The following is a 54,923-nucleotide window of genomic DNA, read 5'->3' as shown; positions in this document are numbered from 1 at the left end:
CGTGATCCTAGGGCGTGGATTCGGCAGGAATTTGGTCCGGCCGAGCGTTGCTCTGGACCCGAGACATGCTCCGGACTTTCGACGGTACGGAACCCCAGATCGCAGCGTCGGCGTACGTCGACGACGCGGCGGTCGTGATCGGCGACGTCACGATCGAATCGGAGGCGAGCGTCTGGCCGAACGCGACGCTTCGCGGCGATAGCGGGCAGATCGTCGTCGGAGCCGGTGCAAACGTGCAAGACAACGCCGTGCTGCACGAGGACGCCGTACTCGAACCGAACACGACGGTCGGGCACAGCGCCATCGTCCACGCTGCGACAGTCGCCGAAGGAGCCCTCGTCGGGATGAACGCGGTCGTACTCGACGACGTCCGCATCGGCGAAGACGCGATCGTCGGGGCCGGCGCCGTCGTCACCGAGGGAACGGAGGTCCCGCCCGAAACGCTCGTGACCGGTACGCCGGCCGAGCCGAAGGCCGACCTCGAGGACTCACCGTCGTCGGCCCCGGCTGAGCATTACGTGACGCTCGCCGCTCGACACGAAGAGACGTCTGAACGGATCGAGTAATGTAGAGTTTGAAACGGCCGCGCGGGCCGGCCGGCCGGGGAAAAACCGCCCGCGCGGGGAGGGGACCTTCGGGGTGAAACGCCCGCCACGTTTCGGGAAGGGCTCGACGTTAGCCCTTAACCGATGATAGCCCCTGGGCTATATAGGTCTTCCCCATCGCCGAGGTCTCTGCTGACAGTCCACTCCACCGAGTGATCTCCGCGCAGGTTACCGGATTCGCTCGGTAGCGATCTCGGCGCCCTCGACGAGCGCCTCCAGCTTCGCCCACGCGATCTCGGGGTCGACCATCCCGAGTCCGGCCTGCGTGCCGAAGCCGCAGTCGGGTGCGGCGACCAGCGGCGTCGAGTCGTCGACCGCGTCGGCGACCCGCTCCAGACGGTCCGCGATCGTCTCGGGGTGGTCGACGACGTTCGTCTTCACGTCGACGACGCCCGGGATCAGCGTCCAGCCGTCCGGGACCGGATGCTCGGCGAACGCGCGGTACTCGTGCTGGTGGCGCGGGTTGGCCTGCTCGACGCTGAGCCCCGAGATGTCGGCCTCGTAGAGCTCCGGGAGCAAGTCGACCAAGTCCGCGTCGAGGTGATGGGGCCCCTCGTAGCTCCCCCAGCACGTGTGGAGGCGGACCTGCTCTGCCGGGACGTTCGACAGCGCCTCGTCGAGCGCCTCGACGTTGAGCCGGGTCGCCTGCTTGACCTTCTCGAGGGGTGCGTCCGCGTAGGTCGCCGTGTGGCCGACGGTGAGGAGCTCCGGGGCGTCGATCTGGAGGATCGCCCCGGTCTCGGCGACGAGCTCGTACTCCTCGGCCATCGCGTCCGCGACGACGAAGAGGAACTCCTCGTAGGAGTCGTAGTAGTCGTTGACGTGGGTCGCGGCGACGACGCTGGGCGACGCCGAGGTCACGAACGTCTCCTCGAAGTCGGCGTCGACGGCCGACAGCGCGTCGCGGAACGCCGCGAGTTCGGCCTCGGCCTCGTCGTGGCCGGTGTACTCGACGGGACCGGTGACGACGGGCTGCATCGAGAGGTCGATGACGTCCGTCTTGAACGTCTCCGCCGCGTAGTCGGGGAACTCCTGGAGGTCCGCCCAGAGCTCCTGCTCGCGCTCGCCTTCGATCCCGCTGAGGCGGTCCGCGACGTACCAGTTGAACGAGACCCGTGACTGCTCGCCGTTGTTGGCGACGTCGAGGCCGACCTCGGCCTGGCGCTCGACGACGCTGCGCGTGGCGTCGGCGACGGTCGCGTCCCACTCGTCGGGGTCGACGTCCACACCGTCCTGGCGCTTCTCGAGGAGGTCCAGCAGCTCCGGCGGTCGGGGGAGACTTCCGATGTGCGTCGTGCGGATCCGGTCGTCTGTCGACATTGATTACTCGTGTGAGTAATAGATTCAGGGTCAAATATAACCCACGGTAGTTACATCCGACGTGGGCCGACGAGCGACGAGGACGAGATGCTCCTTCTGGACGCCCGTCTCGGCCGGCGCTCTCCCGGTCGGGCGGCATCGCCGGCGTCAACGAAGGTGGTCCCGCAGCCGAAGATACCATCCTCGTAACGGAGTGGGTGGTGCGTGTCACCAAACGTTCCGGATTACTTTTCCGTGGTGGGCACCTCTATAAAGTATGAGTGAAAATTCGGGCCGTCGAAACCTCCGCATGCCGAACGACGACGAACTGTTCGGCGTCGTGACCGAACACAACGGCGGCAACCACGTCCGCGTCCAGTGCGAGGACGGCCAGAACCGCATGGGCCGCATCCCCGGCCGCATGAAGTACCGCGTCTGGATCGAGACGGGCGACGTCGTCGTCGTCGAACCGTGGGACTGGCAGGACGAGAAGGCCAACGTCGAGTGGCGCTACACCCAGCAGGACGCCGACCAGCTCCGGGCCGAAGGCCACATCGACTAACGTCTCTTCGATCGCGGCGTCGACTGACGACCACTTTCTCGCTCCTTCTTCGGTGAGACTGCCGTTTCAGTCTCGACAAGGTACGTGCCGATACGGCCGGAGTCGAACGTAAGCACCGCCGAACCCTCCTCGCCGCGCTCGGGACCCCGAGCGCGGGATGCGTCGGTGGGTCTCGGCGCCTACCCCGACGACTCGCTCCGCCACGTCACCTCGTAGGTGGCGTTCATCACGTCCCGGGGACGGTCACCGTGTCGCAGCCCCAGCGTGTGCCCGAACTCGTGGACGAGCGCGTACACGAGCGACTCGCGGACCATCCCGTCGACGACGCGGATCGAGTGGTTCGCGACCGGCTCGGCCGGACCGACCACGCCGGTGCACGCGAGGTACGGCCCGCTCCGGCCGCAGCTGTCGATGGAGTCCACCACCCGGACGCGATAGGTCGGATCCGAGGCGTTCGGCGCGATCCGGTACTCGAACCGGTAGCCGGTGTAGCGCCTGCTGTGGCGCGCCCAGTACTCGGCCGCCTCGCGGACCGCCGGCGCGACCGAGCGGTTCGTCGCCGCGTTCTCGACGGCGATGACGACCACGCCGCCGTGGGCCCTCGCGGCCGCCCCGTCGAACCGCCCGTGGGGGTACAGCCCCGCGGTCGCGGACGGAGCGGAACCGGTGCTGGGCGTCGGCTGCGAATGGAGAGCCCCCGTCGGAGCCTGCGGACCGGCCGCCGGCGGGCCAGGCGTGGCTGTCGGCGACCGGGCGACCGTGGTCGCGGCCCCCGCGAACGTCGCCAGGAGCAGCGCGACAGCGACGCCGACACGCGCCCACGTCATCGGGGAAGTGGGCGACGCTGACGACCAAAAGAATGCGCCGCGCGACGGACCGTCGCCGCGCTACAGGGACCGCCTGAACTCCCGTAATCACCGCCTGACCTCGACGGAGCCCGACGCATCAGGTCCGCACGACGACCGTTCGCACGGGGCCTCGTTTCACGGGGCTTATCACGGGACCCGTACTGGTCCCGGTATGGACCGCCGCACAGCGCTGCAGTCGCTCGCCGGGGGAACGGCGCTCGCGCTCGCCGGCTGCACCGGTCGAGACTCCGCGACGTCGCCGACATCCTCTGCGGGTACGTCGACGGGGGCGCGGACGACGGAGGCGCGGACGACGACGTCCGCGACCACGGTCGACCTGCAGAGCCACACCGTCACCGTCACGAAGCGGGTCGAGCAGGGACAACGCGACCTCTCGCGCGTCGTGCGGATCGCGGCCAGGCGGGCCGAGTCCACCCTGACGTGTCCCGACGGCACAGAGAAGACGACGAGCGCCGACCTCCCCGACGAGCGCTGGCGGGCGTTCGAGCGGTCGGTGCTCGCGGCCGACCCGAGCCGGTTCGCCTCGGAGTACGAGTGCTCCGGGAGCTGCCCCCAGGACCTCCCGCAGACCCGGCTCACGCTCACCGTCGACGGCGAGTCCACCGCGGTGCGGATCGAGGCGGGCGCCGAGCTCCCGCCGGAACTGGACGCCATCCTGGCCGACGTCGAGTCCTTCGAGACGAATCTGGACGAGCCGAGCTGCGAGTGAGCCGCCGCGGTCGAGGGAACACCCTGTCGAGGACGACCAGCGTCCCCGATCCAGTTACGGTCTCGAAGCGGCGGCGAAGCCGGACGGTAGAGACGGGGCGTCGCCCGATTCGGTCCGCGTGTTCAAATAGATCCGGCGCGTTTGATGACCGAATGAACAAGGTTTATTATAAGACCGTCAGCCCTTGCAGTCGATGCCGGTCACGTCGTTGTTCGAATCTCATCTCGGTCTTATTATTGCGACAGTGCTCGCGCTCGTCGTCAGTCAGGTCGCCGGCGTCGCGGGCGCAGCGGGGGCGGTACCCGCTCCGGACGACTACGTCACCAAGACCCAGCCCGACGGCACGGAGTTCCGGGCCAGGCAGTGGGGCAACGAGTTCAACCACGGCTGGGAGACCAAGGCCGGTTACACCATCACCCAGGGTTCGGACGGCTGGTGGATGTACGCCGAACTGGACGCGGGGGAGATCGTCCCCACCGACCGGCGGGTCGCCGTCGACGACCCGCCGTCGGTTCCGAAGCACCTCCGGGGGAGCGCCGAGACCAGCCCGGAACTCGCCCAGGACGGGTCGAGCGATTCCTCCGGCCTCGGGACCTCGTCGGCCCAGTCGGCGGGCGGGATGCCGACCACGGGCACGGTGAACCTCCCGGTCGTCCTCATCAACTACGACGACACCTCGACGACCTACGCCGTGACCGACTTCCAGAAGCTGCTCTTCGGCGACGACCCCGCCATCGCCAGCGGGCCGGGCAGCATGAGGGACTACTACCGGGAGATCTCCTACGGCCAGCTCGACATCTCCGGCGGGTCGGCGGGCGTCACCGGCTGGTACACCGCGAAGAACGGCCACGACTACTACGGCGAGAGCTACGTGAACGCCGCGAAGCTGGCCAAGGAGGCGGTCAGGCAGTCCGACTCGGCGATGAACTACTCCGAGTACGACAACGACGGCGACGGCACGGTCGACGGCGTCATCGTCATCCACCAGGGACCGGGCCAGGAGGCCAGCGGCGACAGCACCGACATCTGGTCCCACCGGTGGAGCTTCCGTGGCGCCGGCATCGGCACGTACGAGACCGACGAGGGCGTCACGGTCAACTCCTACTCGCTCCAGCCCGAGACGTACCGGAACGGCATCACGACCGTCGGCGTCATCGCCCACGAGACCGGCCACCTCTTCGGCATGCCCGACCTGTACGACACCGACGGCGGCTCGGAGGGCATCGGGAAGTGGGGGCTCATGGGCAGCGGCTCGTGGAACGGGGTGAACCGGGCCGGCGACTCGCCCGCCCACCCGACCGCGTTCCTCAAGTGGCAGCAGGGCTGGCTCTCGCCCACGAACCAGTCGCTGACCGGACCGATGGGCACCCTGAGCCCGTACGCGAACAACTCGGCGGCGTTCCGGTGGCGCGACAACCCGAACGGCGTCCAGATCGGCGGGACCGGCGAGTACTTCCTCGCGACGAACCGCCGGAAGACCGGGTTCGACCGGGCGCTGCCCGGCGAGGGCCTCCTGATCCTGCACGTCAACGAGTCCCGGACCGACAACCAGGACCCGTCGAACAAGCTCGTCGACGTCGAGGCGGCCGACGGCGACCGCGACATGGACCGCCAGAACAACCGCGGCGACGCCGGCGACCCCTTCCCCGGGTCGACGAGCGCCGACGGGTTCACCCCGTCGACGATGCCGAGTTCGACCCTCTACGACGGCTCGTCGTCGGGACTGGAGATAACCGAAATCACGACCGACGGGGTCGACGTCGGGGTGAACATCGTCCCGTCCGCGAGCGCGTCGCCGTCGTCGGTCGACTACGGCGAGGTCCACGTCGGCGACGCCGCGACCCGCTCCGTGACGGTGACCAACGACGGCTACCGGGACCTGAACGTCACGGACAGCTCCGTCTCGGGCACCGACGCGGCGTCGTTCGAGATCGCCGCCGACACCGGACAGGCGGTGCTCGCGCCGGGCGAGTCGGCTTTGATCAACGTCTCGTTCTCGCCGAGCGAACGCACCTCGCGCTCGGCGACGCTCGTCGTCGAGCACAACGCGTCCGGCTCGCCGACCGAAGTACCGCTGACAGGCACCGGTATCGCGCCGGACTACAACGTCACGCCCGCAGCATCAGTCGACTACGGCGACGTGGCCGTCGGCGGCGGCCCCGCGACGGAATCGGTCGTCGTGGAGAACAACGGCTCGGCGCCGCTGAACGTCACCGGGGCGACGTTCACGGGACCCAACGCGTCGAGCTTCGGCTTCGCGGCCGACAGCGAGGTGCCGGCGACGACCGTCGCGCCGGGCGGGAGCGTCACCTTCGGCGTCAACCTGTCGGTCGACTCGCTCGGCGAGCGGACCGCCTCCCTGGAACTGTCGCACAACGTCTCGGACCGGCCGGCGATCAACCTGACGCTGACCGGGACCGGCGCGGACCTGACCCCGCCGACCGTCACCGACGTCGCGGCCAGGAACGAGAGCCGCGGGACCACCGAGCTGACGGCGGGCGATACCGTCACCGTGTCGGCGGCGGTCGCCGACGCCGTCGAAGTCGAGACGGTCACGGTGAACGCCTCCGTACTCGGGAACTCGACGGTCACCCTGACCGACGGCGACGGCGACGGCGTGTACAACGCGACCGTCCCGGTCGACGCCGCGAACGCGACCGAGGGGACCCACACCCTTCCCGTCACCGCGACCGACGCCGCGGGCCACGCGACCACCGCGGACTCGAACGCGGTCGCGGTCGACTGCACGCCGCCCGCCCTGCGGGTCGACGCCCCCGTCGACGGGCACGCGCTGAATCGGACGAACCTTACCGTGAGCGGCGTCGCGTCCGACGACGTCACGTCGGTCGCCGCGGTCGAGGTGCGCCTCGACGGCGGCGCCTGGACGGACGCGACGCTCGAGAACGGAACGTGGGAGCACACCTTCGCGTCGCTCGCGGCGGGCGAGCACACGGTGTCGGTGCGCGCGACGGACAACGTGAGCAACGTCGGCGCGGTCACGACCCGGAACGTCACGGTCGACCTCACCGAGCCGACGATAGCCGACGCATCGCTCAACCGGACCGACGACGCCCTCCCGGAGACGGCCATCCGGGCCACTGTCGGGGCGAGCGACGCCCGGACCGCCGTCGCGAGCGTGGTCGTCGACGGCGTCGGACTCGACGACCGGTCTGGCAACTGGACCGGAACCGTCTCGGCCGCGCCCGACCTCGGTCGGGAGACCGTGACCGTGACGGTCACCGACCGCGCGGGCAACCCGAACACGACGACCCTGGCGTACGACGTCGGGCGGAACGCGACGCTGAACCGGACCGGCGGGTCGACCTACCGGGCGACGCCCGCGGCGACGCCGGTGATCCGGAACGTGACGATGAACCTCTCGGCGGGCCCGACCGACCGGAACGTCACCGTCGGCACCGCGACCGCGAACCCCGCGGCGGCGGCGCCCGACGGGGACGCGGCCCTGTTCTTCCCGCAGGTGAACACCACGGTCCCGAACGCGGACATCGAGAACGCGACGGTCGCGGTCCGGCTCGACAAGGACCGGTACGCCGACCTGTTCGTGGAGGGCGACTCGACGACGTTCTGGGCGCACGACGGCTCCGGGTGGCACCGAACGACGGCCACCCTGCGGAGGGAGACGAGCGACGCCTACTGGTACGACTTCCGGACGACTCACTTCTCGGCGTTCGCGGTCACCGGCGACGTCGAGGACGAACCGCCGACGATTACCTCGCTGACGCCCGGCGACGGCGATTCGACGACCGACCGCAACCTCACCGTCGCGGCGGCGTACGGCGACGCCTTCTCCGGCGTCGACCCGTCGACCGTCCGGTTGTCGGTCGACGGCGAGTCCGTGACGTCGAGCGCCACCGTCACGGACTCGAAGGTCAGCTACGACTCCTCGTTCGACGTCGGGACCCACACGGTGACGCTCACCGTCGGCGACAACGCGAACAACGTCGAGACGCGCTCGTGGTCGTTCACGGTCGCGGAAGCCGCCGCCGGTGGCGGCGGTGGGGCGGGCAGTAGCGGCGGTGGCGGTGGCGGCGGGGGCGACGTCCCGCCGCCGATGGTCCAGGTCGAGGTGCTGGAACGGACCGACGGCTACGCCCGGGCGGAGATCACCAGCGCCCGGCGCGGCAGCCCCGGCACCGTCCGATTCGAGCGCGGACTGGTCGGCGGCGACGTGACGTTCCGGGAGCTCTCGGTGCGACCGGAGAGCGCCGACGCGACGGCGAGGTTCCTCGCGGAAGCAACCGCGACCGGGACCCCACCGGACGGCGTCCCCCCGCTCGACGCGACGCGTTCGGTCCTCGGCTACCTGACCGTGACCCCGACGTACGTCACCGACGCCGAACTGCGAAGCGTCGGGACCGCCTTCGCGGTGGACGCCTCGCTGGCGGCGTCGCCGGAGAACGTGGTCGTCTACCGCTACGACGGCACGGGCTGGACGCGCGTCGACGCCGAGTTCGCGTCCGAGCGCGGCGGCGCGTACCGGTTCGAGGCGTCGGCCGGCGCCACCGGGACCTACGCCGTCGGGCTGGCGACGCCGTCGTTCGAGGTGCGGAACCTCACCGTCGACCCCGCCACTGCCGGCCCGGACGAGCCGGTGACGGTGTCGGTCGCGGTGGCGAACGTCGGCGACGGCGCGGGCACGGAGACGCTGGAGCTCGCGGTCGACGGCCGGACGGTCGCCACCCGAGACGTGACGCTCGGCCCGGGGAACCGGACCGCGGTGACGTTCGAGCGCACGTTCGAGCCGGGCGACCACCGGATCACCCTGGGGTCGGCGGCGGCGACGCTCACCGTCGAGGGCAATGGGAGCGAGCAGGCCGGTCTGCAGCAGGTAGAGAACCGGGAGACGACGAACAGTAGCTCCGGCGGCGTCCCGGGCTTCGGTGTCCCCGCTTCGCTGGCGGGACTGGCGGGGCTGCTCGCCGCGGGAGCGCTCGCCCGGCGGCGTCGCTGACCCCTCTCGGGACGCCTCGAATCGACCGCCGGCTCCCGCCTGCCACAACAGTCACCCGCGTGCGGTCCCACTACCGAGACAAGATGACCAAGGAAGCCCTGGCCTCGTGGCTGCTGAAACAGAGCGACGTTCCGCTGACCGTCCTCAAGCCGGTCGCGACCAGACTCGGGATCTCGACGAACTACGTGGGGGCGGCGCTGTTCGCGGGCCAGATCGTCTACGAGAACCAGGACACCATCGTGGAGTACACCAGCAGGGGCGGCGTCACGGTCGGCGAGTTCCTCCGCGAGCGCGCCCGGGAGCGGTACGGCCCGGACCACCCGCTGACCCGGTACCTCGGCGAGAACGTCGAGGCGATCACCGAGGCGTTCGAGGGGACCGAGGCGGAGGCCCGCACCTTCGCCGAGTTCTACCGGCAGTACCGGGCCGTCGACCGCGACCACCGGCTCCGCGACGAGGTCGACGCCGACGCGCTGGCGGCGGTCGCGGACCGCCTGCCGGCACGCGAGGACCTCGCCGACCGAGTGCGTCTCCCCGATCGCGAATCGTTGCCCGGCCGCGACTCGCTGCCCGGACGCGGGGACCTCCCCGGTCGTGACGACCTCCCTGGCGCGGACGACCTGCCCGACGCGGACGCGGTCCCCGGCGTCGAGCGAGACGGGGACGACGCCGACCGCGACGAGGTCGTCGACATCCCGGTGGACGACGCGGCGTGACGGGGGTCGGGACGACCGGCGGGCGTGACGACCGATGCGACGACCGACGGACGTGACGAGCGACGCCACGACCCACGGGCTTAGGGACCGACCCGTCGGAAGCCCCGCGGAACGCGACCCGGTCGGATCGCCGACCCAACCTACTAAGTGCGCGGCTTCGAATCGCCGGCGGATGAAGTCACCCGAACACGCGGCGCTGGGCGCGGTCGCCTCGGTGCTGCTGGTCCTCGCGCTCCCGGTCTCCGTCCCCGTCGAGGCCGCCGGGCTGGTGGCGTACGGCGTCCTGCTGTCGGTGTTCGTCGACCTCGACCACTTCCTGGTCGCGCGCCAGCTCTCGGGGAACTGGTCGCACCTCCGGCGGTGCGTCACCGACCCCGCGTTCGCGTTCACCGAGCAGGAACGGGTCTTCGACGGCGTCGACACCCGGACGCTGGAGACCCGGCGGCTGCTGACCCACATGCTCGTCGGCGGGGCGTTAGTCGGGGCACTCGCGGTGCTTGCGCCCGTCTACGCCGTCTTCACCGCGGGCGTGCTCTACGTCCACGTGGTCGCCGACCTGCTCCGGGACGGCGAGATCGCGTAAGCCGGAGCACGATTGCTCGCCTTCTCGCCGGCCGAACTGAACCTTTAAACGGCCGCGGAAACCATCCCCGGACGATGACAGGCGGCGGGTCGCGCCTCCCCGGGACGCCGGACGAGGACGGCGGCGACTCCATCGTGCTCCACGTCGACATGGACTGCTTCTACGCGGCCACCGACGGCCATCATTGCCCGTCACGTATTGCGGTTTGCTTCGACAATTTGGGTCGTCTGCAATCCAGATTCACTCGTCAGACCACCGTATTAGTCTGACCTTCTCGCTGTCTCGGACTTCGACCTAATCGTATACGTCGGAATACTCATAGAAATGGGAAGAGGTCAAATATGCTGCTATCCAAAGCCAATGGGATAGTGGCAAAGTCGAAAGACATCGGGACTACCCTCAATTTGGTTTTGAAGGAATATCGGTCTCCATGTGAAGAAGAGCTATAGTTGAACTCGCTAACAGAAGACTCCCAAAGTACAGTGCATCCAACATGAAATATCCAATTAAGTTCCCTATTAGGGTTGCAGTCCCACTTGACCACTCAATCTCTGGTAACTTTGAAATGGAAACCCGTAGCACAATGCTAAACAAGAACAGTAGAGCGGCTGATACCCCCGTGGCTACTCGTTGAGTCTTAGTAGAAGCACTAACCTCCGACAAATTTTCATCACTTGCTATGGTCTCAATTGCGCCTTTACTAAACCAACTCACCAATAGTAAAGCAATCACACCGAACACTACCAAGCTCATGAACGAGTTTGCTATCGCAAGAAGTTCCGTTGCAGTTACAAGTGGCTGAAGAAGAAGGATAATAACTAGTAGTAACAAGGAGAATGCCATGAGGACTTGGCCAACATGACCCAGTCGGACTAAAAACGGCTTCCAGTCCATCTTCTTACATATTTCCCGCGTTTTGGAATACGATTTTACTGGGAGAAGATCAGATAAAGCGACTATTAAGGGATTCTCTTTGTCTATCATTGTGCAAAACAATGGGTAGGTAATAGAAAAACGATTCGCTGAGTATGCAATAATTTCTCAAGTCCTTGCATCTTTGTACGCATAAGTGTCTCGCGAATTGAAACTTAGAGTGATGGTTCTGACAGCTTGAAGGATCAACACGAACCTTTTCCCACGGTCATTCAATGACCTTTTGTAACGTTCATTTCCGCAGTAGTGTTTCGATGGAGTGGGTGGCCAAGTGTTCCGTCTTCGACTCCACGGGACCACCACCCACTCCATCGACCGTCTCACGAGGTAGTAGTGAGCAAACAACCATTGATTGCACGACCCTAAGCTCATGGCTTCAAGACCATGAGTAGATGGTCGTGGGTTCTACGTTAATATCGAGAAGCACAGTGACCTTCCTTCAAGAGGCTATCAGAGGGTCGTGAGTGTCAGTAGATGGATTCTTTGACAAGCCGAGTGGTAGGTATTATCCCCGTAAGGGAATGGCTTGAGACGGCTGTGTGCTTCTTAACCAACAACATTGCTCAAATCTTCGTCTTGTTGGTTAAGACGTTTAGGGACAAAGGTTACTTAAGAGGGATTAGCGACATATCACCTCTAAGGCCTTTGACGGCCAAATGAATATTAGTCCTAACAGAATGGCTGGTAGTCCCGGGAAAAGAGCATTTAGGAAGCTAGAGGGATTAGTGAAGAGGTAGGTGAGATGTGTTAGAACCAAGACGGCCAATATCAATACGGTGACGGCAGTGAGAACTACCCGGAAATTATCCCAGAGTGTCTTAAGATCAGCCGTAGTCCGTTGTTGGTTCTGCCCCGACTTACTGCCGACTGGACGACCATGGACTTGACTATGACACTGCTGACAAAGGGTCGTGAGGTTATTAGGATTGTGTGATCCACCACGACTCTTCGGAACGACGTGATGAGCATGAAGTTCGGTATTACCTCGGGGACCGCCTTGAGCGCCACAGTGTTGGCATTGATAGCTATCTCGTCGATATACGGCTTTCCGTCTCTTATCCCAGTCAGAAGGGTAATCTCGTGTCATTGGATTCCTCAAATGACTGAACAACAATAGTACCAATGGAAGGATAGTTAGAGGAATCAACTATAGTCATCGTCAGCTCACGACTGTTACTCCATCGAGTATTGGCAATTAGTGTCGTGGGACTAAGGAAGGTTCTTCAATTCAGTAAGAGACAATAACATTTGCCGAGCACACTTACGGGTGAGAGATACATCGTAGGAAGACTGCGGTGGTTTCTGAGGCCTCTGAGAGCCACGCAATGAGCATGAGAGCCATTCCTTGAGTTCCAATATGGTATCTAACGTAGCTCCCTCCTCTTCCTTAGAACCGAGATATGGACGTAAGAATCAGTTGGTGAATTGCTCCCTAAACAATAAGGTTGTTTCCTTATCATCGTCGAAATTCTTGACTGCTATAGTCCTCGGCGGTACTGGTGTCAACTCTGCCGAAGGGCAAGAGTCTGGAAGCCTCTGACATAGATCAGACTCGTACTCCCTTTGAACTACGTACTATGAATCCAGTCATCCCGTTTGTAGAGCAAAGCTCCCAAGAGCATGACATAGACAGTTGCAAGAGTAAGATTGTATCTGGGAGCCGAAATGACTGCAGCAAATGCTTGTATCAGCGCAGTAATCCCCAATATGACCGTGAAATCTGCGAGAGTATCTGATGCTTCTTTCTGCCCTTTCGTAAGGCTCTGTTGTTCTTTCCGCAGCTCTCGGTCATGTGCTACCTCAAATCCCTTTTGCGTAAGTCTGTAATGTACACCAGTACCCACTTGAGAGAGTAACTCCGTCCGTTCGGCAAATCGTATTGCTGACTCTATTTCCTCGTTAGAGAGATCAGTGACCTTTCGTAAGTCAAACGGCCAGTTCTGCTTCCGTTGGTCATGCTCTTCTTCAACTGCGTCAACCCATTGCACTGTTCCCTCTTCGCTTCTATACGCTGTAAGAACCACCGTTGCCCAGTTTGGTTCGCTCATATCCAATAGCCCTCACGGACATGGTTTGAATCCCCATCTGTTCCGTCAACTAAAATAGGGTGTGAAGAATACCCCCGTGGTCCCACCCCGTCGACTATAGCCCTCTGAGTAGGTTCCCTATTCTCCATTAGCGGGGGTGAATGAATTACCTCCAGAGATTCCCCTCCTTCTCAGAGCCCCTTCTTTTAGCTCCGACTTACGTCTGACAAAATGCTAAGTACGTTGAGTCCGATTGTTTTAGATAGCGACTTAGTCGCTCGACCACCCATGTCAGCAACAACGGCCTCCCTAGGGGACTGTCCAGAGTGTGGGGAAGAGATTGCCGCTGCGTCGAAGCTAATCGAGTACGAGAAAACGGATGGAACGACGGGCATGTATGCTGAATGCGAGAGTTGTCGAAAGGTCGTAGCTCCCAAATAGAATCCCTCGGTCATCATTTACACTTCTGACTGGAATACCCTATAGTTCTCTTTCCGTAGTTGGTGATCAGTCTTCCACCAGCTTACTGATTTCAAGGAGCATCGTGAACACCGAAGATGAGTGCGTCAGACGGATATCCCCTTGGCGTTCATCGTAATCGATGATTCCGTAGTCTTGTAATCGAGGAAGGTGCTCATGATGAAGTTTCGCTTGAATTCGTTTACTATCTTCTTCGCTGATTGACGAGAGAGAACAGTCGGACTCTCGTGCAACGAGCTGGCGGGAAAGCTCGTCAAGTTCCGCATCACCATGCTCGTCAAGATGATACAGCAGATAACGGCGATTTTGGTTACTTAAAGCACGGAGAGAGCGGTCTAACAAAGATAGCCCACCGTCTTCGTGTATCTTATGGCTTTCTTTCATTGTTTTCTCCTTCCTCAGCTAACTTAGCGTCAGACGTCTCAAACGGAGATGAAGGGGTTTTACCACCTAAGTATATTGGTGACTTTCAGTAGAACAATCTGGGATAACATCCATGGTATTCTTTCTATCTAGGTAAATGGAGGTTCAAATCGGGGATGTATTCAAAGGTGTGTGGCGGTATTTATTTAGGGGATAGGTACGTAGGTTCGCGAACAGTAGTAATTCACAATTATGAGAGAGACGACACAGAGACGTCACAACTTATCGCTCACTACACTACTTGTCGATAAGATTGCAGACCACAAAGGCGTCGATTCCAATGGTCCCGAATTCTGCTTGTATGAAGATACAGACCCCGAAGCACTCGAACACTTCCTTGAACAAACAGAGGGTCCGGTTACAACGCAGTTCCAGCTTGACGATAGCCGTGTAATTGTCAAAAAGACTGTTGAGGGGGAAATCACCATCAACGTTGAATCGGTAATGCACCAATCCCAAGCATCTGATTGAATAGCGCTTAGAATCACGAAGAGGGACAAGCACGCAAATTAGCCGTGTTTAAAGAATGTCTCTCGATTAACTGGTGACTTCCAGTTCGTCCTTAGTGTACTGAGATTCCAATTCACGACGGGCCTCGATTTCACGGCTTCCCCTATTAGTGAGATCATAGTAGTTCGTGCGGCGGTCACGCTGACCCTTTTCGACGAGTCCTTTATTGACTAAGGTATCGAGATTTGGGTAAAGACGGCAATGATGAATCTCCTTCTCATAGTAGTCCTCCAACTCCTCTTTGATGGCAAGTCCGTGTGGTTTATCATCACCCTCAATCACGTAAAGCAGATCACGCATGCGTTCTCCCAAGGCAAGGGCGGTAAAGGGAATCCCCAGATGGGCCTCACATCACCTTTGTTACTGCATATATACAACCGTTTCGTCCGTGAAACGGATTGGAACAAACGACCGTTTTCATGCACCCCCAAGTGCTAAATTGAGAGTAGAGATAGGGATGGTCAAGAATCAAGGTCAAAAGTCCCATAGTACCCATAGGCACATTGATTCTGCGTTTGACGTATTATCTTCCCGTAATCGTCGTGCGATAGTGCGATACTTCCAAACTACGGACGAACCCATAGCGACAGTCAATGATCTTGCCCATCATTGCAAGGAAGTAGGAAGTGAGGGGAATAACGCAGTAGCAAACGACCGTATGACGGCGCAATTACACCATCGGCATTTACCGAAGCTGGCTGATGCTGGCGTTATTGAATACGACGCCCGTAGCGAGACGGTCCGTTACAAAGGAGATTCATTGACCGAAGAGTTACTGGAGCGTGCAAGTGGAATTCAGTTCCAGTAGAGCTTCGAGATTGCTTGTTGTCCGTTAGACGTGGACGGTACTGTTGTTCCTCATGCACTCAACGAACCTTTAAGCAAACGGGATGTGACCCCCATAATATGGGGGCAAGTACACGACAATCACCTACACAAGGAGAGGCCAAAGAGCAACTGAAAGAAGCATTGGAGACGGAGGATCCAAGTGAGAAGAACTTCCATCTGAAACAGGCACTCCAGTTGCTCGAAATCAGAGACTGTTCGTATTGAACAGTAGGTACTCTACGTCGTAGGTCCGTCTGGGAGTCGAAGAATGGACTACTATGTCTCTCGGCAATCAGAACGATTTGATCAACGGAAGATGCCGGGATGGTGGCAAGCCATCCCTCTGGCGCTAACGGCTGTCGTGGTAGACTATGATGGTTGGCGCACGGTGCTACTGATGCCCCCGAACGGGCATTGAAGGTATGTGGTAGCATTTCACATCATTCTTGCGGAAAGACAGACTTTTGTGAGACATACCGATTGTACAGTAAAATCATAGAATCAAATGGGCCTAATCTGGAGGACTGAACACCTATGACGGACACGATTATTGCTGTAACCCCTATTGGCTAAAATGGCCGTGAGAGGGGCCCATTTTGCAATTAACGGCAAAATTGAACTATCTCCTATTTTAATAGAGATGCAAGGCAGAATAGTCAATGGAGGCAACAACGACAATGGGTCTCGAAATTACACTTGCATCGCTAATCAACACGGCCTTGGACAACACCGTCGTGTCCGTCATTGTTGTCGGACTCTTCGTGAGCCTCCTTGATCGACTCATGCCCGACGGACTCCTCTGACGTCGATATTGATTTGTCTTGGCGGACTAATTCCCATTCCTTCTCATTCAAAGCTCTGTATTTCCAACCTACAAAGAGAAGTACACTTACTATCGATAAAAATGGAACTAGCCCAATCCGACAAATAGCGATAATTTTGTTATAATTACCTAAGAAGAACTGAAGCCCTATTCCAACAAGAATTGCAGTCGATCCGGTGACGAACAATTGAGTAAAACGCCACCAATCATTCTTATGCGAACGAATTTGTTGCTTGTCAATAAGACGGGGTAGAAGTGGCTGAGAATACACTTCAAAAGTAATCACAAGGAATGCCCCATTCAATACGGTGAAGAAGCCGAACTGTTCAGTATATTCTCCTCTAACTACTAGACGGGAGATTAGTACAAACAATAGAAATACAATCAAAGCCCTCAATCGTAAGAAAGGGTAACCTCGTTCAAACCAGCTTGTATTCCGGTTTCTCTCGATGTATATTGACAATAGAATGGTTAACGATAGCAGAACAAAAACAATAATAGAACCAACCCAACTAATCCCGACTACCCCCTTATTTGGGGCATTTGCCAGAGGTAGGGGAAATGACTCTGCTGTGTAGGCTGACCAAAGGGCTGAAATATACATACTCAGACCGAATAGAATACGGAAATGGATTGTCTTTGAAATCGGCTTACGCTTATCGAATCCCAAAGGTAACTGGTTGGATTCTTCTAGTTGTTTACTCATATCAGATTCACTGGTGTTGAATCTCGTCCTCCTACACATTAATATATGGTGATTGCTTTACAATATCGGCCATGTATGATTCCCTCAATCTTGGTACCTTGGCTCATGGCCATTGAACGAACGACCGTGAGAGCAATCCATTAACGCGTATCCCTACTTCCTTAGTACCGTCGTCGTTAGGAGTAGGTCGATCCCGGAATTTCCACCAGTGAGGAGACCACTAATCTTTTCGCGAACCGCCATTCTGGCATCAGAACGTGTTAAACACTCAAGTTCATCAGCTACTTTCGCTCCGGTATGCCTCAATTTATATGTGCAAATATGGTATGATAATTTGTAATGTCGGTCGATAGTACCCGTCCCTTAGAGTCGGATGTATCCCTAGAGGAGTATCTCACTAGGGACCAACTTTGGGAGAAGCGAGATCGGGAACCACATCCAATAGCTAAACAAATCAAATGTAGGTGCGTCCGATGCAACCCCAGTAAAAGAGAATCTGATGGTGAATTCGCCCGTGATGAGAAAGCGATAGAGAACGGTGAGCTGGGCCATCAAGACGACGATGGGCTGAAAGACATTACTGCCATGAAGACTGATGAATATGAAGTTGCACGAGAAGAGGTTGGCTCTCATCGGACTCATTGGCATCTACGTGACGTAGCAACGGGGCATTTCACGGATTTCAGTCGTTGGAAGGAAATGTGGTACTGGCAAGTCGGTCTCAAACCTAGTGGAAAGGTTACCAGTAGAGGAGTTTGTGACGAAGATTCTCGACGTGATAAAGCACGGAAGTTGAGTATCGCAGAGGCCTTTGGAGGGCAGCTTGGCTTGACTGAAAGCCAACTAGGGGAAGTACGGTCAATATTGCTTCAGATAAACGTAGACCGGTTAGGGTACTATAGTAACAATAGAGTTGCTGCCCTCACAGTGATCGATGGAGTGACGAAAGAGCGTCGCCAATATGCGGAATGGGATAAGCGCCGTCGTGACGAAACAACCCTTGTATCTCCCCCGAGAACCGTCGAAAAACTATTTGAAGACGTGTATGATGGGGAAGACGGTTGTCCAGAAGATCGGGCTATGCAATTTGCCAAAGCCATTTCTGAGACCTATGGTATTGATGCCGGCGATATTCAAGGAGCACGGAAAGCAATCCGTGATAATACTCATGTCGAAAACTTCGGCTCTTTATAAGTGAAATAGGGGTTCCCACCACAGTACATACTATATGGAAGGGGTGTTAGAGACACTACCCTTCGACACAAACGGTTGTTAGAAGTAATGTCTCTGACGGACGTGTGACTTACCGTCTCAAAACGACGGTGTGGGACTCACGTCTTTCGAGGGTTATCGAAGCGGACCAGAGAAGTTGCGGTCTCCGTCTTCGACTCCGACGGACTTCTCGTGTGGTCCGCTTCGACCGCATACACGGGAGTGAGAAGTTAGTTCCCTTTGACTGACGAGGGTCGGAGGAGGTCGATCAGTCCATAACGACCATAGAAGGTCATTTTCCGCACTGACGTATGACTAACCTTCGTCAGTCAAAGATGAACTTACACTCACTACCCTCCGTGAAGGAGTCCAAGACTGTCTCGGTAAACGTAGCACCCCAACGGGGGCAAACGTAGACGAGATAGTCTTGGAACCCTCTTACCCCCATTCCGTGGACATACGTGCCTTGTTGCACGGTGAGTGTGACGGAAGTGCTGTTATTGATCTAACTATGTCTGATAATACGACTTGGTCTGACGAGTATGGTGATGTCAATCCATTTGAGCGAGACGATAAGCCGAAACCCAATGAGACGCCCAAATCAGCCTATAAACGAGATGAGCACGGTGAGTTCAATCCGCACTCCGGTGCGCAAAGTCGTGAGCAAGCTCTTGAGGCTGGTCGATGTGGGGCTGTGCTAAGTCATTGGCGTTCAAGATACGGTGAGCGTCGTTACTGTACGTGTCTACCAGAGAGTGTCTTCGTGAAGGATGGTTCTGAGTACTGTCGTCTGCATAAGAGCCGTGGAGAACTACGAGGCCGTGGGAAAAATGACGGTGAGTCAGACAATGAGCATGACTGACTGAGGCAGCGTGGAGCTATCCACGGTGATGGAAAGAAGAATTACTGGTACTGCTTGGCCTTAAGACATGGCCGAAAAATCGGCGTAGATTGTAAATCCTCTACTTCTTTAGAACGTTAGATCTTCATCGAACTCTGAACAAAGAGTACTCGTGATATTCTGGACTGTCCCCATTCGAACATCCCTCGTGATGATTCCAACCGTTCTTTGGCTGTGCCTCACGACAATCCTTGAGGGATAGGTTTCTTCAAAAAGGGAGTTCTCCCACGTCCTTCCTTTCCCCTTACCATGGTGAAAATCATGGCATTCTTTGCAAAGAAGTTGTAGGTTGGATAGAAAGTGATTGCCTCCTTGACTAACTGGAACGCAGTGATGGGCAACCCATGATCTCTCGCCCAGAGTACCCACTTCACGATGGCAATTCTGACAGAGACCATTGTCTCTCTCGAATACTAATTTCCGTCTCTTCTCCCAATTAGCTGGTCTGTCAGTTATCTTCTTTTCGTCGGGTCTTTCTACCATTTCGTGTCACCCTCCATTCCTTCCACATCCCTCAGATTAATAGCCTCTTTCTAGGACTGAAATTAGAAAGGGGGTAGAGTCTTCCCCCAACTATCGAAAAGAGTGCTTGTGAAATCTTCACTCGAATAGAAACAAATAAAGGAAGAATTACATGTGATCTGATTTTCTGAGTGGTTTAAGTGAAAACGGTAATTTCCATCTTCCCAAGTTATATGTTGAAATAGGATAGTGTCCACATCATGGGAGAAAAAACGGAACTCCAACGAGACATTCTCATCACCGCCTATCACAACCCTCGTCTGAACCAGTCTGAGATAGCTGACCGTGTTGGTTGTTCATCATCGTATGTCAGTACAGTTCTCAACCGTTTCGATAACGTTGATGCGATGCACGCCGAAATAGAGCAATTGAACCAAGATCTCGGCTTTGACAATACTGCTGGCCTTGACGGTGGTTGGAATTTCGATGATAACCCCGATTGGCACCAAGGAGAGGACTTTGATGCAGATCTTGACCAAGCAATTCGTGATGGTGTAGAGGGACTCAAGGTCCTCTCAAAGAAGACGAAGGGACTCATCGACAAGATACGGGACTGAGTCTATGTCTGGTCAGCAATCTACGGAAGGACAGTACCATGAACAACTCCGAGAGTTAGCCCCTTATGAGTTTGAGCAGTTCGTAGCCGAACTTTGGTCACTACAAGGATGGGAAACAGAGGTGTCCCAACAGTCAACTGACCAAGGCATAGATGTCATTGCAACAAAAGAACATCCGGTTCATCAAAAGCACGTCTTACAAGTGAAGAGATACGGTGAAGGAAACAAGGTAGGGTCTCAAGCCGTTCAGCAGTATAGTAGTCTTCGTCAACAAGAACCCGGAACAGATACCGTTGTAATCGTAACTACGAGCGAATTCACTCGGCAAGCACGGGAGTTAGCCGATCAGTTAAATGTCAAGCTCATCAATGGGCATGACCTTTCTAATCTGGTCAGTCAGTTAGATGCTCATTCTCTGATTACCAACTACGTGGGTGGAAGAGAAGGAGATAGTGTCCAAACACCTTCTACCACCACTTCACGCAATAATACGGACACAGAATCTGATGAGGACGAAATGCCCTTGGATGAAGCGATAATAGCCGTACTCCAATTGCTCCTAATTATTGGGGTCTTTGGATACGCCGCGTTCATCCTCATCACGAACATCGTGATATGAATGCAGATCTCAATTCTCTTCCTCGATTAGCCGACTCTGTAGTGCTTAACGAACTCTAGTTGGCGGATATCTAATACTAATGCTATTGAAAGACGCTTGATGACTGAGCAAAGCACCTTGGAGGTCAGTCCTAAATGAATAGCAATTGGAACGGGAGCCACGGCAGTAGGAATATTTCATCTTTCAATCCTAGGGGTCATAGCGGTAGCCATTGTAGCTATGTTCTTCCTTAGGAAGGAAGTATGGGCTGTGATTGTCGTTTTCTTCCTTGCTATACTCACTATTTCAGTACTATTCAAAAAAGCGATAGAGGGGAAATACAGCGAATAGTGTAATCGAAATTATTGAAAGTAATCTCGTCGCATCTCTGCCTTCTCATCCATAGTTCTTTGATCGTAATGGCGGTCGAGAGTCTTGACAGCGACGTTCATACGGTCACTAATCGCTTTCTCGGGAACACCGTCACGGAGATAGGTCGTAATAGAACCACGACGGACATCGTGCGGACGCGTGCTGTGGGGACATTTGATGTTCGCGTCGTAGCCGCCAGCGTACTCACACGACTCTGGTTTCTTCTCCGAAGGACAGTCCATCCCTACGTTGCATGGCGTTGTAATTCCATACACGTGTTTGTTCAACTGGTTCTTGTGCATCCGTCCGTACCGCGTTGTAAACAATGGCTCTCGGCCGTAGTCGTCAGTGACGTCAACGCGGTTCGTATTGATGTAGTCCTCAAGGATTTGGACGACATCGTCACTGACGGTGACGATACGTTCGCCGTCTGGTCCGTTCTTCAATCGTGTTCCTTCCTCGGGTCTATTACGGACTTCTAACTTCGCCTCATCAAATTGGATGTCATCAACATCGAGGCTATGGATGGCGCTCATTCGCATTCCCGTCTTCCACTGTGTGAGGAAGAGCGCATGGTCGAGTGAAGCGTACTCATATCGGTGGAGATATTCGAGAATCGACTGTGCTTGTTCCGCCTCCATCAACGTATCTCGCTGGTTCTCTCCTTGGTCAAGCTTCGGGACGTTGATCTTGTCGGGGATGTCACTCTCGACGGCATCTATCTTCACACAGAACTCCATGAACGTCCGCAGAGCAGACAGATTCGTCTTCAACGTGACTTTGCCGATATCCTCCTTTCGCCAGTTCTTGAACCGCGTGAAGTCGCGCCCACGGATATCATTCAAATTCTCAATCCGTGGTTCGTCTGCGTCAGCCCCGTCGCACCATCGAACGAAGAATCCAAGTTGGTATTCTTTCGCGTTGATGGTGTTCGGTGAGAGTTCACCAGAAACGTCTTCAAGGTACATTTCTAACGCATCGTCTGGCGTGATAGGTTCGAGTTCGGTCATGGGTATGCACTTATGAAGCCCTCGAAACGAGATGGTGAACTGGATCGCTGGTCCGACGAGAATCCTCGTGGGATGAGTACGGACGGCGGCGACTCCATCGTGCTCCACGTCGACATGGACTGCTTCTACGCGGCCTGCGAGCGCCGCCGCAAGCCCGAACTCGAGGGCGAGCCGGTCGTCGTGGGGATGGGCTACGAGGGCGGCGAGACCCACGGCGCGGTCGCGACCGCCAGCTACGAGGCCCGCGAGTACGGCGTCGAGAGCGCCCAGGCCATCGGCACCGCGCTCGAACGCCTCCCCCGGATGGCCGAGGCCGAGGACCCCGACTCCGACGTCGACCCCGAGGAGGCGGGCTACTACCGGCCGGTCGACATGGACTACTACGAGGAGGTGAGCCGGGAGGTCAAGGAGATCCTCCGCGAGTCGGCCGACGTGGTCCGGGAGGTCAGCGTCGACGAGGCGTACCTCGACGTGACCGACCGGACCGGCTGGGAGGTCGCCGAGGGGTTCGCCCGCCACGTCAAGCACCGCATCGACCGCGAGGTCGGCGTCACCGCCAGCGTCGGGGTCGCGCCGAACATGTCGGCCGCGAAGATCGCCAGCGACCACGACAAGCCCGACGGCCTCGTCGTGATCGAGCCCGGCGAGGTCCGGGAGTTCCTCGCGCCCCTCGACGTGGCCGAGCTCCACGGCGTCGGCCCAGTCACCGCCCGCGAGCTCCGGGAGATGGGCATCGAGACCGCGGCCGACCTCGCGGCGGCCGACCGCGCCGACCTGGAGGAGCGGTTCGGCGAGCGCGGCGCGGAGATGCACCGCCGGGCCCGCGGCGAGGACGACCGCGAGGTGACCCCGCGGGGCCGGCCCAAGAGCCTCTCGCGGGAGTCGGCGTTCACCGAGGCCACCGACGACGACGAGGCCAAGCGCGAGCGGGTCCGGACCCTCGCGGAGGCGGTGGCCGACCGCGCCAGCCGGAAGGGCGCGCTGTACCGGACCATCGGCATCAAGGCCGTGACCCCGCCGTACGACGTCAACACCCGCGCGAGGTCGCTGCCCGGCCCGGTCGACGACCCCGACCTGGTCGAGGAGGTCGCGCTCGACCTGCTCGGCGAGTTCGAGGGCGACGAGGTCCGGAAGGTCGGCGTCCGGGTCTCGAACCTCTCGTTCGCCGAGGGCGAGCAGGCCAGCCTCGGCGACGCGTGGGACGCCGGCCCGGCGGAATCGGAGTCGGACACGGAGAGCACAGAGGGCGATGCGGAGAACTCCGATACGGTCGAATCCGCCGCCGGAACGACGAGTGGCGGAACGACGACCGACGGAACGACGACCGACGCGACGGCGGGCGACGACCGCGACGCGGACGGCCAGCGCTCGCTCGCCGAACAGTGGGCCGGCGAGGCGGCCGGCGACGGAGAGCCGAGCGAGGGCGACGACGATGAGACGGACCGGACCGACAGCGAGACAGAGCGCGACCCCGACGGAGACGGCCAACTCTCGCTCGAAGCGGAGTGGGCCGCGGCTGACCCCGACGGCGACGGCTCGGAATCTGGCGGAGGCGGCACGGAGTCGGACGACGACTCGGAACCGGTCGACGCCGCGGCAGACGACGTCGGCGAGAGTCCGGGACCGGACGACGAGAGGGGCGACGCCGACGAGCACGACGACCCCGACAGCCCGGACTCCGACGGGCAGGTGTCGCTCGCGGACTTCTGACCGGGCGGGAGCGGGCACGGGGTCGGACGCCCGACCGGTCGCTCCCGCCGGGACGCCACCACCCTCTGCCGGGACGGGTAGACTGAAAGGCGCCCGCGACGAGTCTCGGACGTGAACCGGAACGACCGGTCCATCGTGGGGCTGGTGATGGTCGCCCACGCGATGGTCCACACCTACGAGCTCTCGATCCCCATCCTCGTCACCATCTGGCTCGATCGGTTCGGCGTGGGCGCGAGCACGATGGGGCTCGTCGTCTCCGCCGGCTACGCGCTGTTCGGCCTCGGCGCGCTGCCTGGCGGCGTGCTGGCCGACGCCTACGGGTCGCGCCGGCTCATCGTCGCGTGCCTGGCGGGGATGGGCGGGTCGTTCGCCCTGCTGAGCCTCGCCCCCGGCGTCCCGGTCGTCGCGGCGGCGCTGGTGCTGTGGGGCGCGGCCGCGAGCGTCTACCACCCGTCGGGCCTCTCGCTGATCAGCAAGGGCGTCTCGCGGCAGGGGACGGCGTTCGCGTACCACGGGATGGCGGGCAACCTCGGCATCGCGCTCGGCCCGCTGGCGACCGCGGTGCTGCTCCTGTTCGCCGACTGGCGGCTCGTCGTCCTGCTGCTGGCTGCGCCGGCCGCGCTGGCCGTCGTGTTCGCGCTCGCGGTCGACGTCGACGAGACCGCCGCCGTCGAGGACAGCGCGGGCGTCGACGGGACCGCGGACGGAGACGAGTCGGTCGCCGACGGCGGCGACCCCGCGGCCGACGGCGAGTCGGACGGCGACGCCCGGGCCGGCGGGAGCGTGTCGTCGCTCCCCGAACTCGTCGCCGACTCGAGGGCGCTGTTCTCGGGGGCGTTCGTGCTCGTGTTCGGCGTCGTGATGTTCTCCGGGCTCTACTACCGGGGCGTGCTCACCTTCCTGCCGGAACTGCTGGCGAACCAGCCGCTGTTCGACCCCGTGACCCTGGGCGGCCGGGCGATCCAGCCCTCGCGGTACCTCTACGCCGGGCTGCTGGTCATCGGCATCGGCGGGCAGTACGTCGGCGGGAGACTGACCGACCGCATCCCCGTCGAGTACGGCATCGCGGGCGCGTTCGCGACCCTCGCGGTCGTGGCGCTGCTCTACCTGCCCGCGCTCCGGGCCGGCCTGGGCGCCATCCTCGCCGCGAGCGCGGTCCTCGGGTTCGCGCTGTTCGTGGTCCAGCCGCTGTACCAGGCCGCCGTGGCCCAGTACACGCCGCCGGGCACCCGTGGGCTGTCGTACGGGTTCACGTACCTCGGCGTGTTCGGGGTCGGCGCGCTCGGCGCGGGCATCGCCGGCTTCGTCCTCGACCTGTTCTCCCCGACCGCGCTGTTCGCGGTGCTGGCCGGGTTCGCCCTCGTCGCGGCGGCGTTCGGCGCGGTGCTCTCGGTGCGGCGGCCGGCGTAGCTCACCGCGCCGGCCCGCGTCCAGACCCGGCGTCGCGCGTCGATCAGCGCGCCGCCCCGCGGTACCGGGCCAGTTCGGCCGCCAGCTCCTTCTCCTTCAGCAGCAGGAACCCCGCCGCGACCACCCCGAAGCCGACGAGCGTCGACGCGGAGACGGGTTCGTCCAGCAGCCCCCAGCCGACGACCACCGAGACCACCGGGACGAGGTACGAGACCAGGTTGACCTCCAGCGGGCCGAACCGCGAGAGCAGGTCGAAGTAGACGACGAAGCCGACGCCGCTGGCCAGCACCGCGAGGTAGCCCACCGCCAGCACCGCCGCGGGCGCGAGCCTGACGCTCTCGACCGACTCGCCGACCGCCGCGCTCAGTCCGACCTGCATCCCCGCGCCGAGCGCCATCGCCCACCCGGTGAGCGCGACGGTGGGCATCGACGGCCCGCTCCGGCGGACCAGCACCGTGCCGACCGTGACGCTCAGCGCGGCCGCGAACACGAGGAGTTCGCCGAGCGGACCCGCACCGCCGCCCAGACCTGGGCCGGGAGCCACGGCTCCGGACTCGGGCCGGACCACGATGGCGACGCCGACGAATCCCAGGAGGAGGCCGACGACGCCCCGGCGGGAGACGCGCTCGCCGGGCAGCAGGACGTGGGCGACCAGCACCGTCAGGATCGGGATCGCGCTGAAGACAACTGCCGCGACGCCCGCCGTGGTGTACTGCTGGCCGACGAACGTCAGCCCGCTCCCGCCGATGAAGAAGACCCCGCCGGCGAGGACGGCGGTCCGGTCGGCCCGGGTCCGGGGCCGCCAGTAGTCGGTCGTCGCCCCGGCGTAGGTCAGCAGTATCGCGGCCGAGACGGCGTACCGGACCGCCGCGAGCGCCAGCGGCGGCAGGTAGCGCAGCCCGACCTCGATGGCGGGGAAGGCGCCGCCGAACAGGAGGGCCATGACCAGGAACGCCGACAGGTCGCGCGTGCGGGACACCTCGCGGGCTACGACGGAGGCCGGGATAGGCTTTGGTGGCGGAGCGTCGGCCCGCGGCGGCGCTCGCGGGTGTCCGTCGGCGTCGCAACAGCCCGGGGCCCGGCGTCGGTCTGGACCGCCGGCGACCCCCGACAGTTTATGAGGGGGCGGTGAGAGGTAGCGGCCGAGAGATGTCCCAGGAGACCATCGACGTCGCCGAGGTGAGCGCCGGGAAAGGGGGCACCGCCGGCGAGCCCGGCGACCCCGTGGAGCTGCCCGTGGTGGAGGTGCTGACCGGTCGCGCGTTCATCACCGGGAAGTCGGGCTCCGGAAAGAGCAACACCATGAGCGTGGTCGCCGAGAAGCTGCTCGACGGCGGCTACCCGGTGATGCTGGTCGACACCGACGGGGAGTACTACGGGCTGAAGGAGGAGTACGAGCTGCTCCACGCCGGCGCCGACGAGGAGTGCGACATCCAGGTCAACCCCGAGCACGCCGAGCGGCTGGCGTCGCTGGCGCTGGAGGACAACGTCCCCATCATCCTCGACGTGTCGGGCTACCTCAACGAGGACGACGGCAAGGAGCTGCTGAAGGCGGTCGCCCAGCAGCTGTTCGCCAAGGAGAAGAAGCTCAAGAAGCCGTTCCTGATGGTGGTCGAGGAGGTCCACGAGTACATCCCGGAGGGCGGCGGGATGGACGAGTGCGGTCGGATGCTCATCAAGATCGGGAAGCGGGGCCGCAAGCACGGCCTGGGCATCGCGGGCATCAGCCAGCGCCCGGCCGACGTGAAGAAGGACTTCATCACGCAGTGCGACTGGCTCGTCTGGCACCGGCTCACCTGGAACAACGACACCAACGTCGTCGGGCGCATCCTGGGCAACGAGTACGCCGAGGCCATCGAGGACATGGACGACGGCGAGGCGTTCATGACGACCGACTGGTCCGAGGAGACCCGCCGGGTCAAGTTCCACCGCAAGCAGACGTTCGACGCCGGCGCGACGCCCGGCCTCGACGACTTCGAGCGCCCCGACCTCAAGTCGGTCAGCGACGACCTGGTGAGCGACCTCCGGGAGATCAGCGAGGAGGAGAGCCGGCGCGAGGACCGCATCGAGGAACTGGAGCAGGAGCTCCGGGAGAAGGAGAACCACATCGAGGACCTCGAGCGCCAGCTCGAGGAGGCCCGCGAGATGGAGGAGGTCGCCGACAAGTTCGCCAAGGCGATGCTCGACACCTCGCGCAACCGGCGGGCCAACCCCTACATCGACACCGGCGGCGGCCCGCAGGTCCAGCAGCCGCCGGGTCAGCAGGCGGGCGCCCAGCAGGCCGACCTCGGCGGGTTCGAGCAGGCCGAGGCGAAGGACGCCGAGCGCGGGGCGGACGACGATGACGAGGGAGACAGCGACTCGTCGACCGCCGACGACCGCGACCCGCTCGACGCCGTCCGCGAGGAGCTCGACGCGCTCGAACCGGTCGAGCGAGGGATGCTGGCCTACTACCTCCGGGAGGGCCCGGCGACGCCGGTCGAGGCCCACGTCACCGCGGGCGGGGCCGACGACCGCGAGCTCGCCTACAACCACAACCGGACGCTGCGCCGGCGGGGGTTCGTCCAGCACGCCGGCGGCGGCGAGTACGTCGCCGCGCTGCCGAGCCTGCTCGCGGCGCTGACCGACGGCGAGATGGACGACGACAGCCGGAGCGAGGCGCTGTCGGCGGTCGCCGAGGAGCTGCCGGACGTGGAGTGAGCCGGCGGACGAGCGACGAGACTTTTACGGCCGCGCGGGCTACCCCCGCCATGAACACGCTGGCGCCGGCGGGCGAGGACCGGTGGAGGCTCCCCCGGCACGCCCACGTGGTAGTCTACGACGAGCGCGAGACCGAACTGCTGACCATCTACGACTGCGGCGCGGCCCAGAAGCCGCCCTCGGCCCGGGTACTGGGCAACCTGGTCCGGGTGCGGGCCGACCACGAACTGGAGCGGACCGCCACGGGGTACATCGTCCGGATGCGCGAGGCGTCGGTCCTGGAGAGGCAGGACGACGACCACTGGCTCATCGTCGCGGAGTGATCTGTTGAAGCTGGTATTCCCGGCGCGACCAGCGACAGTGTACAATCAAGGTGACCGGCGCCCGGCGAACGTTCCGATTACAGGGGCGCCACGAGGTCCGCCAGCGCCGCCTTCGGGTCGTCGGCCTTGGCGACGCCGCTGGCCAGCAGCACGCCCTCGGCGCCGAGTTCGCGGGCCGAGGTCAGGTCCTCGCCGGTCGAGATGCCGGCGCCGCAGTAGACCGACACGGAGTCGTCGACCGCCTCGGCGGCCGCCACCGCGTCGGTGACGACGTCGGGGTCGGCCTTGCTGACCGGCGTGCCGGTGCCGATGAGTTCCGGCGGCTCGACCGCGACCGCGTCCGGGCCGAGCGCGGCGACCGCGCCGATCTGGTCGGGGTTGTTCGCGCAGACGCAGGTGTCGAGGCCCGCGCGCTCCGCGGCGTCGAGCGCGGCGTCGATGTCCGCGAGCTTCAGCCGGCGCTCGGAGTGATTGAGCAGCGTCCCGGTCGCGCCCGCGTCGGCGGCGGCCTCCGCCAGGGTCGACCCGGTGTGGCTGCCGTGTTCGACCGCGCTGACGTGCTGGGCCCACGTCTCGACGCCGGTGTCGGCGACGCGGTCGAGGTGGGCGGCCTGCGGCGCCACGGCGATGTCGGCCCCGGTCTCGTCGGCGACCTCACGGGCGGCGGTCGCGACGCCGACCGGGTCGCACGGGTACGCCTTCAGGTTGACGACGACTTTCATGGTCGAACCGACCGGCGGGCGCGACTAATAGGTTGCGAGACCGGCAGACGCCGACTCCACATGACAACCTCTAAGTTTTAGGTCTGCCTAACTCCGGCGAGATGGAACTGACGCGCCGGGACGCGCTGGCCGCGCTGGCGGCCGCTGGCGGCGCCGCGGTCGGGGCCGGCGCCGTACTCGAAGGCGAGGGGGTCGTCGAGCAACTGCTCGCGGACGACGCCGCGGGGAGTGGTTCGACCGCGGGCGAGTCCGTCCCGGCGGACCGGCTGGCGACCCTGCTCGCGGTCGCCGACGTCGTGTACCCCACCGAGGTCTCTGGGGTCGAGGAGTTCGTCCGGACCTACGCGCTCGGCCGGGTCGAGGACCGCCCCGACTACCGCGACGGGATGGTCGAGGCGGTCGAGACGCTCGACGACTACGCCCGGACGTGGCACGACGCCCCCTTCCGTGAGCTCGGCGCCGGGACGCGGGAATCGGTGCTCGACCAGCTGGGCGTCGACACCGCCGACCCCGACCCCGCGGGCGCCGACCGGGAGCGCGTCCGGTACTACCTGGTCAACGAGCTGCTGTACGCGCTCTACGCCTCGCCGACCGGCGGGAAGCTGGTCGGCATCGAGAACCCGCAGGGCCACCCCGGCGGGACGACGAGCTACCAGCGGGGGCCGCAGGGATGACGGCGAGCCCCTCCAGCGACGTCGACAGGACTCCCTCGGAGCGGGCCGACGTCTGCGTCGTCGGCGCCGGGCCGGCGGGGGCGCTCCTCGCCCACCGGCTCGCCGAGCGGGGCCGCGACGTGGTGGTGCTGGAGGCCGGCGAGCGGTTCGACCCCGCCGACCGCGAGCGCCGGATGGAGCGGTCGATCCGGCCGGGTCACGACCCCCTGTCGGTCTGGGAGATGGGCGGCCCGCGCGACGCCTACACCGCCCCGGGCGAGCGGTTCTACCCGCTGAACCGCGCCCGGGTCAAGGGCGTGGGCGGGTCGACGCTCCACTGGCAGGGGATGGTGATGCGGCTCCACGAGTCGGACTTCGAGGAGTGGCCCATGGAGTACGCGGACCTCCGGCCCTACTACGCCGAGGCTGAACGCGCGCTGGGCGTCGCCGGTGCGGACGACAACCCGTACGCCCCGCCCCGCGAGGAGCCGTTCCCGCTGCCCGCCTTCGCGCCCTCCTACAGCGACTCGCTGTTCGCCGAGGCCTGCGAGCGACTGGGCGTGACGATGCACTCGGTGCCCAACGCCCGCAACTCCGAGTCCTACGACGGGCGGGGCGCCTGCGTCGGGTACGGCACCTGCAAGCCGGTCTGTCCCTCCAGCGCGAAGTACTCGGCCGACCACCACGTCCGGAAGGCCGAGGCGGCCGGGGCCCGCGTAATCGACCGGGTGCCGGTCCAGCGGCTCGAACACGACGACGCCGGCGAGCGCGTGACCGCCGCGGTGTACGCCACGCCGAAGGGAGAGACCCACCGCCAGGAGGCCCGGGAGTTCGTGCTGGCGGCCGGCGGCGTCGAGATCCCCCGGCTCCTGCTGCTCTCGAAGTCCGAGCGGTACCCCGACGGCCTCGCCAACTCCTCGGGCGCGGTCGGCCGCTACTTCATGGACCACCTGTTCGCGGGCGTCGGCGGCCGCCTCGACCGCCGGACCCGCCAGAACCACGTCGGGTTCATCACCAGCGAGTGCCACCAGTTCTACGACGACCCGACCCGCGGGACCGAGGGCCGCGGTTCGGGGGGGTCGGCGGGCGGGATTCCCGAGTGGTCGCCCGAGGGCGACGAGCCCGAACCGGGTCCCGTCAAGCTGGAGTTCCTGAACTACGCCGGGCCCTCGCCGGTCGAGATGGCGCTGTCGGGCGACGAGTGGGGCGACGACCTGCTCGACACCCTCCGGGAGGGGTACGGCAACGCGATCGCGACGGGCGGGCTGGTCGGCCAGCGCCCCCGGAAGGAGAACCGCATCGCGCTCGACCCCTCGACGACCGACGACCACGGGAACCCGGTCCCGGAGATACACTGGCGACTCGACGCGAAGACGGAGTCGTCGCTGCGACGGGCGAACGAGATCCAGCGCGCGATTTTGGACGAACTCGGTGCCGACGTCACGTGGACCGTCGGCCCGGAGAACACCGGTCCGGCGTTCCACCACATGGGCACGACCCGGATGGGCACCGACCCGGCCGAGAGCGTGGTGAACCCCCGGCTGCGGACCCACGACCTCCGGAACCTCTCGGTCGCGTCGAGCAGCGTCTTCGCGACCAGCGGGGCGCTCAACCCGACGCTGACCATCGCGGCGCTCGCGCTGAAGGCCGCCGACCACGTCGACGAGCGACTGTAGGCCGGTCGGCGTCCCGGGGCCGGTTTGCCACGTACTCCCGCACGGTGGCCACGTTTATCTGGCTCTCGCGAGTCCGAGCGAGACATGGGCAGCATCTTCGCCATCGGCGGCGGCGAGATACGGGACCGGGAGACCGAACCGATCGACCGCCGCGTCTGCGAGGCGACCGGCGAGGACTCCCCGGCGGCGCTGTTCGTCCCCACGGCCAGCGGCGACGCGGCGGGGTACTGCGACGGCTTCGACGCCTACTACGGGGACCACCTCGGCTGCCGGACGCGCCACCTGACGCTCCACGACGCGGACGTCGAGGAGGACGAGATCCGGACCGACGTCGAGTGGGCCGACCTGGTGTACGTCGGCGGCGGGTCGACCCCGCTGCTGCTCGACCGGTGGCGCGAGACGGGAGCCGACCGGGTACTCCGCGGGGCCTACGAGGACGGGACCGTGCTCGCCGGCCTCAGCGCCGGCGCGATGTGCTGGTTCGCGAGCGGCCTGTCCGACGCCGCGGACGACGCGGAGTACGCGGGCGTCGACTGCCTCGGGTGGGTCGAGGGGCTCGCGGTCACGCCGCACGCCCATCCGCTCCGGCGCGCGGCGTTCCGGGAGTTCCTGGCGACGCGGCCCGAGGCCGGCCTGGCGCTCGAAGACGGCTGCGCCGTCGAGATCCGGGACGGCGAGTTCCGGATCCTCTCGGCCGGCGGCGAGGCGACCGCGTACTGGTACCGCCACCGCGACGGGGTGGTCCGCGTCGCCGAACTCGACGAGAGCGAGCAGTTCCGGAGCCTCGAAACCCTGCGGTGAACTCGTCCCGACATCCGGGCATCGAGACCGAATCCCACCTCCTCCACTGCCTCTCTGGCCGGAGTCGGAGCGGTCTCGGCACGAAATTGGAAAAACTCCTTTTGGCGACGGCGTCGCGCGTGGGACCATGACCCACGACCGACCCGACGCGCGGACCCGGCGGCGACTGCTCGCCGTCGGCGCGGCGACCGGCGCGACCGCGCTCGCGGGCTGTACCGGCGGCCTGTCCGGCGAGTCCGGCGGCGCCCGGACGACGACCGAGACCGCGACTCGCGCGCCGCTCGGCAACCATCCCGCCGCGGAGGGCATCGCCGACCAGCCGCGGTCCGGTCCGCCGCCGGCCGAGGCCGAAGGGGTCGTCGTCGCGTTCGAGGACCCTTCCTGCCCGCGCTGCGCCGCCTGGGAGACCGGGACCGTGCCGAAGATCCGCGAGCGACTCGGCGACCGCGTCGCGGTCGTCTTCCGGTCGTACCCGGTCATCTACGCGTGGGGGAAGCCCGCGACGCAGGCCATCGAGGCCGCGTTCGCCCGGGAGACGGGGGCCGGGGCAGCGGGGACGAGCGGCGAGTCGACGACAACGGCCGACGGGACGGGGACGACGACCTCCGACCCGGCGGCGTACGGTGTTCGACAGGACTCGACCGCGACGTGGGCGCTGATACGCCACTACTTCGAGAACCAGGACCGGTTCGACGACGACAACGTCCTCGACCTGACCCGGACGTTCCTCGCCGAGGAGACCGACCTGGACGCCGACGCGGTGGTCGCGGACGCCGAGGCGGAGGCCCGGGACGACGCGGTGCGGGCCGACCTCGCGGCGGGCGAGGCGGCGGGGGTCGGCCGGACCACGCCGACGGTCTTCCTGTTCCGGGACGGCGAGTTCCGGACCCGCGCGAAGGGCAGCGTCAGCTTCCGGGTCGTGAAGTCGGCGCTGGGGCTATGAGCCGGGTCGGCGTCTCCCGCCTCCGTCCCCGACTGCCGACCCGCGCCGACGACTGGCGCCTGATGGCCCGGACGGTCAGGCTGGTGCTGGGTGCGCCGAGGTACGCCGCGCTCGCGGTGGTCGCCGCGGTCGTCGCGCTGTCGGCGTTCGTCCTGGGCCAGAACCTCGCGCTGGCGGAGTTCGCGGTGACTGCCCCCATCGACCCGTCGGACAGGGCGACGATTCTGCTCGGTCTCTACCCCTTCCTCGGGACGAACTACGGCCCGGTCGCCGAGCTGCTGCTCGTCGCCGTTGCCGGGCTCTCGGGCGTCGACGTGGCGCTCCTGGGCTACCACTTCCGGGAACACGGTCTGGGCGGATGGGAGGGGGAAGCGGGCAACGCCGCCGGCGGGGGGACGGTGGGGCTCGTCCTCGGCGCGCTCGGCGCGGGCTGCGCGGCGTGCGGGTCGGCGGTCCTGGCGGGCCTGCTCTCGCTGTTCGGAGCCGCGGGCGCGACGACCGTACTGCCGTTCGACGGCGCCGAGCTCTCGGTGCTGGCGCTGGTCGCGCTCGTGCTGTCGATCTACTGGGTCGCGGACGGGATGCGCGGCGGCGAGATCAGGGGTTGTCCGGTCTGAGCGTCGGGCGGTAGGTGGTGGACCGCTCGGCGGGCTACTGGAACTCCGGCAGCACCTCGTCCTCGTAGAACTCGAAGAACTGCTCCTGGTTCGGCCCGACCTGGTGGACGTAGACGTGGTCGTAGCCGGCGTCGGTGAACTTCCGGAGGTTCTCGACGTGGGTCTGCGGGTCGGGGTCGGTCACGATGCTGTCGGACTCCCGGACCTGCTCCTTCGTGACCTGCTGGCTGGCCTGCTCGAAGAGCTTGTGGGTCTCGAGTTCGGTCGCTAGTTGGCCCGGCAGGAGGCTGTTGCGCCACCACTTGTGGGCCGTCTCGACCGCCTCGTCCTCGCTGTCGGCGTAGCAGACCGTGAGCTGGCTGAACTTCGGCCCCTCGCCACCGTTGTCCTCGAACGTCTGGACGACGTCCTGGGGGCCGACCGACCAGAACCCGTCGCCGATGTCGGCGGCCTTCCTGGCGGTCTGCTCGCCGTACGCCGACACGCAGATGGGCGGGGTCTCCTCGGGCAGGGTGAACAGCTCGGCGTTCTCGACGGTGTAGTGGTCGCCGTGGTAGCTGACCATCTCGCCGGTCCAGAGGTCCCGGACGACCTCGACGGCCTCCTCGAGCATCTCGAGCCGGACGTGGTGGGGCGGCCAGTGGTCGCCGAGCACGTGCTCGTTGAGGTTCTCGCCGGTGCCGACGCCGAAGTAGAACCGCTGGCCGTCGTCCTCGAGCATCGTCGCCACCGTGGCGACCGACTGGGCGAGGATGGCCGGGTGGTACCGGATGATGGGACAGGTCACGCCGACGCCCACGTCGACGTCGATGGTCGCGCGGGCGATGCCGCCGAGGGTGGACCACGCGAACGGCGACTCGCCCTGCTGGCTCAGCCACGGGTGGTAGTGGTCCGAGATGGAGACGAAGTCGAAGCCCACGTCCTCGGCGCGGACCGCGTAGTCGACGAGGTCGTTGGGGCGGTGCTCCTCGCTGGAGAGCGCGTAGCCGAGTTCGACCATAGAGACCGCACGACAGACGCGGGTAAGGCGGTTGTGGCCACCCGCAGTCTACCGGTCGACCGACCCGAGCACGATGTCGAGACTCCCGAGCGCGGCGACCAGGTCGGGCACGTACTCGCCCTCGGACATCGCCTCGAGCGCGTGGAGGTTGTTGAAGCAGGGGCTCCGGATCTTGAACCGGGCGGGCTTGGAGGTCCCGTCCGACCGGATGTAGATGCCCATCTCCCCCTTCGCGGCCTCGACCGCCTTGTACACCTCGGTGTCCGGTTCGGGCTTGAGCGTCCGGGGGACGTTGGACTGGATGGTTCGCTCGTCCTCGGGCCAGTCCTCGAGCAGGTCCACGCACTGGTCGATGATCTTGGCCGACTCCTCGACCTCCTGCATGCGGACCAGCACGCGGGAGTAGTTGTCGCCGTAGGGCTCGGTGACGACGTCCCAGTCGAGCTCGTCGTAGTAGCCGTACGGGTCGTCCCGGCGGACGTCGTAGTCGATGCCCGACCCGCGGGCGACCGGCCCAGTACAGCCGTAGTCCTTGGCGGTCTCGGCGTCGATGACCCCGGTGTCGACCGTCCGCTTCTGGAAGATCTCGTTGTCGGTCAGCATGCTGTGGTACTCCTCGACGCGGTGGGGCAGGTCGTCGAGGAAGTCCCGAATCTTCGCGAACCACTCCTCGCGGGGTTCGGGGATGTCCCAGACCACGCCGCCGAGCCGGAAGTAGTTGAACATCATCCGCTGGCCCGTGAGGTCCTCCAGGATGTTCTGGACGTTCTCCCGGTCGCGCATCGCGTACATGAAGATGGCCGTGAAGTCGCCGTACACGTCGAGCGCGAAGGTCCCCAGCGCCAGCATGTGGCCCTTGATACGGGCGAACTCGACCGCCATCGTCCGGATGACCTGGGCGTACTCGGGCACCTCGATGTCGGCGAGCTCCTCGGCCACCCGGGCGTACGCCCACTCGTTGGGCATGTTCGCGGTGTAGTCCCACCGGTCGGGGTACGGCATGATCTGGTAGCGATAGTTGCAGCTCTGGCACATCTGCTCCTCGCACCGGTGGAGGTAGCCGATGTCGGGCTCGACGTCCGCGACCTGTTCGCCGTCCAGCACCGTCTTGAGGTGGAGGACGCCGTGTGTCGCGGGGTGGTGGGGACCGATGTTGAGGAACATCGTGTCCGACTCGGTGTCCTTCGCGGTCTCGGCGATGGGATTGACGTGCTCCTTCAGCGAGACGATCTGGGGCTTGTCCTGGTCGTAGTCGAGGCTCAGCGGGTGACCCTGCCAGGTCTCGGGCAGCAGGATCCGCCGCAGGTCGGGGTGGCCCTCGTACTCGATGCCGACCAGGTCGTAGGCCTCCCGCTCGTGCCACTCCGCCGTCTTGTACACCGACGCCGCCGACTCGTTCCACGGCTCGTCGGGGTCGGTGGGGACGACCACCTCGACCTCCTGGGTCCGGTCGTCGTACTTGGTCAGGTGGTAGATGCTCTCGTAGCGGTCCTCGTACTCCTGGGCGGTCAGCAGCGAGAGGTGGTCGAACCCCGCCTCCTCCTTGAGCGTCCGGAGCGTCTCCTGGACGTCGTCCGGGCGAATCACGAACGCCTCTGCGTTGAGGTGGGTCTCGCGTCCGATGACGAGGTCGCCGAGCAGCGCTTCGAGTTCGTCGTAGTCGACGCCCCCGTACTGCTCGGGCAGCGACACGTCGGCGTCGGACTCGGACGCGTCGCTCATCGGCGATCACCGCGAGGTCGATCGCGACTGTCGGTAGCGAGTGGCGCGTACATTCCCATTCCCGCATCAGTGTCGGCCTCGGACGCCAATAGGAGTAACGTCTGTCACCGTCGTCGGCGACCGCGAAAAAAGCGCGAGTTCGTGCGACTCGGTCAGTACTGCGAGCGCTGGTGGCGCTCCTCGCCGCGGCGGTCCTGCCGGTCGGACTCGCCGGTCCGTGACGACTGCTGGCCTGCGCCCCGGTCCTGCTCGCTCCGGCGGCCGTGGTGCTCCTGGCCGCGCATCATCGTCTGCTCGACCGGGCTGAAGCCGCTCTCCGAGCTCCCGCCGTACTGGTTCTGGCCGGTCCCCTGGTGGCCGTGCTGGCCGGTCTGGGGCTGTTGACCGGACTGTCCGTGCCGGTCGGACTGCCCGTACTGCCCCGACTGCTGGTGCTGACCGGTCTGACCGTGCTGGCCAGTCTGCTGGTGCTGGCCGGTCTGCTGGTGCTGGCTCTGACCGCCCTGCCGGTACTGGTCGCCCTGCTGCTGGCGGACGGTCTGGTCGCCGCCCCGGTCCTGGTGCTGACTCGACTGGTGGCCGGTCGGCCGGTCGCCCTGCTGGAGGTCGTGGCCGGTGTACTGACCGCCGCGACCGCCGTGCTGGCTCTGGCTGTGGACGTCCTGCCGGCCGTGGCTCCGCTGCGCGCGGCCCTGGTTCTGGCCGACGTCGTGGCGCTGGTCGCCGGTCCGCTGGCCGCGCTGGCGGCTCCCGTAGCGGTTGCCCTGCTGACCCTGCTGGTCCTGCTGGCTACCGCCGTGATGGTGGTGGTGATGGTGGTGATGGTGCTGCTCGCCGGACTGCTGGTCGGCGTACTCCTGCACGTCGCGGCCGCCCATCTGGTCCTGGCCGGTCCGGTGCTGACCGGACTGTCCGTGCTGACCGGACTGCTGGTGCTGTCCGGACTCTCCTCGTCGCTCGCGGCCGCCGGTCGAGTAGCGGCCGCCCTGCGTCTCGCCCTCGCCCTGCTCGCTGCGCTGATAGCGGTCCGACTCGCGGTCGCTCCCCCAACGGCTCCGATTGTGCTGTGCCATGATTGAATCCCCCGTTGGATACTCCGCGGGACTCCCCTTATGTGTACTGGGCGGATTCTGATAAAATGCCGCCGGGCGTCGGGGTGGACCGCCCGACTCGGCCGACGCCGGCGGTCTCGCCCGCGCGGGGTCGTGACAGCTGCCGGTCACCTCCGGGCGCCGAGCCGGTCGAGGTGAGCAACCTTAAGGCAGGTCGCACACACCTCTCCCACATGGAACCACGGGACCTCTCTTCGCACACCGTGTACCAGGCCGGACGGGGCGTCGAGGAGGTCGCCCGGGAGCTCGGACTCGATCCGGACGACCTCGTGAAGCTCGCCTCGAACGAGAACCCCTTCGGCCCGAGTCCGGCCGCGGTCGAGGCCATCCGCGAGGCGGCGGCGACCGCCGGCTCCTACCCCAAGGCCTCCCACGCCGACCTCACCGAGAAGCTGGCCGACCGGTGGGACGTCGCGCCCGCGCAGGTCTGGCTGGGCAACGGCGGCGACGGCGTGCTCGACTACCTGGCCCGGGCGATGCTCGAGCCCGGGGACGCCGTCCTCGTGCCGGAGCCCGGGTTCGCCTACTACGGGATGAGCGCGCGCTTCCACCACGGGGAGGTCGAGACGTACCGGCTGTCGAAGGCCGACGACTTCGCGCTGACGCCCGAGACGGTCCTCTCGGACTACGAGGACGAGCGCATCGTCTACCTCACGAGCCCCCACAATCCGACGGGCAAGCGGTTCGACCGCGACGCCGTCGCCGAGATCGCCGACGGGACGGGCGAGGGCACCCTCGTCGTCGTCGACGAGGCGTACGGCGAGTTCGCCGACGCGCCGAGCGCGGTCGACCTGGTCGACGCGCGGGACGACGTCGCGGTCCTCCGGACCTTCTCGAAGGTGTACGGGCTAGCCGGCGTCCGACTGGGCTACGGCATCGTCCCCGAGGAGTGGGCCGACGCCTACGCCCGGGTGAACACCCCGTTCGCCGCGAGCGAGATCGCCTGCCGGGCAGGCCTGGCCGCGCTCGACGACGACGAGCACGCCGAGAGGACGGTCGAGACCGCCGCGTGGGCGCGCGAGTACATGTACGACCACCTCGACGCGCCGACGTGGGAGAGCCACGGCAACTTCGTGCTCGCGGAGGTCGGAGAAGCGAGCGAGGTCGCCGACGAGCTCCAGCGCCGGGGCGTCATCGTCCGCGACTGCACCAGCTTCGGCCTGCCCGAGTGCGTCCGCATCACCTGCGGGACCGAGGAGGAGACCCGCCGGGCGGTGTCGGAGCTGAACGAGGTGCTCGCGCCGTGAGGGTCGCGGTCACCGGCACGCCCGGCACGGGCAAGACCTCCGCAGTGGAGGTCCTGGAAGCCGACGAGGCGTTCGCCGAGTTCGGCCTCGACGTCGTCCACCTCAACGACCTCGTCCGCGAGGAGGGGCTCTGGGACGAGCGCGACGCCGAGCGCGACAGCCTCGTCGCCGACCTCGACGCGGTGGCCGACCGGCTCGCCGACCGCGAGGACGTCCTGGTGGAGTCGCACCTCGCCCACCACCTCGACGCCGACCGGGTCGTCGTGCTGCGGTGTCACCCCGAGGAACTGGAGCGCCGGCTCACCGAGCGCGGGGAGCCCGAGGCGAAAGCGAGCGAGAATGCAGAGAGCGAGGCGCTGGACGTCATCCTCACCGAGGCCGTGAACGAGCACGGCGTCGAGCGCGTCTACGAGGTCGAGACCACCGACCGCGATCCCGAGGAGGTGGCCGCCGAGATCGCGGCGGTCGTGGCGGGCGACCGCGAGCCCAGCGCGGGCACCGTGGACTACCTCGAGTACCTATGACGCTCGACCAGTTCCGCCACGTGGCCGACCGGCTGCTCGACCCCTTCGTCTCGCTGTCGACCCGGCTGGGGCTGACGCCCGACGGGGTCAGCGTCGTCGCGTTCGCGCTGGCCGGCGGCGCGGCCGGAGCGTTCTACCTGGGCGGGCAGGACCCGATCTGGTACTTCGCCGGGGCGGTCCTGGTGTTCCTCAACGGCTGGCTCGACCTGCTCGACGGCGCGCTGGCCCGGGAGCTGGGCACCGACTCGGAGGCCGGCGACCTGCTCGACCACGTGCTCGACCGGTACGCCGACCTCGTCATCATCGCCGGGCTGGCCGCGGGCATCGGGCGGTACGCCCTGGGGCTGGCGGCGGTGACCGGCGTGCTGATGACCTCCTACCTCGGCACCCAGGCCCAGGCGGTCGGGCTCGACCGGGTGTACGGCGGGCTGCTCGGCCGGGCCGACCGGCTCGCGCTCGTCGGTCTGACCGGCGTGCTCGCGGCCGCGGTGTCGGCGGAGCCCGCCGGTCTGTCGGTCGTCGGGTGGCTGCTGGCGGTCTTCGCGGTCGTCGGCCACGTCACGGCGCTCCAGCGGTTCTACTACGCGTGGAAGGCGCTGTCGTGATACCGCCACCGTCGTCGGAGTCGAACCGACGGGCTCCCGGCGTCGAGAGCGACGGGGTATCAGTTAACTTTTTCACATTCGGGGGTGTCGAAAACAAGCGAGGTGGACCGCACGATGACCGACGAACGCCCCGGGGAACCGGGCATCAGCGTGGAGCCGGACGAGATCCTGCCGGCGAACAGCCACATCACCGTCGACGAGTTCCTCGCGGTCGCCGAGGAGGTCGACTCGCTGTTCGAGCTGAGCCGCGAGACCCGGCTCCCGCGGGAGACCTGCCGGCGGGTGCTGAAGTACTTCCGGCGGAGCGAGGAGGTCAAGCAGGGGTTCGGCTACCTCCGGGACAAGCACGGCGATGACCGGCTGCCGTGACGGTCGACCGCACGCCGTAACCCGGTTCGGGGCGCGGGCACGGAGCGCGGTCGGGCGGTCACGTCGGCGTGGAATTTAAGAGCGGCGGCAGACTACCTCCACTCATGGTTCAGTGTGAGATGTGCGGTGCCGAGACGAGTTCCCCGAAGACCGTCAAGGTCGAGGGGGCCGAGTTGGACGTCTGCGACAACTGCGCGGACTTCGGGACCGAGGTGAAGACCCAGGACTCCGGGTCGACCTCCACCAAGTACTCGACCTCCTCGTCGTCGGGGAGCTCCGGGTCGTCCTCGTCGTCGTCGAGTACGTCTTCGAGTTCGTCCCAGTCGCGGCGCTCGGACATGTTCGACGACATGGACGAACTCGCCCAGGACTACGACGAGCGCATCCGGGAGGCCCGCGAGAGCGCGGGGCTGAGCCAGGAGGACCTGGCGAACGAGCTCAACGAGAAGGCCAGCCTCATCCGGAAGCTCGAGCGGGGCGACATCCTGCCGAGCGACGAGGTCCAGCGCAAGCTCGAGCGCGAGCTCGACATCCAGCTGACCGCCGGCGGCTCCGCCGACGAGGAGGAGTGGAGCGGCGGCAGTTCGACCGGCGAGTACACGCTCGGCGACGTCGTCAAGCGCAAGGACTGACCCGACCGCAGGCTCGTCTCGCCCCGGCAGTTCGTCTCGCCGTCGCGACCCCGCCGTCCGGCCGGCGGTCCCGGGACCGCCGGCCGCGAATCGCGACCGCCGCCGCGGTCCGTCGTGACCCGCCACTTCTCGACGACCGAGTCCCCGTTACCGCTGATTCCGCTCTCCGCGCCGGTTTCGACACCCACGCCTATTTCGCCACCCGCGTCTATTTCGCCACCCGCGCCGATTCCGCCACCCGCGCCGGTCCTCGCCCGTAGACGCCGTCGCCCCGGTGTCGGCCTCGTCCGCGGCGTTCGCGGGCGCACTTCTGAGCGAGGTCACATTTATGGTTGGCGTCGGAGAAGGTGAGACGATGCGCGACCTGCTCCGGCGGACCGGGCGGTTCCTCGACGGCCACTGGGTGCTGAAGTGGTTCGTCGCCCCCGTCCTGTTCATGGCCTCCCTGTTGTTCGTCGTGGCGCTGGTCGTCACGCGCACCCCCGGCGAGTCGGGCCAGCTGGCCGGGCTGTTCGTCGGGTTCTCGCTCGCGGTCGTGGCGGTCGGGCTGGCGCTCGACCGGGCGGTCCGGCGGGCGGTCGGCTGGGACCTCCTGGCGTCGAACCGCGACCGCGGGTGACCGCGGGCCGGCGGCCGCGGTGTCGAGCGACAACTGCGCGGGAGTGACAACCCGCCGGGTCGGGCCCCGCCGGGTCGGGCGGGCGAGCGCGGACCGACACCGCCGTCGGCGTTCGCCAACATCTTTTAAGTGCGAAACGGGAGTATCTCCACCCGCATCCATGAAGCTCACCTGGTACGGCCACTCGACGTGGCTCGTCGACGTCGACGGCACGGAACTGCTCATCGACCCGTTCTTCGACAACCCCAAGACCGACACCGACCCCGAGGAGCTCGACCCCGACTACGTCCTGCTCACCCACGGTCACGCCGACCACATCGGCGACGTCGACCGCTACGAGGGGACCAAGCTGGTCGCGACGCCCGAGGTCGTCGAGTACTGCCGCGACGAGTTCGGCGACTACGAGGCGGTCGGCGGCATGGGGATGAACCTCGGGGGCACCGTCGAACTCGACGACGCCTTCGTCACGATGGTCCGGGCCGACCACACGAACGGGATGGAGACCAGCTACGGCACCTCCGGCGGGATGCCGGCCGGCTTCGTGATCAGCGACACCAAGCCCACCCAGGTCAGCGACCAGGAGAGCCGGACGTTCTACCACGCCGGCGACACCTCGCTCCAGACCGAGATGCGCGACGTCATCGGCCCGTTCCTCGAACCCGACGTCGCCGCGGTGCCCATCGGCGACCACTTCACGATGGGACCGTGGCAGGCCGCGGTCGCGGTCGACTGGGTCGACGCCGACTACGCGCTCCCGATGCACTACGACACGTTCCCGCCCATCGAACAGGACCCCGACGACTTCCGGCGGGAGGTCGAGGCCACGGGCAGCGACGCCGAAGTGACGGTCCTCGACGGCGACGAGACGTTCGACCTCGGCGAGGAACTCGACTACTGACGCCGTCACGCCCGTCGTTTTTCCGGCCGGCTCCGGCAGTTCAGTACCCCGTTTTCACCGTAAAAGCAATACTTAGGGACGTGGCGCGAGTTGGTCCGTACGCATGGCCAAAGAGGTCACCACCACGTCGGCGGAGGGGTACCAGTCGGACAACCAGATTCGGGACTTCGAGCGCACCATCGACGCCACCGGCGAGGAGGCCCCGGACACGCTGGAGGCCCTCCTCGCGGCCTACACCTCGTGTTACGTCCCGGCGCTCCGGGTCGGGGCCGAGCAGCGGGACGTCGGCGACCTCGGCCGCATCGAGATCGACGCGACCGGCGACCTCAACGACGACGACAAGCTGAAGGCGGTCCAGTTCACGGTCCGGACCGAGGCCGAACTGGACGACGACGAGGCCGACAGGATCGTCACGCGGGCCAACCAGCTCTGCAAGGTCCACGACGCGCTGAAGGGCGAGCTCGAGGCCGACGTCACCGTCGAGAGCGGCACGTTCTGAGGCGGTTCGGCGACCGGTTCCGCGGGTCGTACGCCGGGAAATCGAGGGATGACGACGGCCAACGTCGCCTTACCGGCCGGGTAACCCGGAGTGGAAACGGCTCGGGGCGACCGCTCCGGTCGATTCGGCTCATCCTATACTAGCCGGGTCGCGAGAACTACCACCCGGGTTGATACGGGTGGTCGTAGTGGCTCCCCGCCGGGTGGAGCGATGAACGAGACAGACTCGAACGACGCGAGGGAGCGCGAGGAGACGGACGGTCGGCTCGTCGATCGACGCACGATGCTGAAGGGGACGGCGGCCGCGGGACTCGCCGGGAGCGCGCTGTCGGGCACCGGGGCGGCCCAGGGCCTTCCGAACAAGATCGTCATCGAGGCCGGCGAGACGCCGCTGTCGTACAGAATCACGGTGAGCGGCGAGATCGCCAAGGGCCAGCAGGCCGGCGGGACCGACGAGATATCCGCCGACGGCACGACCGTCAGGGGGTACGAGCAGGACGACAACGACGGCGTCGACGACTACCGGTTCTCGGGCCGGATCACCGGGTTCGAGGTCACCGAGGGGTCGGTGGCCTCGGTCAGCGTCAACGGCCAGACGGTCGACGACCCGGTCGGCCTGCCGGAGTCGTCGGACTCGTCGAACGGGTCGCAGCTGCCGAACACGGTGACCATCGAGCCCGGCAGCGAGGGCCGGCGGGTGGCCTACCACTTCCGGGTGTCCGGCAACGTCGAACCGGGGCCGGAGGCCGGAACGCTCGGCGTCGACACCGTCGACGGCAACGTGGTCCGGGGCGAGGTGGGCGGAACCCTCCAGGGCAACCCCGACCCGGTCGACGACTACCGGTTCTCCGGCGCCATCGCGTTCGCCGACGCCGACGGCCCGCTGAACGTGACCATCGAGTTCGGCGGCGAGTGACCGGTCCGCCGGGAGCGGGAACCCGGTCGGCGACTTTTTTGCGGACGGATCGGAACCGCCCTCCCGCCCGTGCGACAGGAAAACTCTCATACCCTCCCCAACCTAACGGTTCGGGTATGACCGAACGCGCGTGGCAGGACATCGTCGTCGGCGACCGGATGGCGGTCGACCAGGAGTTCGCACAGCGGGTCACCGACTCCGAGTTCTCCCGGCAGGAGTGGGGGCTCATCATGACCGCGGTCGAGTTCGAGATCGAGCACCCGGACGACGACGAGCGGGCCCGCATCGTCGCCGACACCTCGAAGGTCGAGCAGGTGATGCCCGAGCTCGAGAACATCCGCAACCAGATGAACTCGATGGGCGGCGGTGGCGGTGGCGGCGGGGACGGCGGCGGTGGCGTCTTCGACTCGGTGAAGAACGCCCTCGGTCTGGGCGGCGGTGGCGGGGTCGACCGCGAGCGGGTCGAGGCCGCCAAGCGGCTCGCCCAGGAGTACGCGGGCGAACTCCAGCAGCGCCTCGAGTCCCAGGGCAAGTGGAAGCAGGTCCGGAACGCCGCGAGCGACTGATGGGCGGACGCCGATCCGGCGGCTCGCGCCTCCCGGGTAGCTTCGCCCCGGGCGCGTGGCGGTACGCCCTGCTGGCGCTCGCGCTGGCGGTTCCCCTCTCCCTGCTGTCGCGGCTCGGCAGGTGCTCGCGGCGCTGGACCCTGGCGGCCCCGCTGCTGGCTGTCGGCGCCCTGCTCTTCCACCGCGACCCCGACCGGACGCCGCCCGACTCGGGGGTGCTGGCGCCCGCCGACGGCCGGGTCTCGGTCGTCCGCGAGGAGGGCGACCGAGTCCGGGTCGGCGTGTTCATGAACGTCACCGACGTCCACGTCAACCGCGCGCCGCTCGGCGGCCGGGTCGATGCGGTCGACCACGAGCCCGGCAAGCACCGGCCGGCGTTCTCGAAGGAGTCCGACAGGAACGAGAAACTCCACGTCCGGTTCGCGGACCACGAGGTGACGCTGATCGCCGGGGCGTTCGCCCGGCGCATCCACCCCTACGTCGGCGCGGGCGACGAGCTCGACCGGGGCGAGCGGCTCGGCCACATCTCGTTCGGGAGCCGCACCGACGTGCTGCTGCCCGAGTCGGTCGACCCCGGGGACCTGACCGTCCAGCGGGGCCAGAAGGTGCGGGCGGGCGAGACGGTGCTCGCCCGGCTCGACTGACCGCCCGACCCGGTCGGCGCTTCGGGCGACGAACTCGACCGCTCGCCCGACCGATCAGCCCGAGGCGTCTTCGGGGTGGAACAGCGTCATCTCCTCGGCCTCGTAGATGTTGATGAGCTCGTTGATGATCTCGTCGTAGGACTCGTCCTCGACGCGCAGGCTGTCCAGGCGCTCTACGGTCTCCTCGTCGAGCTGGAGCTTGGGCATCATCTCGGCGTAGGCTGTCGAACCTCTTAAACGACCGGGGCGAGCGACGCGCCCGGCGCCGGAGCGGCGGAACCGTCGATTTCTCGCGGCGTTACCTTAAATTATGGTGGCGCTCTCACATCGTACGACGCGCGTCGGCCGTCGTAACTGCCAGTTACCGGGGGCGCCAACGGTTGGTTACGGGGGTGTAGGTACTGGATAACAAAGTGGATAGGATTGTGTGTATCTATCGCGCAGACATGACCACGACCGACAACCGCCTCACCAACGGCGACGACACGATGGCCGAGAACCGATGCCAGAGCTGCGGCTCCTTCGTCACGCGGGACTTCGCACGCGTCTTCGGGAACAACCACAACGAGGTCTTCGGCTGTCTGGAGTGCATGACCGCCACAGAGGTCAAGAAGGGAGGGGCGCGGGCCGACGAGGTAGACACGACGAACCTCATCGGCGGCCGGGAACCGCTTCGATAACCCGTTCGGGACCGTTCCGGAACTATACCGTCGACTGCAGTCTGGTTTTACGCGGTACGATTCGCGCTCGTCCGTCCGCCGGAGACGCGAAAACAGCGACCGAGCCGGCGAACAGCGACCGAGCCGGCGAACAGCGACGGTCGACGGCGCGTCCGAGTGCGCGCCGACTCAGAGCTCCGCCAGCACCGCCTCGGTCACGTCGCTCGTCGTCGCGTCGCCGCCGAGGTCCGGGGTGTGGGGCCCCGACGCCAGCACCGACTCCACGGCCGCGCGGACGCGCTGGCCGGCGTCGTCGTAGCCCAGGTACTCCAGCAGCATCGCCGCCGACAGGATCGCGGCGCTCGGGTTCGCGACGCCCTCGCCGGCGATGTCGGGCGCGGTGCCGTGGACCGGCTCGAACAGCGCGCGCTCCTCGCCGACGTTCGCGCTCGGCAGCAGGCCCAGGCCGCCGACGAGGCCGGCCGCGAGGTCCGACAGCATGTCGCCGGCGAGGTTGGGACAGACGACGACGTCGTAGTCCTCGGGGCGCTGGACCAGATGCATCGCCAGCGCGTCCATCAGCGCGTCGTCGGTCGGCACGTCGTACCCCTCGCCGACCCGGCGCGCGGTCTCGAGGAACAAACCGTCGGTGGTCCGCATCACGTTCGCCTTGTGAGCTATCGTCACGCCTAATCCGCGCTCGGCGGCGTACTCGAATCCGTAACGCGCGATTTCCTCGGACGCCGACTCGGTAACGACCCGTGTCAGCGTCGTTACGCCGGGCGCAATCTCGGACTCGTGGCCCGCGTAGACGCCCTCCGTGTTCTCCCGGACGAACACTAGGTCGGTGTCGGGGTTCGGCGCGTCGACGCCGGGGTAGGCCCGGACCGGCCGGACGTTGGCGAACGACTCGACCGCCCGCCGGAGCGGGATGATGACGTCGGCCGCGGTCTCGCCCGCCGCGCCGAACAGCGTCGCGTCGGCGCTCGCCGCGAGCTGGCGGGTCTCGTCGGGCAGGGCCTCGCCGGTGCGCTCCTTCACGGCGTCGCCGGCCTCGGCCTCGGCGAACGCGAAGTCGGGGCCGACCGCCTCCAGCACCTCGCGGGCCGCGGCGGTGACCTCCCGGCCGATGCCGTCGCCGGGGATCACGGCGATCTGCTCGGGGTCGTCGGTCATTCGGCCTCCTCCACGTACGGCAGGTCGGCCGCGGTCGCGGCGACCGACTCGGCGTTGGACTTCAGCAGCGCGGTGGTGTCCCAGACGCCCTCGACCAGCGCCTTGCGCTGGGCGTCGTCGACCGTGGCGTCGATCTCCCGGTCGTCGTAGGTGACGGTCTCGGCGGCCACGTCGACGTCGATCTCGGCGTCAGGATGGTCGTCGACGTAGTCCTGGAGCGCCTCGATCTCGTCCTGGCTCGCGGTGACCGTCGGGATCCCGAGCGCCAGGCAGTTGCCCGCGAAGATCTCGGCGAAGCTCTCGCCGACGATGGCGTCGATGCCCCAGCGCATCAGCGCCTGCGGGGCGTGCTCGCGCGAGGAGCCGCAGCCGAAGTTGGCGTTGACGACCAGCACCGAGGCGTCCCGGAACCGGTCCTCGTTGAACGGGTGGTCCTTGGGCTCGTCGTCGTCGGTGAACCGCTGGTCCTGGAAGACGAACTGGCCCAGGCCGTCGAAGGTCACCGCCTTCAGGTACCGGGCGGGGATGATCTGGTCGGTGTCGATGTCGTTGCCCCGGAGCGGGATGCCGGTGCCCGAGACCCGCTCGACGGTCTCGATCTCGGTCTCGGTGGTCTGTCCGCTCATACCTCGGTCACCTCCGAGTCGGCGACGTCGGTCTCGGGCAGCTCCCGGACGTCGGTCACCTCGCCCTCGACCGCGGCGGCGGCGACCATCCGGGGGTTCATGAGGACGGTCCGACCCTCCTTGCTGCCCTGCCGGCCGACGAAGTTGCGGTTAGACGACGACGCCGAGGCCTCGTCGCCCTCCAGCTGGTCGTCGTTCATGCCGAGGCACATCGAGCAGCCCGCGCCCCGCCATTCGAAGCCGGCCTCGCGGAAGACCTCGTCGAGGCCCTCGGCCTCGGCGGCGGCCTTCACGCGCTGGCTGCCGGGGACGACCATCGCCCGCACGTCGTCGTGGACCTCGCGGCCCGCGACGACCCGGGCGGCCCGCCGGAGGTCCGGCAGGCGGGCGTTGGTGCACGAGCCCAGGAAGGCGACGTCGATCTGGTAGCCCTCCATCGTGTCGCCGGGCTCGACCCGCATGTGCTCCTGGGCGCGCCGGGCGGTGTCCTGCTTGTCCGCCGGCAGCTCCTCGGGAGCGGGGATCGGCTCGGTGACGCCGACGCCCTGGCCGGGCGTGGTGCCCCAGGTCACCATCGGTTCGAGCGCGTCGCCGTCGATGACGACCTCGTCGTCGTAGACCGCGTCGTCGTCGGACCTGATGGACTCCCAGTAGGGCTTGAGTCGCTCGAACTTCTCGGGATCGTCCGCGAAGGCGTCGGTCTCCCGGAGCCATTCGTAGGTGGTCTCGTCGGGGTTGACGTACCCCGCCCGGGCGCCGCCCTCGATGGACATGTTGCAGATGCTCATCCGGCCCTCCATGCCGAGGCTCTCGACGGCCTCGCCCGCGTACTCGTAGACGTAGCCGACGCCGCCGTCGGTCCCGAGCTTCCGGATGATCTGGAGGATGACGTCCTTGGCCTCGACGCCCTCGCCGAGCTCGCCGGTGACCCGGAGCCTGCGGACCTTCTGCTTCTCCATCGCCACGGTGCCGGTGGCGAGCACGTCCCGGATCTGGGAGGTGCCGATGCCGAAGGCGAGCGCGCCGAACGCGCCGTGGGTCGAGGTGTGGCTGTCGCCGCAGACGATGGTCATCCCGGGCTGGGTCATCCCCTGCTCCGGGCCGATGACGTGGACGATGCCCTGATCGCCGGTGTCCGGGCTGGAGAACTCGATGCCGGCCTCCCGGACGTTCTCCTCGAGCTCGGCCATCATCTCCTCGGCCGCGCCCTCGTAGGGGCGCTCGCGGTCGGCGGTCGGGACGATGTGGTCGACGGTGGCGTGGGTGCGCTCGGGGTAGGCGACCTCGAGGTCGCGCTCCCGGAGCATGCCGAACGCCTGCGGGCTGGTGACCTCGTGGATGAGGTGGAGGCCAACGAACAGCTGGTCCTGGCCGGTCGGCAGTTCGGTGACCTTGTGGCGGTCCCACACCTTGTCGTACAGGGTGCGCTCGCTCACGCGGACCACCCCGCGTTCGTCGCCGCGTCGGTAACTTCGTCTCTCGGCACCGCGCCGGAGACGCCTCTGTTCGTCGCTGCGTCGGAGAAATCAGTTCGTACGTGCATCGCTACTGTCTCACTCTTCGGACTCTACGGCCCGGTACTCGCCGCCCCGCTCGAAGACGCGGTCCGCGCTCTCGCCGTCGTCGTGCGGCGGGGTGTGGCTCACGTCCTTCATCCGGTCGGCGGCCTCGTTCTCTTCGTCCACCTCTCCCTCGGGGTCGTAGGCCTCCCGCTTACTTCCGGAGGACTCGCTCCGCTCGTCTTCCGACGTTCGAGGAACTGCGTTCCTCTCACCCCCGTCCGCGGCGACGACCGGCCCGCGCTCGAAGGGCCGGTTGACGGTGCCGCGGGCGGCGTGCGGGTGGGTGTGGCTCACGTCGCGCATCGGCTCGGCTGCGCGCTCGGTGATCGGGTCGTCCGGTTCGGTCGCGTCGCGTCGTTCTGTTCGGTTCATTGTCTCAGTCGTCGGCTCGCACTCTCTCGGACTCGTCGTCCTCGGTCGATTCCTCGGTCCCCTCGTCTTCGGCCCACGCGAACAGCGCGCGGAGCCGGGCGCCCACGTCCTCGATGTCGTGCTCGATGTCCCGCTGCTTGTGCTGGCGGTACACCGGGCGGCCGGTCTGGTTCTCGGCGATCCACTCCCGGGCGAACTCGCCGTTCTGGACCTCCTCGAGCGCGACCTCCATGTTCTCGCGCACGTCGTCGTCGATGATCTCGGGGCCGCGGGTCAGCCCGCCGTATTCGGCGGTGTCCGAGACCGAGTCCCACATCTCGCGCATCCCGCCCTCGTACATCAGGTCGACGATGAGCTTCATCTCGTTCAGGCACTCGAAGTAGGCCATCTCGGGGCTGTACCCCGCGTCGACCAGGGTCTCGTAGCCGACCTTGATGAGCTCGGTGATGCCCCCGCAGAGCACCGCCTGCTCGCCGAACAGGTCGGTCTCGGTCTCCTCGCGGAACGTAGTTTCGACTACGCCCGCGCGCGTGCACCCGATGGCCTTCCCGTAGGCCAGCGCCTCCTGCTTGGCGTCGCCCGTGGCGTCGCGGTACACCGCGAGCAGGCCGGGCGTGCCCTCGCCGCTCTCGTAGTTGCGCCGGACGAGGTGGCCCGGGGACTTCGGCGCGATCATCGTCACGTCGACGTCCTCGGGCGGTTCGATCTGGCCGTAGTGGATGTTGAACCCGTGGGCGAACTGGAGCGTGTCGCCGGCCTCGAGCTCGTCCTCGATGTCGGCGTACACCGCGGGCTGGACCGTGTCGGGCACGAGTACCGACACGACGTCGGCCCGGCCCGCGGCCTCCTTCGGCGTCGCCACGTCCAGGCCGTCCTCGCGGGCGGCGTCCCGGGACGAGGAGTCCTCCCGGAGGCCGACGACCACGTCGACCCCGCTGTCCGCGAGGTTCTGGGCGTGGGCGTGGCCCTGGCTCCCGTAGCCCAGCACGGCTACGGTCTTTCCGTCGAGGTACGAGTCGTCCGCGTCGTCGTCGTAGTACACTGTCGTGTTGAATTCGTCGTTCTCGGTCATGTGTCGTCGTGAGTGTGTCTGTCGTCGTTCAGTCGTCGTACGTTCCTGTCTCGACCTGCTCGGGCTCCTCGTCGTCCGATTCCTCGCTCTCCTTGGCGTGGCCCGGCTCCTCGCCGGGCGTGGTCGGCGTGTCGCCCCGGGCCAGCGCGGTCTGGCCGGTCCGGGCGATCTCGATGATGCCGAACTGCCGGAACGCGTCGATGGCGTCGTCGATCTTGTCCTGCTCGCCGGTGATCTGGACCGTGATGGTCCGGGGGCCGGCGTCGAGCGTCTGGCCCTCGTACATCTGGGTGATGGCGTGGACCTTGTCCGGCTCGTCGCCCCGGACCTTCAGCAGCACCAGCTCGGCCTGGACCGCGTCGTCGTCGAGCTCGCCCACCTGGATGACGGGCCGGAGCTTCGCGACCTGCTTCTTCACCTGGTCGATGCCGGCGTCGGTCTCCTCGACGACCAGCGTGATGCGGGCGTGGCCGTCGACCGTCGTCGGCCCGACCGTCAGGCTCTCGATGTTGAACTGCCGGCGGGAGAACAGCCCGGACACCTTCGCCAGCACGCCCGGCTCGTGTTCGACCAGCGCGGAGACGACCGCGGTCCGGGTCTCCTGCTCGGCCTCGACCTCGGGGTCGATGCGGACGCCGTGCTTGTTCCGCCGGCCCTCGGGCTCGGGGCGCTCCTCGGGCCGCGGGCCGGCGAGCCCGTCGCTCGCGCTCGCGCCGTCGCCGCTCTCGTGTTCGGAGCTCATAGCTGGTCCTCCGACAGGGCGAACTTGCCGTTGTCGCCGCCGCTGGGCACCATCGGGTAGACGTTCGCGGCGGGGTCGATGCGGAAGTCGATGACCGACGGGCCGTCGTACGCCAGCGCGGCCTCGACGGTGTCGGCGACCTCGTCGTAGTCCGAGACGGTGTAGCCCTGGGCGCCGAACGCCTCGGCCAGCGGCTCGAACTCGGGGCACCACGAGTACTCGGAGGCCGAGTGGCGGCCGTCGTAGAAGGCGTCCTGCCACTGGCGGACCATCCCGATGTACTCGTTGTTGAGCACCGCCACGGTGATGTCCAGGTCCTCGCGGACCGCGACCGACAGCTCCTGGATGGTCATCAGGAACGAGCCGTCGCCCTCGAAGCAGACGACCTGCTGGTCTTCGTCCGCGGCGAACCGGGCGCCGATGGCGGCCGGCAGGCCGTACCCCATCGTGCCCAGGCCGTGGGAGGAGACCCACGTCCGGGGCTGGGTGTAGGTCCAGTACTGGACCGCCCACATCTGGTGCTGGCCCACGCCGGTCGTGACGATGGTGTCGTCGCCGGTGGCCTCGTCGATGGCCTCGACGACGAACTGCGGCTTGAGCGGCTCGTCGTCGGGCGTGGCGTAGTCCATCGGGTACTCGACCTTCCACTCGCGGCACTGCTCGCGCCACTCCCGGTAGCCGTCCGCGATGGCGTCGGGCTCGGCCCCGGTCTCGCGGCCCATCGCGTCGTCCAGCTGCTCCAGGACCGTCCCCGCGTCGCCGATCACCGGGACGTCGGCGTGGACGTTCTTCGAGATCTCGGCCGGGTCGATGTCGACGTGCAGCACCTCGGCGTCGGGCGCGAACGTCTCGACGCCGCCGGTGAGCCGGTCGTCGAACCGGGTGCCGACCGCCAGCATGACGTCGCAGTGGGTGATCGCCATGTTGGCGTAGCCGGTGCCGTGCATGCCGACCATCTCCATCGCCAGGTCGTCGTCCTCGGGGAACGTCCCGACCGCTGGCATCGAGGTCGCGACCGGGATCTCGTACCGGCGGGCGAACGCCCGGAGCTCCTCGCTGGCCTCGCCCTTGAGGACGCCGCCGCCCGCCAGGATGACGGGCTTGTCCGCGCGTTCGAGCGTGCGCGCGGCCGCGCGGACCGACTCGGCGTCGGCCTCGGTCTGCGGCCGGTGGGTGTCGGGGGTTGTCGCCTCGCCGGGCTCGCGGTCGGTCTCGGCCTGGGTCACGTCCTTCGGCAGGTCGACGAGCGTCGGGCCCGGCCGGCCGGACGCCGAGTAGGCGAACGCCTCGCCCACCACGTCGCCGACCGTGTCGGCGCGGTCCGCGAAGTAGTTGGTCTTGGTGATGGGCGCGGTGATGCCGGTGGTGTCGGTCTCCTGGAACGCGTCGTTGCCGACGAACTCGGTCGGCACCTGGCCGGTGAGCGCGACCACCGGGTCCGAGTCCATGCTCGCGTCGGCGATGCCGGTCACGAGGTTGGTCGCGCCCGGCCCGGACGTGGCCAGGCAGACGCCCGGCGTGCCCGAGACGATACCGTAGGCGTCGGCGGCGTGGGCCGCGCCCTGCTCGTGGGCCATCATGACGTGGCGGAGCGGCGAGTCGAACACCGCGTCGTAGACGGGCATGATGGCGCCGCCCTGGACGCCGAACAGGGTCTCGGCGCCCGCGTTCTCGAGCGCGGTCACGACCGACTCGGCGCCGGTCTGGACCCCCGTCTCGTCGGTCTCGAGCTCGGTGCGTGCGTCGTCAGCCGCCGCCTCGGTCGAGGACTCCTCGGCGTCGGCGGCTTCGGAATCGGTCCGGCGCCGCGGCGCGGACTCACTCACGGCGGTCACCTCCCGAAGCCGTCGGTCGTCGATACTCTGCTGGCTGTGCGTCCTGGGGTGTCGTTTTTGTGCGTGTCACGGTTGGTCGAGCGCGCGCTGGTCGGTCTGGAGACGATGCGGAACGTCGGGTCGGAGAAGTGGTGGTGTAGGGGCTCAAGCCCCTACAATAATCGCGCGCTCGACAGTCGCACTGCTCGCGTCGGCCGGGCTGGCCGCGCCCGGTCGCTCGCTGGGCGCGAGACAACTCGCGCCGGTGGCAGTGGTTGACTGTCGCATCGTTACTGGGTACGTACCGACCCCGACGTTCATAATCCTTTCCCGCGTGGCAACCCTTGCGCGACGGTCGATGGTGTGCCGCGCCGCCGGAGACGCCTCGGCCCGCGCCGCGGAAGCGGCGGTAAGTACCGCGTCGGCCCGGTCGACTGCCGCGGGGCCCGGCCGCCGCGCGCGGCTGGTCGGGCGGGGCGAATCCGGCGGTCGGCATCAGGCGCGGACCTCCGATTCCTCGCGGGCCACGCCCACCTCGCGGGCGAACCGCTCCAGGTCGGCGACCGTGACGCGGTTCTTCTCCGCGCCGTAGTCCTTGACCCGGCGGGTCACCTCCCGGACCTCGGCGTCGGTCGGGGCGAACCCGCAGTCCTCGAGGCGCTTGCGGACCGAGTTCGCGCCGGTGTGCTTGCCCAGCACGAACTCCCGCTCGGCGCCGACCATCTCGGGGGTCATCACGCCCGGCTCGAACGTGTCGGAGTTCTCGATGACGCCCGCGGCGTGGATGCCGGACTCGTGGGCGAACGCGTTGTCGCCGGTGACGGGCTTGTTCGCCGGCACCGGGACGTCGCTGTACTCCTCGACGATGGCCGAGATGTCGGCGATGCCGGTGGTGTCGATGCCGGTATCGACGCCGTACACCGACTCGACCGACATCACGACCTCCTCGTAGGCCGCGTTGCCGGCCCGCTCGCCGATGCCGTTGACCGAGACCTGGGCCTGGTCGGCCCCGGCCTCGAAGCCGGCGATGGCGTTCGCCGTCGCCATCCCGAAGTCGTCGTGGGTGTGGACGTCGATGCGGGCGTCGGTGTGGTCGCCGACGAAGCGGACGAGGTCGGCGAACCGGGTCGGCGTCGCGACCCCGCAGGTGTCGGGGATGTTGATCCAGTCGACGCCGGCCTCGGAGACGGCCTCGACGACCGTCGCCAGGTACTCCTCGTCGGTCCGGGTGGCGTCCATCGGCGAGAACATCGCTGTGACGCCCGCCTCCTTCACCCGCTCGACCGCCTGCACCGACCGCTCGACGACCTCCTCGCGGGTGGCGTGCATCGAGTCCTGGATCTGGACGTCGCTGGTCGAGGCGAAGACGTGGACCATCTCGACGCCGGAGTCGATGGCGGCCTCCACGTCCTTGTCGACCACGCGGGCCAGCCCGCAGGTGGTCGTCGTGGTGCTGGCGGCGATGTCGCTGACGGCCTCGAACTCGGCGTCGGAGTTGACGGGGAACCCGGCCTCGATGACGTGGGTTCCCATCCGGTCGAGGGCGTCGGCGATGGTGCGCTTCTCGTCGTAGGAGAAGGAGGTGCGGGGAGCCTGTTCGCCGTCGCGCAGGGTCGTGTCGAAGACCCGCGCGGACTCGAACTCGGTCTCAGTAGCTAACGTGCCGTCGAAGAACTCGACCCGCCCGGCTGGTACCGGACGAACCAATGTCGTTGTCGGACATCGTATCCCGTCCTGGCCACCTTCTCGTATTTAAGCGTGTCGCTGAGACAGACG

General features: G+C 65.7%; 57 protein-coding genes. 33 read left to right on the top strand and 24 right to left on the bottom strand.

All coding sequences use genetic code 11. The features are described from left to right. The first annotated feature begins 65 nt into the window (after window positions 1-65). Window positions 66-566 carry a gamma carbonic anhydrase family protein gene (locus tag ACQUQF_RS09075; protein WP_435179508.1) on the top strand — a complete coding sequence of 167 codons (501 nt, stop codon included), beginning with the start codon at window positions 66-68 and terminating at the stop codon, window positions 564-566. A 207-nt stretch (window positions 567-773) separates the two neighbouring features. On the opposite strand, the gene ACQUQF_RS09070 is transcribed toward ACQUQF_RS09075, so the two are convergent. Then, complete coding sequence (locus tag ACQUQF_RS09070; protein WP_435177963.1) at window positions 774-1,925, bottom strand: methionine synthase; 1,152 nt, start codon at window positions 1,923-1,925, stop codon at window positions 774-776. A gap of 256 nt (window positions 1,926-2,181) precedes the next feature. Between ACQUQF_RS09070 and eif1A the strand changes: the two genes are divergently transcribed. Further along, entirely contained in the window at window positions 2,182-2,466 is a 285-nt protein-coding gene (gene eif1A, locus ACQUQF_RS09065) for a translation initiation factor eIF-1A (RefSeq protein WP_435177961.1), read from the top strand. A gap of 179 nt (window positions 2,467-2,645) precedes the next feature. On the opposite strand, the gene ACQUQF_RS09060 is transcribed toward eif1A, so the two are convergent. After that, window positions 2,646-3,293, bottom strand: a complete 648-nt coding sequence (locus tag ACQUQF_RS09060) for a matrixin family metalloprotease (RefSeq protein ID WP_435177959.1) — start codon at window positions 3,291-3,293, stop codon at window positions 2,646-2,648. 193 nt (window positions 3,294-3,486) lie between these two features. Here ACQUQF_RS09060 and ACQUQF_RS09055 point away from each other — a divergent pair, with 193 nt between their 5' ends. From ACQUQF_RS09055 to ACQUQF_RS09035, 5 genes are all read left to right on the top strand, one after another. After that, entirely contained in the window at window positions 3,487-4,044 is a 558-nt protein-coding gene (locus ACQUQF_RS09055; RefSeq protein ID WP_435177957.1) for a hypothetical protein, read from the top strand. Window positions 4,045-4,237: 193 nt separating this feature from the next. Beyond that, window positions 4,238-9,016 carry a M6 family metalloprotease domain-containing protein gene (locus tag ACQUQF_RS09050; protein WP_435177955.1) on the top strand — a complete coding sequence of 1,593 codons (4,779 nt, stop codon included), beginning with the start codon at window positions 4,238-4,240 and terminating at the stop codon, window positions 9,014-9,016. An 83-nt stretch (window positions 9,017-9,099) separates the two neighbouring features. Further along, entirely contained in the window at window positions 9,100-9,732 is a 633-nt protein-coding gene (locus tag ACQUQF_RS09045; protein ID WP_435177954.1) for a hypothetical protein, read from the top strand. Between the two features lie 172 nt (window positions 9,733-9,904). Beyond that, complete coding sequence (locus tag ACQUQF_RS09040; protein WP_435177952.1) at window positions 9,905-10,315, top strand: hypothetical protein; 411 nt, start codon at window positions 9,905-9,907, stop codon at window positions 10,313-10,315. A gap of 74 nt (window positions 10,316-10,389) precedes the next feature. Next, a complete protein-coding gene (locus ACQUQF_RS09035) occupies window positions 10,390-10,584 on the top strand; it encodes a hypothetical protein (protein ID WP_435179531.1) in 195 nt (64 codons plus the stop codon). A gap of 130 nt (window positions 10,585-10,714) precedes the next feature. Here ACQUQF_RS09035 and ACQUQF_RS09030 read toward each other — a convergent pair whose 3' ends face one another. The 4 genes from ACQUQF_RS09030 to ACQUQF_RS09015 form a co-directional block, all read right to left on the bottom strand. Beyond that, window positions 10,715-11,299 (bottom strand): hypothetical protein, encoded by a 585-nt coding sequence (locus ACQUQF_RS09030; RefSeq protein WP_435177950.1) that lies wholly within the window; start codon window positions 11,297-11,299, stop codon window positions 10,715-10,717. Window positions 11,300-11,867: 568 nt separating this feature from the next. Next, window positions 11,868-12,335: an HNH endonuclease gene (locus tag ACQUQF_RS09025; RefSeq protein ID WP_435177948.1), complete on the bottom strand. Its 468-nt coding sequence runs from the start codon at window positions 12,333-12,335 to the stop codon at window positions 11,868-11,870. Between the two features lie 481 nt (window positions 12,336-12,816). Beyond that, window positions 12,817-13,296 carry a hypothetical protein gene (locus ACQUQF_RS09020; protein ID WP_435177946.1) on the bottom strand — a complete coding sequence of 160 codons (480 nt, stop codon included), beginning with the start codon at window positions 13,294-13,296 and terminating at the stop codon, window positions 12,817-12,819. A 486-nt stretch (window positions 13,297-13,782) separates the two neighbouring features. Then, on the bottom strand, window positions 13,783-14,139 hold the full coding sequence (locus ACQUQF_RS09015) for a DUF7344 domain-containing protein (RefSeq protein WP_435177944.1): 357 nt from the start codon (window positions 14,137-14,139) through the stop codon (window positions 13,783-13,785). 231 nt (window positions 14,140-14,370) lie between these two features. Between ACQUQF_RS09015 and ACQUQF_RS09010 the strand changes: the two genes are divergently transcribed. Further along, on the top strand, window positions 14,371-14,649 hold the full coding sequence (locus ACQUQF_RS09010) for a HalOD1 output domain-containing protein (RefSeq protein WP_435177942.1): 279 nt from the start codon (window positions 14,371-14,373) through the stop codon (window positions 14,647-14,649). A gap of 66 nt (window positions 14,650-14,715) precedes the next feature. Here ACQUQF_RS09010 and ACQUQF_RS09005 read toward each other — a convergent pair whose 3' ends face one another. Further along, window positions 14,716-14,988 (bottom strand): helix-turn-helix transcriptional regulator, encoded by a 273-nt coding sequence (locus ACQUQF_RS09005; protein WP_435177940.1) that lies wholly within the window; start codon window positions 14,986-14,988, stop codon window positions 14,716-14,718. Here ACQUQF_RS09005 and ACQUQF_RS09000 point away from each other — a divergent pair. Continuing rightward, the gene (locus ACQUQF_RS09000; RefSeq protein WP_435177938.1) at window positions 14,987-15,496 is read left to right on the top strand and encodes a DUF7344 domain-containing protein; all 510 of its coding nucleotides are present in this window, start codon (window positions 14,987-14,989) and stop codon (window positions 15,494-15,496) included. The genes ACQUQF_RS09005 and ACQUQF_RS09000 overlap by 2 nt on opposite strands. A 724-nt stretch (window positions 15,497-16,220) precedes the next feature. Here ACQUQF_RS09000 and ACQUQF_RS08995 read toward each other — a convergent pair. Then, window positions 16,221-17,045 (bottom strand): hypothetical protein, encoded by an 825-nt coding sequence (locus ACQUQF_RS08995; protein WP_435177936.1) that lies wholly within the window; start codon window positions 17,043-17,045, stop codon window positions 16,221-16,223. Window positions 17,046-17,630: 585 nt separating this feature from the next. On the opposite strand from ACQUQF_RS08995, the gene ACQUQF_RS08990 reads away from it, so the two are divergent. Further along, window positions 17,631-18,239, top strand: coding sequence for a hypothetical protein (locus ACQUQF_RS08990; RefSeq protein ID WP_435177934.1), 609 nt, complete (start codon window positions 17,631-17,633; stop codon window positions 18,237-18,239). 988 nt (window positions 18,240-19,227) lie between these two features. On the opposite strand, the gene ACQUQF_RS08985 is transcribed toward ACQUQF_RS08990, so the two are convergent. Then, on the bottom strand, window positions 19,228-19,641 hold the full coding sequence (locus ACQUQF_RS08985) for an HNH endonuclease (protein ID WP_435177932.1): 414 nt from the start codon (window positions 19,639-19,641) through the stop codon (window positions 19,228-19,230). Window positions 19,642-19,880: 239 nt separating this feature from the next. On the opposite strand from ACQUQF_RS08985, the gene ACQUQF_RS08980 reads away from it, so the two are divergent. Together ACQUQF_RS08980 and ACQUQF_RS08975 are read left to right on the top strand one after the other, a co-directional pair. Next, window positions 19,881-20,237, top strand: coding sequence for a winged helix-turn-helix transcriptional regulator (locus ACQUQF_RS08980; RefSeq protein ID WP_435177930.1), 357 nt, complete (start codon window positions 19,881-19,883; stop codon window positions 20,235-20,237). A gap of 4 nt (window positions 20,238-20,241) precedes the next feature. Continuing rightward, window positions 20,242-20,856: a restriction endonuclease gene (locus tag ACQUQF_RS08975; RefSeq protein WP_435177928.1), complete on the top strand. Its 615-nt coding sequence runs from the start codon at window positions 20,242-20,244 to the stop codon at window positions 20,854-20,856. Window positions 20,857-21,197: 341 nt separating this feature from the next. Here the strand turns inward: ACQUQF_RS08975 and ACQUQF_RS08970 are convergent, their stop codons facing one another. Beyond that, window positions 21,198-22,217 (bottom strand): tyrosine-type recombinase/integrase, encoded by a 1,020-nt coding sequence (locus ACQUQF_RS08970; RefSeq protein WP_435177926.1) that lies wholly within the window; start codon window positions 22,215-22,217, stop codon window positions 21,198-21,200. 72 nt (window positions 22,218-22,289) lie between these two features. Between ACQUQF_RS08970 and dinB the strand changes: the two genes are divergently transcribed. Both dinB and ACQUQF_RS08960 read left to right on the top strand, forming a co-directional pair. Next, complete coding sequence (gene dinB, locus ACQUQF_RS08965; protein ID WP_435177924.1) at window positions 22,290-23,927, top strand: DNA polymerase IV; 1,638 nt, start codon at window positions 22,290-22,292, stop codon at window positions 23,925-23,927. Between the two features lie 111 nt (window positions 23,928-24,038). Then, window positions 24,039-25,337, top strand: a complete 1,299-nt coding sequence (locus tag ACQUQF_RS08960; protein ID WP_435177922.1) for an MFS transporter — start codon at window positions 24,039-24,041, stop codon at window positions 25,335-25,337. 43 nt (window positions 25,338-25,380) lie between these two features. Here the strand turns inward: ACQUQF_RS08960 and ACQUQF_RS08955 are convergent, their stop codons facing one another. After that, a complete protein-coding gene (locus tag ACQUQF_RS08955; RefSeq protein ID WP_435177920.1) occupies window positions 25,381-26,316 on the bottom strand; it encodes a DMT family transporter in 936 nt (311 codons plus the stop codon). Window positions 26,317-26,486: 170 nt separating this feature from the next. Here ACQUQF_RS08955 and ACQUQF_RS08950 point away from each other — a divergent pair, with 170 nt between their 5' ends. After that, window positions 26,487-28,037 carry a helicase HerA domain-containing protein gene (locus tag ACQUQF_RS08950; RefSeq protein ID WP_435177918.1) on the top strand — a complete coding sequence of 517 codons (1,551 nt, stop codon included), beginning with the start codon at window positions 26,487-26,489 and terminating at the stop codon, window positions 28,035-28,037. Window positions 28,038-28,087: 50 nt separating this feature from the next. After that, entirely contained in the window at window positions 28,088-28,360 is a 273-nt protein-coding gene (locus ACQUQF_RS08945; protein ID WP_435177916.1) for a hypothetical protein, read from the top strand. 77 nt (window positions 28,361-28,437) lie between these two features. Here the strand turns inward: ACQUQF_RS08945 and tpiA are convergent, their stop codons facing one another. Beyond that, window positions 28,438-29,082, bottom strand: a complete 645-nt coding sequence (gene tpiA, locus ACQUQF_RS08940) for a triose-phosphate isomerase (RefSeq protein ID WP_435177914.1) — start codon at window positions 29,080-29,082, stop codon at window positions 28,438-28,440. 101 nt (window positions 29,083-29,183) lie between these two features. Here tpiA and ACQUQF_RS08935 point away from each other — a divergent pair, with 101 nt between their 5' ends. From ACQUQF_RS08935 to ACQUQF_RS08915, 5 genes are all read left to right on the top strand, one after another. Beyond that, the gene (locus ACQUQF_RS08935) at window positions 29,184-29,756 is read left to right on the top strand and encodes a gluconate 2-dehydrogenase subunit 3 family protein (protein WP_435177912.1); all 573 of its coding nucleotides are present in this window, start codon (window positions 29,184-29,186) and stop codon (window positions 29,754-29,756) included. Then, on the top strand, window positions 29,753-31,411 hold the full coding sequence (locus ACQUQF_RS08930) for a GMC family oxidoreductase (RefSeq protein WP_435177910.1): 1,659 nt from the start codon (window positions 29,753-29,755) through the stop codon (window positions 31,409-31,411). The genes ACQUQF_RS08935 and ACQUQF_RS08930 overlap by 4 nt, the downstream gene beginning before the upstream one ends. A gap of 84 nt (window positions 31,412-31,495) precedes the next feature. Beyond that, the gene (locus ACQUQF_RS08925; RefSeq protein ID WP_435177909.1) at window positions 31,496-32,212 is read left to right on the top strand and encodes a Type 1 glutamine amidotransferase-like domain-containing protein; all 717 of its coding nucleotides are present in this window, start codon (window positions 31,496-31,498) and stop codon (window positions 32,210-32,212) included. 127 nt (window positions 32,213-32,339) lie between these two features. Further along, complete coding sequence (locus tag ACQUQF_RS08920) at window positions 32,340-33,155, top strand: DsbA family protein (protein ID WP_435177907.1); 816 nt, start codon at window positions 32,340-32,342, stop codon at window positions 33,153-33,155. Beyond that, the gene (locus tag ACQUQF_RS08915) at window positions 33,152-33,772 is read left to right on the top strand and encodes a hypothetical protein (protein WP_435177905.1); all 621 of its coding nucleotides are present in this window, start codon (window positions 33,152-33,154) and stop codon (window positions 33,770-33,772) included. Before ACQUQF_RS08920 ends, ACQUQF_RS08915 begins: the two co-directional genes overlap by 4 nt. A 34-nt stretch (window positions 33,773-33,806) precedes the next feature. On the opposite strand, the gene ACQUQF_RS08910 is transcribed toward ACQUQF_RS08915, so the two are convergent. From ACQUQF_RS08910 to ACQUQF_RS08900, 3 genes are all read right to left on the bottom strand, one after another. After that, on the bottom strand, window positions 33,807-34,772 hold the full coding sequence (locus ACQUQF_RS08910) for a TIGR03557 family F420-dependent LLM class oxidoreductase (RefSeq protein WP_435177903.1): 966 nt from the start codon (window positions 34,770-34,772) through the stop codon (window positions 33,807-33,809). 48 nt (window positions 34,773-34,820) lie between these two features. Then, window positions 34,821-36,494 (bottom strand): NADH-quinone oxidoreductase subunit D, encoded by a 1,674-nt coding sequence (locus tag ACQUQF_RS08905; RefSeq protein WP_435177901.1) that lies wholly within the window; start codon window positions 36,492-36,494, stop codon window positions 34,821-34,823. A gap of 152 nt (window positions 36,495-36,646) precedes the next feature. Next, complete coding sequence (locus ACQUQF_RS08900; protein WP_435177899.1) at window positions 36,647-37,567, bottom strand: hypothetical protein; 921 nt, start codon at window positions 37,565-37,567, stop codon at window positions 36,647-36,649. A gap of 212 nt (window positions 37,568-37,779) precedes the next feature. Here ACQUQF_RS08900 and hisC point away from each other — a divergent pair, with 212 nt between their 5' ends. The 11 genes from hisC to ACQUQF_RS08845 all read left to right on the top strand — a co-directional run bounded on the left by hisC (window position 37,780) and on the right by ACQUQF_RS08845 (window position 45,124). After that, on the top strand, window positions 37,780-38,853 hold the full coding sequence (gene hisC / locus ACQUQF_RS08895; protein ID WP_435177897.1) for a histidinol-phosphate transaminase: 1,074 nt from the start codon (window positions 37,780-37,782) through the stop codon (window positions 38,851-38,853). Beyond that, window positions 38,850-39,377 (top strand): adenylate kinase family protein, encoded by a 528-nt coding sequence (locus tag ACQUQF_RS08890; protein ID WP_435177895.1) that lies wholly within the window; start codon window positions 38,850-38,852, stop codon window positions 39,375-39,377. The genes hisC and ACQUQF_RS08890 overlap by 4 nt, the downstream gene beginning before the upstream one ends. Next, window positions 39,374-39,982, top strand: a complete 609-nt coding sequence (locus ACQUQF_RS08885) for a CDP-alcohol phosphatidyltransferase family protein (RefSeq protein WP_435177893.1) — start codon at window positions 39,374-39,376, stop codon at window positions 39,980-39,982. The genes ACQUQF_RS08890 and ACQUQF_RS08885 overlap by 4 nt, the downstream gene beginning before the upstream one ends. 114 nt (window positions 39,983-40,096) lie before the next feature. Beyond that, window positions 40,097-40,351: a hypothetical protein gene (locus tag ACQUQF_RS08880; protein ID WP_435177891.1), complete on the top strand. Its 255-nt coding sequence runs from the start codon at window positions 40,097-40,099 to the stop codon at window positions 40,349-40,351. Between the two features lie 104 nt (window positions 40,352-40,455). Next, window positions 40,456-40,983, top strand: coding sequence for a multiprotein bridging factor aMBF1 (locus tag ACQUQF_RS08875; RefSeq protein WP_435177889.1), 528 nt, complete (start codon window positions 40,456-40,458; stop codon window positions 40,981-40,983). A 328-nt stretch (window positions 40,984-41,311) separates the two neighbouring features. Continuing rightward, a complete protein-coding gene (locus ACQUQF_RS08870) occupies window positions 41,312-41,602 on the top strand; it encodes a hypothetical protein (RefSeq protein ID WP_435177887.1) in 291 nt (96 codons plus the stop codon). 160 nt (window positions 41,603-41,762) lie between these two features. Beyond that, a complete protein-coding gene (locus ACQUQF_RS08865; protein WP_435177885.1) occupies window positions 41,763-42,500 on the top strand; it encodes a metal-dependent hydrolase in 738 nt (245 codons plus the stop codon). Window positions 42,501-42,603: 103 nt separating this feature from the next. Then, window positions 42,604-42,999 (top strand): OsmC family protein, encoded by a 396-nt coding sequence (locus tag ACQUQF_RS08860; RefSeq protein ID WP_435177883.1) that lies wholly within the window; start codon window positions 42,604-42,606, stop codon window positions 42,997-42,999. 210 nt (window positions 43,000-43,209) lie between these two features. After that, window positions 43,210-43,914 (top strand): hypothetical protein, encoded by a 705-nt coding sequence (locus ACQUQF_RS08855; protein WP_435177881.1) that lies wholly within the window; start codon window positions 43,210-43,212, stop codon window positions 43,912-43,914. 116 nt (window positions 43,915-44,030) lie between these two features. Beyond that, window positions 44,031-44,480, top strand: a complete 450-nt coding sequence (locus ACQUQF_RS08850; protein ID WP_435177879.1) for a DUF5799 family protein — start codon at window positions 44,031-44,033, stop codon at window positions 44,478-44,480. Continuing rightward, the gene (locus ACQUQF_RS08845) at window positions 44,480-45,124 is read left to right on the top strand and encodes a protein sorting system archaetidylserine decarboxylase (protein ID WP_435177877.1); all 645 of its coding nucleotides are present in this window, start codon (window positions 44,480-44,482) and stop codon (window positions 45,122-45,124) included. The genes ACQUQF_RS08850 and ACQUQF_RS08845 overlap by 1 nt, the downstream gene beginning before the upstream one ends. A gap of 54 nt (window positions 45,125-45,178) precedes the next feature. On the opposite strand, the gene ACQUQF_RS08840 is transcribed toward ACQUQF_RS08845, so the two are convergent. Beyond that, the gene (locus ACQUQF_RS08840) at window positions 45,179-45,331 is read right to left on the bottom strand and encodes a DUF7557 family protein (RefSeq protein WP_435177875.1); all 153 of its coding nucleotides are present in this window, start codon (window positions 45,329-45,331) and stop codon (window positions 45,179-45,181) included. 239 nt (window positions 45,332-45,570) lie between these two features. On the opposite strand from ACQUQF_RS08840, the gene ACQUQF_RS08835 reads away from it, so the two are divergent. Then, window positions 45,571-45,804: a DUF7563 family protein gene (locus ACQUQF_RS08835; protein WP_115863977.1), complete on the top strand. Its 234-nt coding sequence runs from the start codon at window positions 45,571-45,573 to the stop codon at window positions 45,802-45,804. A gap of 168 nt (window positions 45,805-45,972) precedes the next feature. On the opposite strand, the gene ACQUQF_RS08830 is transcribed toward ACQUQF_RS08835, so the two are convergent. The 8 genes from ACQUQF_RS08830 to ACQUQF_RS08795 all read right to left on the bottom strand — a co-directional run bounded on the left by ACQUQF_RS08830 (window position 45,973) and on the right by ACQUQF_RS08795 (window position 54,854). Further along, window positions 45,973-46,959: an isocitrate/isopropylmalate dehydrogenase family protein gene (locus ACQUQF_RS08830; RefSeq protein ID WP_435177873.1), complete on the bottom strand. Its 987-nt coding sequence runs from the start codon at window positions 46,957-46,959 to the stop codon at window positions 45,973-45,975. After that, window positions 46,956-47,585 carry a 3-isopropylmalate dehydratase small subunit gene (gene leuD / locus ACQUQF_RS08825; protein WP_435177871.1) on the bottom strand — a complete coding sequence of 210 codons (630 nt, stop codon included), beginning with the start codon at window positions 47,583-47,585 and terminating at the stop codon, window positions 46,956-46,958. Before leuD ends, ACQUQF_RS08830 begins: the two co-directional genes overlap by 4 nt. Next, a complete protein-coding gene (gene leuC, locus ACQUQF_RS08820; RefSeq protein WP_435177869.1) occupies window positions 47,582-49,021 on the bottom strand; it encodes a 3-isopropylmalate dehydratase large subunit in 1,440 nt (479 codons plus the stop codon). Before leuC ends, leuD begins: the two co-directional genes overlap by 4 nt. Before the next feature lie 117 nt (window positions 49,022-49,138). Next, window positions 49,139-49,519 carry a hypothetical protein gene (locus tag ACQUQF_RS08815; RefSeq protein WP_435177867.1) on the bottom strand — a complete coding sequence of 127 codons (381 nt, stop codon included), beginning with the start codon at window positions 49,517-49,519 and terminating at the stop codon, window positions 49,139-49,141. Between the two features lie 4 nt (window positions 49,520-49,523). After that, a complete protein-coding gene (gene ilvC, locus ACQUQF_RS08810; RefSeq protein ID WP_435177865.1) occupies window positions 49,524-50,591 on the bottom strand; it encodes a ketol-acid reductoisomerase in 1,068 nt (355 codons plus the stop codon). 28 nt (window positions 50,592-50,619) lie between these two features. Then, complete coding sequence (gene ilvN, locus ACQUQF_RS08805) at window positions 50,620-51,333, bottom strand: acetolactate synthase small subunit (RefSeq protein ID WP_435177863.1); 714 nt, start codon at window positions 51,331-51,333, stop codon at window positions 50,620-50,622. After that, window positions 51,330-53,159, bottom strand: coding sequence for a biosynthetic-type acetolactate synthase large subunit (ilvB, locus tag ACQUQF_RS08800; RefSeq protein ID WP_435177861.1), 1,830 nt, complete (start codon window positions 53,157-53,159; stop codon window positions 51,330-51,332). The genes ilvN and ilvB overlap by 4 nt, the downstream gene beginning before the upstream one ends. Window positions 53,160-53,642: 483 nt before the next feature. Next, complete coding sequence (locus tag ACQUQF_RS08795; RefSeq protein ID WP_435177859.1) at window positions 53,643-54,854, bottom strand: LeuA family protein; 1,212 nt, start codon at window positions 54,852-54,854, stop codon at window positions 53,643-53,645. Window positions 54,855-54,923: the final 69 nt, after the last annotated feature.

Origin of the sequence: Halorussus sp. AFM4, assembly GCF_051194995.1 — an archaeon.
Lineage (GTDB): Archaea > Halobacteriota > Halobacteria > Halobacteriales > Haladaptataceae > Halorussus.
The sequence above is the reverse complement of the archived record's forward strand: the minus strand, read 5'-3'. Positions and strand labels throughout refer to the sequence as shown.

What these genes read in the sequence shown, in the direction of transcription:
- leuD (WP_435177871.1), bottom strand. Translation starts at nt 47,585, where the DNA reads ATGAGCGGACAGACCACCGAGACCGAGATCGAGACCGTCGAGCGGGTC.
- ACQUQF_RS08845 (WP_435177877.1), top strand. Translation starts at nt 44,480, where the DNA reads ATGGGCGGACGCCGATCCGGCGGCTCGCGCCTCCCGGGTAGCTTCGCC.
- ACQUQF_RS09005 (WP_435177940.1), bottom strand. Translation starts at nt 14,988, where the DNA reads ATGCGTGATCTGCTTTACGTGATTGAGGGTGATGATAAACCACACGGA.
- ACQUQF_RS08980 (WP_435177930.1), top strand. Translation starts at nt 19,881, where the DNA reads ATGGGAGAAAAAACGGAACTCCAACGAGACATTCTCATCACCGCCTAT.
- ACQUQF_RS09055 (WP_435177957.1), top strand. Translation starts at nt 3,487, where the DNA reads ATGGACCGCCGCACAGCGCTGCAGTCGCTCGCCGGGGGAACGGCGCTC.
- ACQUQF_RS08880 (WP_435177891.1), top strand. Translation starts at nt 40,097, where the DNA reads ATGACCGACGAACGCCCCGGGGAACCGGGCATCAGCGTGGAGCCGGAC.
- ACQUQF_RS08910 (WP_435177903.1), bottom strand. Translation starts at nt 34,772, where the DNA reads ATGGTCGAACTCGGCTACGCGCTCTCCAGCGAGGAGCACCGCCCCAAC.
- ACQUQF_RS08935 (WP_435177912.1), top strand. Translation starts at nt 29,184, where the DNA reads ATGGAACTGACGCGCCGGGACGCGCTGGCCGCGCTGGCGGCCGCTGGC.
- ACQUQF_RS08920 (WP_435177907.1), top strand. Translation starts at nt 32,340, where the DNA reads ATGACCCACGACCGACCCGACGCGCGGACCCGGCGGCGACTGCTCGCC.
- ACQUQF_RS09010 (WP_435177942.1), top strand. Translation starts at nt 14,371, where the DNA reads ATGAGAGAGACGACACAGAGACGTCACAACTTATCGCTCACTACACTA.
- hisC (WP_435177897.1), top strand. Translation starts at nt 37,780, where the DNA reads ATGGAACCACGGGACCTCTCTTCGCACACCGTGTACCAGGCCGGACGG.
- ACQUQF_RS08995 (WP_435177936.1), bottom strand. Translation starts at nt 17,045, where the DNA reads ATGAGTAAACAACTAGAAGAATCCAACCAGTTACCTTTGGGATTCGAT.
- ACQUQF_RS09040 (WP_435177952.1), top strand. Translation starts at nt 9,905, where the DNA reads ATGAAGTCACCCGAACACGCGGCGCTGGGCGCGGTCGCCTCGGTGCTG.
- ACQUQF_RS08865 (WP_435177885.1), top strand. Translation starts at nt 41,763, where the DNA reads ATGAAGCTCACCTGGTACGGCCACTCGACGTGGCTCGTCGACGTCGAC.
- ACQUQF_RS09015 (WP_435177944.1), bottom strand. Translation starts at nt 14,139, where the DNA reads ATGAAAGAAAGCCATAAGATACACGAAGACGGTGGGCTATCTTTGTTA.
- ACQUQF_RS08915 (WP_435177905.1), top strand. Translation starts at nt 33,152, where the DNA reads ATGAGCCGGGTCGGCGTCTCCCGCCTCCGTCCCCGACTGCCGACCCGC.
- ACQUQF_RS08970 (WP_435177926.1), bottom strand. Translation starts at nt 22,217, where the DNA reads ATGACCGAACTCGAACCTATCACGCCAGACGATGCGTTAGAAATGTAC.
- ACQUQF_RS08900 (WP_435177899.1), bottom strand. Translation starts at nt 37,567, where the DNA reads ATGGCACAGCACAATCGGAGCCGTTGGGGGAGCGACCGCGAGTCGGAC.
- ACQUQF_RS09050 (WP_435177955.1), top strand. Translation starts at nt 4,238, where the DNA reads ATGCCGGTCACGTCGTTGTTCGAATCTCATCTCGGTCTTATTATTGCG.
- ACQUQF_RS08930 (WP_435177910.1), top strand. Translation starts at nt 29,753, where the DNA reads ATGACGGCGAGCCCCTCCAGCGACGTCGACAGGACTCCCTCGGAGCGG.
- ilvC (WP_435177865.1), bottom strand. Translation starts at nt 50,591, where the DNA reads ATGACCGAGAACGACGAATTCAACACGACAGTGTACTACGACGACGAC.
- ACQUQF_RS08815 (WP_435177867.1), bottom strand. Translation starts at nt 49,519, where the DNA reads ATGAACCGAACAGAACGACGCGACGCGACCGAACCGGACGACCCGATC.
- ACQUQF_RS09020 (WP_435177946.1), bottom strand. Translation starts at nt 13,296, where the DNA reads ATGAGCGAACCAAACTGGGCAACGGTGGTTCTTACAGCGTATAGAAGC.
- ACQUQF_RS08905 (WP_435177901.1), bottom strand. Translation starts at nt 36,494, where the DNA reads ATGAGCGACGCGTCCGAGTCCGACGCCGACGTGTCGCTGCCCGAGCAG.
- ACQUQF_RS09000 (WP_435177938.1), top strand. Translation starts at nt 14,987, where the DNA reads ATGCGTTCTCCCAAGGCAAGGGCGGTAAAGGGAATCCCCAGATGGGCC.
- ACQUQF_RS08945 (WP_435177916.1), top strand. Translation starts at nt 28,088, where the DNA reads ATGAACACGCTGGCGCCGGCGGGCGAGGACCGGTGGAGGCTCCCCCGG.
- ACQUQF_RS08860 (WP_435177883.1), top strand. Translation starts at nt 42,604, where the DNA reads ATGGCCAAAGAGGTCACCACCACGTCGGCGGAGGGGTACCAGTCGGAC.
- ACQUQF_RS08950 (WP_435177918.1), top strand. Translation starts at nt 26,487, where the DNA reads ATGTCCCAGGAGACCATCGACGTCGCCGAGGTGAGCGCCGGGAAAGGG.
- ACQUQF_RS09045 (WP_435177954.1), top strand. Translation starts at nt 9,100, where the DNA reads ATGACCAAGGAAGCCCTGGCCTCGTGGCTGCTGAAACAGAGCGACGTT.
- dinB (WP_435177924.1), top strand. Translation starts at nt 22,290, where the DNA reads ATGAGTACGGACGGCGGCGACTCCATCGTGCTCCACGTCGACATGGAC.
- ACQUQF_RS09060 (WP_435177959.1), bottom strand. Translation starts at nt 3,293, where the DNA reads ATGACGTGGGCGCGTGTCGGCGTCGCTGTCGCGCTGCTCCTGGCGACG.
- ACQUQF_RS08870 (WP_435177887.1), top strand. Translation starts at nt 41,312, where the DNA reads ATGGTTGGCGTCGGAGAAGGTGAGACGATGCGCGACCTGCTCCGGCGG.
- tpiA (WP_435177914.1), bottom strand. Translation starts at nt 29,082, where the DNA reads ATGAAAGTCGTCGTCAACCTGAAGGCGTACCCGTGCGACCCGGTCGGC.
- ACQUQF_RS09070 (WP_435177963.1), bottom strand. Translation starts at nt 1,925, where the DNA reads ATGTCGACAGACGACCGGATCCGCACGACGCACATCGGAAGTCTCCCC.
- ACQUQF_RS08975 (WP_435177928.1), top strand. Translation starts at nt 20,242, where the DNA reads ATGTCTGGTCAGCAATCTACGGAAGGACAGTACCATGAACAACTCCGA.
- eif1A (WP_435177961.1), top strand. Translation starts at nt 2,182, where the DNA reads ATGAGTGAAAATTCGGGCCGTCGAAACCTCCGCATGCCGAACGACGAC.
- ACQUQF_RS09035 (WP_435179531.1), top strand. Translation starts at nt 10,390, where the DNA reads ATGACAGGCGGCGGGTCGCGCCTCCCCGGGACGCCGGACGAGGACGGC.
- ACQUQF_RS08850 (WP_435177879.1), top strand. Translation starts at nt 44,031, where the DNA reads ATGACCGAACGCGCGTGGCAGGACATCGTCGTCGGCGACCGGATGGCG.
- ACQUQF_RS09075 (WP_435179508.1), top strand. Translation starts at nt 66, where the DNA reads ATGCTCCGGACTTTCGACGGTACGGAACCCCAGATCGCAGCGTCGGCG.
- ACQUQF_RS08985 (WP_435177932.1), bottom strand. Translation starts at nt 19,641, where the DNA reads ATGGTAGAAAGACCCGACGAAAAGAAGATAACTGACAGACCAGCTAAT.
- ACQUQF_RS08830 (WP_435177873.1), bottom strand. Translation starts at nt 46,959, where the DNA reads ATGACCGACGACCCCGAGCAGATCGCCGTGATCCCCGGCGACGGCATC.
- ACQUQF_RS09025 (WP_435177948.1), bottom strand. Translation starts at nt 12,335, where the DNA reads ATGACACGAGATTACCCTTCTGACTGGGATAAGAGACGGAAAGCCGTA.
- ACQUQF_RS08885 (WP_435177893.1), top strand. Translation starts at nt 39,374, where the DNA reads ATGACGCTCGACCAGTTCCGCCACGTGGCCGACCGGCTGCTCGACCCC.
- ACQUQF_RS08855 (WP_435177881.1), top strand. Translation starts at nt 43,210, where the DNA reads ATGAACGAGACAGACTCGAACGACGCGAGGGAGCGCGAGGAGACGGAC.
- ACQUQF_RS08925 (WP_435177909.1), top strand. Translation starts at nt 31,496, where the DNA reads ATGGGCAGCATCTTCGCCATCGGCGGCGGCGAGATACGGGACCGGGAG.
- ACQUQF_RS08835 (WP_115863977.1), top strand. Translation starts at nt 45,571, where the DNA reads ATGACCACGACCGACAACCGCCTCACCAACGGCGACGACACGATGGCC.
- ACQUQF_RS09030 (WP_435177950.1), bottom strand. Translation starts at nt 11,299, where the DNA reads ATGATAGACAAAGAGAATCCCTTAATAGTCGCTTTATCTGATCTTCTC.
- ACQUQF_RS08840 (WP_435177875.1), bottom strand. Translation starts at nt 45,331, where the DNA reads ATGCCCAAGCTCCAGCTCGACGAGGAGACCGTAGAGCGCCTGGACAGC.
- ACQUQF_RS08990 (WP_435177934.1), top strand. Translation starts at nt 17,631, where the DNA reads ATGAAGACTGATGAATATGAAGTTGCACGAGAAGAGGTTGGCTCTCAT.
- ACQUQF_RS08875 (WP_435177889.1), top strand. Translation starts at nt 40,456, where the DNA reads ATGGTTCAGTGTGAGATGTGCGGTGCCGAGACGAGTTCCCCGAAGACC.
- ilvN (WP_435177863.1), bottom strand. Translation starts at nt 51,333, where the DNA reads ATGAGCTCCGAACACGAGAGCGGCGACGGCGCGAGCGCGAGCGACGGG.